A 57,671-nucleotide genomic window follows, 5' to 3' on the forward strand; every position below is an offset into this window, starting at 1 on the left:
TGATCAGATTGTTAAACGACGCCCCGCCTTTGAAATTTTGCAGCCGGTTGATGATCGCAAAGCCGCCATTATCGGGCACGATGACAATGATTTTATGGCCGGTCAGCACGGTGGAATAGATATCCGAATTCATCATCATATAAGTGCCGTCCCCAACAATGACGATCGGGGTGCGGCTGTCATCGGCCATGGCGGCGCCCCAGCCGGCGGGGATCTCATAGCCCATGCAGGAAAAGCCAAATTCTGTATCCACTGTGTTGGGGGCTTTGACGCGCCAGCCTTTGTTGACCTCACCCGGGGGGCCGCCTGCTGCGGTGATCACCAGATCATTGGTTTTGGCATTGTCTTGAATGACTTTGATAACCTGCGCATAAGACGGCACATGGGCATTGCTTGGCGCTTGCAGCTCATCAAGCTGCGCGTTCCATTTGGCCATCTCATCGCGCCCCTTGGCCATCCAGCTGCTTGGCGCTGTCCAATCGCCCAAGGCCGCCTCAAGCTCGCGCAGGCTTTCGCGTGCATCGCCCACCACCGAAATGGCGCGGTGCTTGGTGGCATCAAAGCGTGCTGCATTGATGGAAATAAACTGCGCATCGGGCTGAAAGCTGCTCCATGAGCCGGTGGTGAAATCCTGCAATCTGGTGCCGATGGATAAAATCACATCCGCCTCGGCGGCCATGGCATTGGCCGAGGATGATCCGGTCACGCCAATGCCGCCCACATAAGCGGGGTGCTCATGCACCACGGCGCCTTTGCCAGCGATAGTTTCACACAGCGGAATGCCGCGGGTTTTGGCAAAATCGCCCAGTATGGTTTCGGCAAAAGAATAGCGCACGCCGCCGCCGGAAATGATCAGCGGCCGTTTGGCAGCTTTCAGCGCGGCGATGGCTTTGGCCAGTTGCTGCAGATCGGGGCGCGGGCGCGGGATACGGTGCACCGTGGGTTCAAAAAACGCTTCGGGATAATCAAAGGCAATTTCCTGCGTGTCCTGACACAGCCCAATAAAGGCCGGTCCGCAATCGGCGGGATCAAGCATTGCGGCAATGGCTTGCGGCAGCGATGAAACAATCTGTTCGGGATGGGTAATCCGGTCCCAATACCGGGTCACGGCCTTAAAACTTTCATTTACCGTCAGGGTCGGGTTGTTGAAATGCTCGACCTGCTGCAGCACCGGATCGGGGCGGCGGTTGGAAAATGTATCACCCGAGATCAGCAGCACCGGAAGGCGGTTGGAATGGGCCACGCCTGCGGCGGTGACCATATTGGTGGCCCCGGGGCCAACCGATGAGGTGGCAATCATCAATTGCCGCCGCCGCTTGGCCTTGGCATAACCAATGGCGGCCAAAGCCATGGATTGCTCATTCTGGCCGCGCCAAGTTGGCAGGGTGTCTTGAACCGCTTCCAAAGCTTCGGCAAGGCATGTCACATTGCCATGCCCGAAAATACCAAAGACGCCGGCAAAAAGCGGAACCCGCTCGCCGTCAATTTCGGTAAACTGGTTGCAAAGATAGCGCACCAATGCTTGCGCCATTGTCAATCGAACAAAGCCTTTGGCCATATCACCCTCCTGCGGTATTACTTTTAATATTATCAGTCCTGCGCAGTGCCGATTTGATCCTGTGCAGACAGGCAGCGGCGCAATTTTTTGGGGGTTTTCCCAGATCAGTTGCAATATAAACAGGGTTTGATATGAAATGGAAGAACCCTTTGCAACCGGTTGCAATAAAACTTTGAGAGAGCGTATGATACCAAATAAATTAAAAACCAAATGGCAAAACGGCGCACCGACAGTGAACGGATGGCTTTCCATTGGCAACGCCTTTACCGCCGAGATTATGGCCGAGCAGGGCTTTGACAGCCTAACCATTGATTTGCAGCACGGGTTTTTAGACTACAGTGATGCCAAACCCATGCTACAAGCACTGCGGGCAAGCGGCGTCACGCCTTTGGCGCGCGTGCCCTGGCTGGACCCCGGCATTATCATGAAAATGCTCGATGGCGGCGCTTATGGGATCATATGCCCGATGGTCAACCGCTCTGAGCAAGCGGCACAACTGGTCGAGGCCATGCGCTATCCGCCATTGGGCAGCCGCAGTTTTGGCCCGACACGGGCCAATATCTCAAGCGGTGGAAACTATGCCAGTGAGGCCAATGAGACGGTTCTGGCTATTGCCATGATCGAAACCGCTGAAGCGGTAGAAAATGTCGATGCGATTTGCCAAACGCCGGGGCTTGATGGCATTTATATTGGTCCGGCGGATTTAACGCTTGGGGTGAGCAAGGGCGCCTTGCCACCGGGCTTTGACCGCACCGAACCCGAGATAGTCGCGGTGATCAAAAAAATCCTTGCCGCTGCGAAAGCCGCAGGTATTCGCGCAGGGCTGCATTGCGGCACGCCAGAATATGCCGCCAAGGCCGTTGGCTGGGGCTTTGATATGGTGACCATGTCTGGCGATGTGGCCTTTCTGTCCGGTGCGGCCGCCAGTAATGTAGGCGCAGTGCGATCCCTGCTTGGTCAGTCCACCGAACCCGAAGAGCCAAATAGCAGCGGGGGCTATTGATGCCCCATATCGTTGTGGCCGGCAAATTACATGAGGCCGGTCTTGCGCTACTGGATCAGGCCGCAGGGGTCAGCTATGACTATGTGCCCGATGCAGATCCAAGTGCTTATCTGGCATCATTGCCGCGTGCCGAAGGCTTGGTGCTGCGCACCCAGCCTTTGCGCGATGTTGATATTGCCGCCGCGCCCCAGCTGCGCATCGTATCGCGTCACGGCGTGGGCTATGACGCAGTGGATACCGCAGCTTTGGCCGCGCGCGAGATACCACTGGCCATTGTCGGGGATGTCAATTCACGCACTGTGGCCGAACACACAATGATGCTGCTTTTGGCTGCATCGAGGCGGCTGGTGAAATCTGCGGTTGCCCTGCGTTCTGGTGACTGGGCCCACCGAAATGCCTTTGAGCCGCAAGAGGTCGACGGCAAAACTCTGCTGATTATCGGCTATGGACGCATTGGCCGCCGGCTTGCAGAACTGGCCAGCGCTTTCGGTATGCGGGTTCTGGCCTATGATCCATTTGTGCCAGAGGGCGGGTTTGACGGCGCGCAGCGGGTTGCGGATTTGGCCGAAGGCCTGCCGAAAGCGGATTGCGTTTCGCTACATATGCCAAATTCAGACGCGCCGGTTCTGGGCGCCGATGCGCTTGATCTGCTGCCCAGCCATGCGGTGATTGTAAACACGGCCCGCGGCGGCCTGATCGATGAAGCCGCGCTGTTAGAGCGTTTGCAACAGGGCCGCATCGGCGCGGTCGGGCTTGATGTTCTAGCCGATGAACCGCCGGGGCTTGACCATCCGTTTTTAGGCTTGGATAAGGCCATTGTTACCCCACATTCAGCCGGTCTGACCGAAGAATGTGCAGCCCGCATGGCGCGGGTGTCGGTGCAAAATGTGCTTGATTACTTCGCGGGCCAACTGGATCCGGCGTTATGTGTGAACTTGGTAAAGTAAAAGGGGCAGGGGCGTGAAATTAGGTTTGATTGGATCGGGGTTTATGGGCAAGGCGCATGTCTATGGCTTTGCCACCGCCGAAAAAGTGTTTGACCTGCCAGTCCGCTTTGAAATGGATTTGATGGCGGATGCAAACTTGCCTCTGGCCGAAGCGGCGCGGCAGGCGTTTGGATTTGCCCGTGCCACTGCAAACTGGCGTGACCTGATTGATGATCCTGATATCGAGGTGGTGGATATCACCGCGCCCAATGCTTTACACAAAGAAATGGCACTGGCAGCGATTGCTGCCGGAAAGCATGTCTATTGCGAAAAACCGCTTGCGCCTTTGGCTAAGGATGCGCTGGAAATGACCGAAGCTGCCGAAGCCGCAGGGGTCAAAACACAGGTGGGTTTTAATTACCTGATGAACCCGATGCTGGCACTGGCGCAGCAGATGATTGCCGAGGGCGAGCTTGGTGAAATCTATTCCTACCGCGGGGTGCATGCAGAAGATTACATGGCTGATCCCGAGGCGCCTTATAGTTTTCGTCATGATCCGGCAGGCGGCGGCGCGCTGGCGGATATTGGCAGCCATGCGCTGGCCACGGCCGAGTTTTTGCTTGGCCCGATTGCATCGGTGTTTGGCCATAGCCAGACCCTGATCCCCACGCGGCGCGACAGCGCGGGAAACCTGCGCGGTATAACTGTGGATGATACCACCCAGAGCATCGTGAAATTTGCCAGTGGTGTCAGCGGCAGCATTGAGGCCAACTGGTGCGCAAGCGGCCGCACCATGCAGCATGACTTTGAGGTCTATGGCTCAAAAGGAGCGCTGCATTTCTCCCAAGAGCGCTTTAACGAGCTGCATTTTTTCAGCGCCTTGGATGCCAAAGGCCGGCGCGGGTTTCGCCGGATCGAAGCCGGGCCGGATCACTTCCCCTATGGTGAGTTCTGTGTCGCGCCGGGGCATCAGATCGGCTTTAACGATCTGAAGGCGATTGAAATTGCCGGCTTTGCCAAAGCCATCGCCGGTGAGGCGCCCGAGCCCTTTAATTTTCGCGCCGGGTGGCGCATTCAAAGCCTCGTTGAGGCAATACAAACCTCATCTGCTGAAAGGCAATGGATTAACACGGAGCCAGCGGTATGAGCGATCTTCATCTCTCCCCAAAGGGGGATTATGGCAAGCTTTATGATATTACGCCTGCCTCGGCCGGTTGGTCCTATGTGGGCTTTGGCCTTTACCGTCTGAAACCCGGCGATCAGGTGGCCGAGCATACTGCTGAAACCGAAGTGATTTTGGTGCTGGTGGAAGGCAAAGCAGAGATCACCGCAGGCAGGCAGAGCTTTGGCGAAATGGGCGCGCGCATGTCGGTGTTTGAAAAAACCCCGCCCCATGCGCTTTATGTACCCGGCCGCACCGACTGGTCGGCGCAGGCCACCACCGATTGCGTTCTTGCGGTCTGCGCTGCGCCCGATATCGGCGATTATCCGGTGACGCGGCTTGGCCCTGAGGGCATCGAAAGCATGCAGCGCGGCCAAGGCGCTAATACGCGTTATATTAATAACATTGCCATGGAAGGCCGTGATGTGGCCAGCAGCCTGTTGGTGACCGAGGTGTTTACCCCGCAGGGCAACTGGTCGTCTTATCCTTCGCATCGCCATGACGTGGATGACTATCCCAATATCACCTATCTTGAGGAAACCTATTACCACCGGCTCAACCCGTCGCAGGGGTTTGGGGTGCAAAGGGTCTATACCGAAGATGGCAGTTTGGATGAAACCATGGCCGTCAAAGACGGCGATGTGGTTTTGGTGCCCAAAGGCCATCACCCGTGCGGTACGCCCTATGGCTATGAGATGTATTACCTTAATGTAATGGCCGGACCGCTGCGCAAATGGCGGTTTGTCAATGATCCGGATCATGATTGGATTTACCAGCGCGATCTGCGCTGATCTTAGGAGAGTGTGATGCCCGTAGAACCGCTTCGATCTTATTTTGCCGGTCAGCGCCGATTGCGGCTTGGGCTTGTGGGCGGCGGCACTGGACTAATTGGCGAAGTGCACGCCAATGGCGCGCGGCTTTCTGATCGCTGGGATGTGGTGGCGGGGGCTTTGTCCTCAAATCCAGAGCGCGCCAAAACCAGCGCTGCGCGCTGGCAGCTGGCGCCCGAGCGCTGCTATAGCGATTATCGCGCCATGGCCGCAGCCGAAGCACAGCGCGATGACGGCATTGATGCGGTCGCGATTGTCACCCCCAATAATCTTCATGCGCCGGTTGCCTTGGCCTTTATGGAGCAGGGCATTGATATCATCTGTGAAAAACCGCTGACCGCCGCGCTATCCGAAGTGGCCGAGTTGCAAGCCGCGCAGCAGAGTTCCGGTGTATTTTTTGGGCTGGCCTATGCCTATGCCAGCCATCCGATGGTGCGGCAGGCCAAGGCGATGGTCGAGGCCGGCGATCTGGGCGAGTTGCGTCAGGTGCATGTGGAATATTTTCAGGATTGGGCCATAGACCTAAGCGGCGAGGATGAAAATATGGCTTGGCGCTTGGACAGTGCCCGTTCGGGCCCCAGCTTTACGGTGGCCGATATCGGCACCCACGCCGAACATCTAGCCTGTTTTGTCAGCGGCCGCAAAATCGAAGCCCTCAGGGCCGATTTTCATGTCACCGGCGCATCAAAGCCAATGGAAGACACTGCCTTTATGCAGCTGCGCATGGCCGGCGATGTGCCAGGCACGTTGATGGTCAGTCAGGCCATGGCTGGCAGCCAGTGCGGCTTTCGCCTTCGGGTCTGCGGCAGCAAGGCCACGGTGGAGTGGTGTCAGGAAACGCCTGAGGTTTTGCAATACCGCGCGGTCGGGCAGCCCGAACAGCGGATCACGCGCGGCTATGGCGCGGGGATATATCCGCAGGCTGAGCGCTTGGTGCGTATGCCGCGCGGCCACCCCGAGGCGCTGAGTGATGCTTGGGCCAATCTTTATCTTGAATGCGCCGCCGCTATTGCGGCCCGCCGCAGCGGCACGCCGCTGCCCGAAGGGCTGATCGCGCCGCCCATGCTTGACGAGGGCGTTCAGGGGATGAAGTTTACTCAGGCTGCCGTCGAATCCAATGCCTCAGGCGCTTGGGTCACGCTCTAGGCTGCTACTTATACGCCATCCAACAGGCCGCAAGGCCCCCCTAAACCAAAGATTGACCGCGCCGCAGGCCAAGCGCTAATGCTTTGTGTAGCGCAGCCCAAATAGCGCGGTTTTGATGAAGGGAACGTCATGACGGCATCAGACATATTCAAAGAAGATATTTATAACCGGCTTGAGGGATTGAAAGCCGAAGGCCTTTATAAATCCGAGCGTGTGATTACCTCGCCGCAGAGGGCGGAAATTACACTGCAGGATGGGCAGGAGGTGATTAACCTTTGTGCCAATAACTATCTGGGACTGGCCGATGATCCGGCGGTGATTGCTGCCGCCCATAAAGCGCTCGACCGTGCTGGCTTCGGCATGGCCAGCGTGCGGTTTATCTGCGGCACCCAAGCCGATCACAAAACACTTGAGCAGCGTATTGCGGCATTTTTCGGCAAAGAGGACTGCATTTTATACCCCAGCTGTTTTGACGCCAACGCAGGGCTTTTTGAAACCCTGCTTGGGCCCGAGGATGCGATTATTTCCGATGCGCTTAACCATGCCAGTATTATTGATGGTATCCGGCTTAGCAAAGGCCAGCGGCTGCGCTATGCCAATTGCGATATGGACGCGCTTGAGGATTGTTTGCGCAAGGCTGCGGGTGCGCGCCACCGGCTGATTGCCACCGATGGGGTGTTTTCCATGGATGGCTCGCTGGCAAAACTGGATCAGATTTGCGATCTGGCCAAGCAATATGATGCCATGGTCATGATCGACGAATGCCACGCCACAGGCTTCTTTGGTCCCACAGGGCGCGGCACGGCAGAGCATTTTGGCGTTCTGGAGCGGGTTGATATTATCACCAGCACTCTGGGCAAAGCGCTGGGCGGGGCGTCGGGCGGTTTTACGGTTGCGCGCGCGGAAGTGGTGGATTGGCTGCGGCAAAGATCACGGCCCTATCTGTTTTCCAACAGCCTTGCGCCAGTGATTGCGGCAGCTTCGCTTGAAGTTTTTGATCTGATTGAAAACGGCGCAGATCTGCGCGCGCAGCTGTGGCAAAACGCGGCCTATTTCCGCGCTGAGATGTCCGCGCTTGGCTACCGGCTTTTGCCCGGCGAGCATGCGATTATTCCGGTGATGCTTGGCGATCCCAAACTGGCGCAGCAGCTGGCCGCCGGTCTGCATGATGAAGGCGTCTATGTGACCGCCTTTTCCTTTCCTGTTGTGCCCAAAGGCACCGACCGCATCCGCACCCAGATGAACGCGCGCCTGAGCCGCGATCAACTGGACCGCGCCATTGGCGCCTTTGCTCGTGTTGGCCGCAAACTGGGGATCATCGCATGAGCAATGAAATGAAAGCGCTGGTCAAAGCTGCCCCGGAACAGGGCCTTTGGCTGCAAATGGTGCCAGTGCCCGAACCGGGGCCCAATGAAGTGCTGATCAAAGTGCGTAAATCAGCGATTTGCGGCACCGATGTGCATATCTGGAACTGGGATGAATGGTCGGCCAAAACCGTGCCGGTGCCGATGGTGGTCGGACATGAGTTTTGCGGCCAGATCGTGGATTGTGGCCCCGGCGCGCAGAAATACAAGATCGGCACCCGCGTTTCTGCCGAAGGTCATGTGGTCTGCGGCGTCTGCCGCAACTGCCGCGCGGGGCGCGGTCAGCTGTGCCGCAATACCGAAGGCATAGGCGTCAACCGGCCGGGATCATTTGCCGAATATGTCTGTCTGCCCGAACATAATGTGGTGCCGATCCCGGACGATATTCCCGATGAGATTGCGGCGCTATTCGATCCCTTGGGCAATGCGGTGCACACCGCGCTTAGCTTTGATCTGGTGGGCGAGGATGTGCTGGTCACCGGCGCCGGACCGATCGGCATCATGGGCGCTTTGGTGGCGCAGAAAGTGGGCGCGCGAAAAGTGGTGATCACCGATATCAACCCCTACCGGCTACAACTGGCCAAGCAGATGGGGGTGCAATATGTGGTCGATGTGAGCAAAACATCCCTCCGCGATGTGATGGGCGATATCGGCATGAGCGAAGGCTTTGATGTCGGGCTTGAAATGTCCGGCGCTGCGCCTGCGATGCGGCAAATGATCGAGCGGATGAACAATGGCGGCAAGCTGGCCTTGCTGGGGATTGCGCCGACCGAATTTGCCGTGGATTGGAATACGGTTATTTTCAACATGCTTGAGATCAAGGGCATCTATGGGCGCGAGATGTTTGAAACCTGGTATAAAATGATCGCCTTGGTACAAAGCGGGCTTGATATTTCAGGCTTGATTACGCACCGAATTTCGATTGAAGATTACCGCGATGGCTTTGCGGCGATGACTTCGGGGCATTCGGGCAAAGTGGTGATGGACTGGGGCGATTGAATAGGACTACCCCTTGCACAGCTTTGCGCTGGGCGGGGTAGGTAAATTTGTTGGTGAGTAAAACGCAGGGGGCTGTGCAATATGCCAGAGATACAAAAGCAAGAAAGCATCACGCAGAAACCACTGCCGAGCCATGCTCAAGTGGTGGTGATTGGCGGCGGCGTTGTTGGCTGTTCGATCCTGTTTCATCTGGCAAAGTTTGGCTGGAAAGACGTGGTTCTGCTGGAACGGGACGAGCTGACATCCGGCTCAAGTTGGCATGCTGCGGGTCAGATCCATACCATTTCAAGTGATCCCAACATCAGCCGCCTGCAGGGCTATACCATTGATCTTTATAAAGAGATCGAAGAAACCTCGGGTCATTCGGTGGGTCTTCATATGACTGGCGGATTTTACCTTGCCTCCAATAAGACATGGTATGATTACCTTAAACGCGAACGCTCTAAAGCGCGTTATATGGGGCTTAATCAAGAGTTTATCAGCCCCAAGGAAGTGGCTGAGCGGCATCCTCTGATTGATCCGAGCCACTATCATGCAGCGCTTTGGGATGATCAGGACGGTGATCTTGATCCTTCTGGGGCAACCTATGCCTTTGCCAAATCGGCGCGGGTGCACGGAGCGCAGTATTTCACCCACACACCGGTGACAGCCACGCAGCAGCGCCTGGATGCCAGCTGGGATGTGACCACGCCGTGCGGGGTGATCAATGCCGAACATATCGTCAATTGCGGCGGGCTTTGGGCGCGCGAAGTGGGCCATATGCAAGGCATCAACTTGCCGGTGCAACCGATGGAGCACCATTATCTGTTGACCGAAAAAATTGACATGGTGGCCGATCATCCAACCCGTTTGCCCTGCGGCATTGATTATGAAGCCAACATCTATTTCCGTCAGGAACGCCAAGGTATGCTGCTGGGCACCTATGAGCCCAAAGGCACGCCTTGGAAAGTGGACGGCACGCCGTGGGATTTCGGCCATGAGCTGCTGCAGCCTGATCTTGACCGTATAGCCGACCGGCTTGAGCTTGGCTTTGAACGCATACCGGCGCTGGGCACGGTGGGGATTAAAGATGCGATCAATGGCCCCTTTACCTTTGGACCGGACGGCAATCCTATGATCGGGCCGGTGCCCGGGATGCGCAACTACTGGGTGGCTGTGGGCGTGATGGCCGGCTTTTGTCAGGGCGGCGGAGTTGGCCTCACGCTGGCTGAATGGATGATAGACGGCGAGCCGTCGATTGATGTCTGGGCCATGGATGTGGCCCGTTTCGGTGAATTTGCCACCCCCGACTGGGGTAGTGTCAAATCCACTGAAAACTATGAGCGCCGCTTTGTGATGACCTTTCCCAATGAAACCCTGCCCAAAGGCCGGATGCAGAAAACCACGGCGCTTTATGACCGGCTGGTTGCCAAAGGCGCGCGGATGGATCAAAGCTTTGGGCTTGAGCATGCGCTGTGGTTTGCCGATGGCCCCAACGATGCGCATGAAGACCCCACATTTGAGCGCAACCGCAGCCATGAGTATGTGGCGCGTGAGGTCAAAGCCGTACGCGAAGCCGTTGGCGGCATTGAAATTGCCAATTTTGCCAAACATGAATTTCAGGGCGCCGGCGCGCGCGCCTATCTTGACCGGATTTTGGCGGGGCATATCCCAAAGCCGGGGCGCTTGACGCTGACCCCGATGCTCACCCCCAAAGGCAAGCTTTACGGGGATTTAACTGTAGCCTGTCTGGACGAAGACCGCTTTATGCTATTTGGCTCGGGCGCAATGCAGGACGCACATCGGCGCTGGTTTGAAAAAGACCTGCCTGCGGATGTGCGCTATGCCAATGTCTCGGACGACTGGCACGGCATAGCGCTCAGCGGGCCAAAATCGCGCGCCCTGCTTGCGCGCATCACCCGCGCCGATGTCTCGGCCGAAGGCTTTAAGTTTCGCGACCTGCGGGAAGGTTTCGTTGGCGGCGTGCCAGCGCTTATCAACCGCATCAGCTTTAGCGGCGAGCTGGGCTATGAAATTTACTGCAAGCCGCAATATCTGCTGCGCTTGGCCGAAGCCATCGAAGAGGCCGGCGCAGACCTGGGCTATCGCTGGTACGGGGCGCGGGCCCTGATGTCGCTCAGGCTTGAAAAAAGCTGGGGCGCATGGGCGCTGGATTATCGCCCCGATTTCAATGCGGTTGAAAGCGGGCTGGATGGGTTTATCAACTGGCGCAAGGAGTTTGTTGGCAAGGCGGCCACTGAACAGGTTCGCGCTGCTGGCGCTGCGCGTAAGCTGGTGACGCTGGTGGTGGATGTGGACGGCATTGATGTCAGCAATGACGAAGCCATTTTGCACGGCGGCAAGGCCGTTGGCTATGTCAGTTCGGGCGGCTATGCGCATCATGTGGGCCGGTCGATGGCCATGGGCTATGTTGACGCCGAACACGCCGCAGCGGGCACAAAGCTACAGGTGGAAATTCTGGGCCAGTTTTATGATGCTGAAGTGCTTGGCGCGCCGCTGTACGATGCGAATGGGGCGAATATGCGCGCGTGATGCGCGCATATATCCTCTGTCAGCGGGCGCTTTGTAGGAGTTGCAGCTTCAAATTTATTTCTGGATCGCTGCCAAGATCAGCAAAATCAAAAAGGCAGAAAAAACCCAATTTCCATTGCTGGGTTGCGCGGTTTCCTGTGCAATGACAGTAGGTTCCATTCTAGGTTCTGCAGTGCCGCCGGCAAACCCGGTGTTGGCGATAGCGGCAAAGGCAAGAGCAAGAGCGATTTTTTTCATGGGGTCCTCAAAAGTAGCACAAGATCCGTTGGGGCGCGGCGGTGATCTTGGCCGAATCGCCGCGCTGCTGGGGATAATAAATCAACAACCAAAGCGCTGAAAACCGCTTTGGGAATTAGTTGCCTATGTTGTCAAATAAGCAACACCTGAGTGCCAACTTTGGCCATCGCGAACAGCTCGGCGATATGTTCGTTATAAAGCCCGATACACCCGTTTGAGGAACGCCGCCCGATTTTGCGCGTATCATGAGTGCCATGGATGCGGAAATACTGCCAGCTTAGATAAAGCGCATGCGAGCCAAGCGGGTTATCCGGACCCGCTTCAATAAACTCTGGCCATTCCGGATTGCGTTCTAGCATCGCGGGGGTTGGCCGCCAGCTGGGGCCTTCTACAAGGCGCGTTACCCGGGTACGTCCGCGCCGGGTGAGGTCTTCACTCAGCGGAACGCTTGAGGGATAAAGCTTATAGACGCTTTCATCGCTGGACCAAAAATGCAGTGCCCGCGAGGATATATCGACCAAAATCGCACCTTTGTTTAAATTCTCAAAATAGGGTCGCCAATCAAGCGCTCGAAAACTTGAAATATTATGCCGCACCGTTCTTGAAACATCGCTTTCAATTTCGGTGGTAGACGCTTCGTTGACATCTTCTTGTGCGTGCAGCGGGCTCGATATTGCGGCTGCAGAACTGGCTAAAAAAGTTCGGCGCGTCAGGCGCATAGTGTCATTCTCCTAAATTCTCACAAAACCATGTGATTCACCGAGCATAATATGGCGAGAAAGTCGCAGTCTCAATTCAAACTCGCGTTACCACGGCAAAAAGTGCGATTCTGGGTTTGATTGGACACGTCTGTCATTGTAAGCACAACCCGAAATTATACTCGGGGTACGTAGCGTGCGATATATCTTTCTTATTTTAGGGAGTGTTTTGGCTTTGTCGGCCTGTACGCCAGAGCTTCAGCAATTGGGGCCTGATGGCAAACCTCTGCCCAAACTATACAATTTGGCCAATCAGGATAGTGCGACTGTTCAGTTCCGGGTGCTTGATGCGGTCAATGCGCTGCGCAAATCTGCAGGACATTCAAGCGTTAGCCTGAACGCCAAACTTACCGCGGCTGCGGCCACCCATTCGCGCGATATGTCGCTTCAAAATCGCCCGTGGCATTTTGGATCAGACGGGTCTTCACCGCTGGATCGGGTGGAACGGGTCGGCTATGCGCAACAGTTGATTGGCGAAGCCATCTCGGAAACTTTTGAAACCGAGTTGGAAACCATTGCTGCATGGATGAAAAAGCCCAACACGCGAAATGTGCTTTTGGACCCCATGGCCCGCGAAATTGGATTTTCTTGGTATCAGGAATCGACCGGTAAAATTTGGTGGACCTTGGTGACAGGCGGCCCTGGGCTAAACCAAGAAGCGGTTATGGTTGAATAAGCACCGGCGTGCCGATGCGGACCAGTGCATAGACTTCTTCGATCTGCTCATTTTTCAGCGAAATGCATCCTTGAGTCCAATTGCGTTTCCAAAAATGCGGTTTGGTATCTTCGCCGTGAATGAAAATATCTCCGCCCGGATCTACGCCTAAAGATTTTGAATGCGCCCGATCGGCGGCATTGGGATAAGAGATACCTAGGGACAGGTGAAATTTACTTTGTGGATTCTTACGATCTATCCGATAGGTGCCTTCGGGTGTTTTGCCGTCACCTTTGGCTGTTTTATGCCCATTGGGTGAAAACCCTAGCCCAATCCGATAGCTGCGCACCACGTTTTGGCCATTCATCAAATAGAGCTTGCGGTCTGATTTTCGCACGACAACACTGGTGATAGGCAGGCTTATTTCGCTTTCAGATTGACTAGAAGTCCGAATGTCCAAGGGCTGCATGCATCCGGCAAGGAGCACGAGCGGAAAGACAATTAAAATCAGTTTTTTCAAGGTTTATAGCCTGCTCGTTTTCCTCCGTATAAATTGAAAATTCTTATAAAAAAAGTATCAAAATGAATTTTTATTGGGCCTTTTGAGATAATGTGTGCTTTAGGGTAGCCCATCTATCCGAGGCGGTTGGTGGCAAGGCATGTTTTAACGCCCAAACATCTGCGTAAAGAAGAACCCGTTGGAATATCTCAATTGGGCCACTCTCACGCAACGTCAATGCAACTATTGCTGGATTTTCAGCTGCGTATGTTTTTTCAATGCGCGAAGCACAGGAGAAACGCATGTATACAGTGATCGGCAGTTTAACAACGCGGGCGTTCCGCGTGGTTTGGATGCTCGAAGAGCTCGGAGTTGAATATACCAACCTCAATGTTAAACCGCGCAGTGAAGCGGTGCTCAAGTATAACCCCTCTGGCAAAGTGCCAGTGCTTTTAGATGGGGATACGCCGATCTGCGACTCGACGGCGATCCTGACCTATCTGGGCGATAAGCATGGCGGTTTGTGTTTTCCCACGGGCACCATAGAGCGGGCGCAGCAAGACGCTTTTCTGCATCAGATTCTAGATGAAATTGATGCGGTTTTATGGACTGCAGCGCGGCATTCTTTCGTTCTGCCCGAAGAGCACCGCGTGCCTGAGATCAAGCCGAGCCTGAAATGGGAATTTGAACGTAATCTGACCCGCTTGATGGATCAGATGAAGGGACCGTTTCTAATGGGAGAGAAAATAACCCTACCCGATCTTATTCTGACCAATTGCGCCCAATGGGCTGAAGGCGCCCGCTTTCCGAGCGACAATGTCAAATTTCAAACCTATGTGGCGCAAATGCGTGCGCGTCCTGCTTATCAAAAGGTCTGGGCGCAGCGATAGCTTTGCGGCTGGGCAAAGGGGCGGGGTTTTAGCTGCGCTGCGCATATTGCGCCGCCTTTGTACCGGCCCAAGCGCCTGTGGCCATCGAGGCAGTGATTAAATACCCGCCTGTCGGGGCTTCCCAATCTAGCATTTCACCGGCGCAAAACACCCCCGGGCAAGCGTTTAGCATCATGTCGGGGCTAAGGTCTTGCCACCTGACGCCCCCCGCGGTTGAGATCGCGCCATCCATGGGGGCCAGCCCTTGGTGGCGCAGCGGCAGCGCCTTGATCACTTCGGCAAGCGCTTTGGGGCTCTGCGGCAGCTGGGCGCAGAGCTCATGCAGCAAAGCACGCTTGGGCGGGCCAAGCTTTAAGCGTTTGCGGAGAAAATTACTTAAACTGGCCTTGGCGCGTGGCTGGCTGAGGGCCTGCGCCACCTTTTGAATGCTCCAGTCTGGCAGCAGGTCAATCTTGATCTTAGCGCCGCCCCGCACAGCGCGGCTTAGGCTGTAAATCCCGCTGCCTTCTAGCCCTGCGCGGCTGATAATCGCTTCGCCGCGCACTGCGCCCTTAGGGGTTAAAAACGCTATGGATTTTAACGCCGCGCCAAAATGCGGCTGCATATGCGGTGACCAATCTATGTTTAGGGCGGCATTGGCGGGTAAAAACGGCGCCAAGGACACGCCTTTTTCCGCTAATATGCTGGCCCATGCCCCATCTGATCCCAGCCGCGCCCAACTCGCCCCGCCCAATGCTAAAATGCAAACATCAGCAGGCTGCACCACGCGGCCTTCGGGCGTGTCGAACCCATAGCCGTCCTCTTGCCAGCCGGTCCAGCGCCAGCGGGTTTTGAATTCTGCCCCGCCTTGCGCCAACCGGCCGAGCCAAGCGCGCAGCAGGGGCGAGGCTTTCATCGCCTTGGGAAAGACGCGCCCTGAGGAGCCGGTAAACACCTCGGCCCCCAGCGCATTGGCCCATGCCATCATCTGCTGCGGGCCAAATTGCTTTAGCATGGGCGTTAGCAGTGGCGCGGCCTCGTAGAACTGCGCGCCGAAATCACCGAACGGTTCATCTTTGGTCAGGTTCAAACCGGATTTTCCCGCCATCAGGAACTTGCGGCCAAAGGATGGCTTGGCCTCGGCGATGGTCACCCCAAGCCCTGCGGCGAGCAGTTGCTCGGCGGCCATCAACCCCGCTGGGCCGCCGCCGATCACAAGCGCCTGTTTGACCATCCGTTCTAATCCCTTTGGTTGCTGCACACACGCCCATCGGCGCGGCGCGAATGGGCCACACCTATAACTCTGCGCCGCCAAAGGAAAGCCGCGCGTTTATATTCCGCGCGGCCCTTTGTGGCGCGGCAATGGGGGTTCGCGCAAAAACTGTGGTATTGCTATGACTTTCAACCTAAGATTTGGCAAGACAAGCGTTATTTTGACCAAATGCATACCGCCCCGACAGACAGGGCAAAAGATTTAATCGCATAGGCTATTTTAGATGAGTCAGATCAAAACGAAACGAAGCGCCAGTAAAAACCCCTTTTATATTATGGCCACGATCTATGGGGAAAACACCGATGAAATTGACCTTTCTCTCCATCGACAAAACCGAGATGTATGGAATGCTTGGGCCTGTCAGGGGCTGTCCAAGGATGAAAAAGACGACCTTCAAAAGACCTATCAAGGGCTTATAATCCCAGACTGGACAAAGGATTTACAAAAAACGGTGAATGACGCTTTTGCCAAACGATTGCCCGGTGGACCCATCCCGAGTCATAACAACGACATTGATTTTAAAGACACAGATTTTGAACAAACTGTTGGTTTTGGGGGCTTTCTCTTTCTTAAGAATGCCGATTTCAGTGATGTCCACTTCACGAATGAGGCCTATTTTTGTAGTGCCAAATTCACGAATGAGGCCTATTTCTATAGTGCCAATTTCATGGCTAAGGCCTGTTTCACTTCTGTCAGGTTCAAGAGTAATGCTGATTTCAAGGACGCCGAATTTACCGAGGAGGTTAATTTCTATGGTACCCATTTTGGCACTCATTCTCAAGGGACTGTTAGCTTCTCAGAAGTTGTATTCAATGGTGATGCTATATTCTCGTTTGCGATATTTGAGGGCTACGCTAACTTCATCGAAGCCAAATTTAAGGGAAAGACTAATTTCCTCAAGGTTGAATTCCGGAGTGATGCCGAGTTCTGGAGTACTGAATTCATCGGAGAGACAGAATTCAGAGGTGTAGTATTTGACCGGTTGGTCAATTTACAAAATAGCCGTTTTGAAGCCAATAGTTATTTTCACGGTGCTCAATTTTACGGAATATCCTGTTTCACAGACGCCAGTTTTGCCCAGCCTGCAAATTTTGAGGAGGTGCACTTTACAAATCGCTACCCTGTTCTTAAAGGCACAAATTTACATAGCAAAACCACCTTGACCGCAAAAGCAAACCACTGGCCCAAAATTGCCGAATATCTGCGAGGGAGCGGCAAGTTGGAAAACGCTGCCGCTAGCTGTGCCCATCTGCGTCATAATATGACCGCGCAGGGGCTGCCGGATGACGCACATTTTTTCTTTCGCCGTGAAATGGGCTGTAAATTGGCCATGGCTGGCGGGGTTAAAAAGCTACCCCTTTGGCTTTATGGAAAGCTGTCGGATTATGGCTATAGCTATGGTCGACCTTTGGGTGGCCTGATTTGGCTTTGGTTGCTTTGGACGCTTGTTTACACGCCTTATTTTCTATCCCAAGAGCAGGTTGAAACCCTTGCAACAAAAACAACAGCCCTTGCCAAGGCCGCCGGCCTGTCCTTTGCCAATATTTTTGTCTTTTTTGGCTTTCATAAACGGTTTGATATGAAATGGTCAGGGGACTCCAACTGGCTGATTGCCTTTACCGGCCTTGAAACCATCCTTGGATTTATCCTTTTGTTTTTCCTCGGCCTCGGCCTGCGCAACCAGTTTCGCCTAAAATAGTCTAAGTGCGCAATTGATCCGTTCAATTCAAAGCAGGCCCGTTGAACATGGTTTTGATCGCGGCGCCATGGCCCGGCGGTGCGGCGCAGATGTCCCCGCACAGCGCTTGCGCGGTGCTGATCAGCGCATCTGGTGGGCAGATGCGGTCAATAAGGCCATAGTTTAGCGCTTCATCCGCCGTGATTTTCTGACCAGCCATCAGCAGCATTTTTGTCCGCGCCGGCCCGATAAGGGCGGCCATACGGGCCGGATCGCTCGGCTGCGGTAGATAGCCGAGCTTCATCACCGGATAAAAGAATTTTGCCCCCGGCACTGCAAGGCGGATATCACAGGCCAGCGCCATACCAAATGCGCCGCCGGCCAAAGTGCCATTGAGCGCCGCGATGGTCAGACCGGGCAAAGCCGCAATCGCGCCCGACGCCCGTTCCCAGACATCGGATGTGGCGAGCCCCGCTTTGACTGCGTTTAGATCGGCGCCTGCGCTAAAAACTGTGCCTGCGCCGGTGATGATCACAGCCCGTGCTTCTTTGGCTTCGCCGGCAATTTCAGCAATCCGCTCAAGCATCTCAAAGCTGAGCGCATTGGCTTTATCAGCGCGGTTCAAAGTAAGCGTCCAAACCCCGCCCGAGATGTCTAGATCAATCATATAAGGCCCACGGCTTTGCGAATGTCGTCGTCGCGCAGGGATATTTCGCGGCCCAGATAGCCGTCGGCCGCAGCGCTGCACATCCATAGCAGCGCTTTGGCGGGCCAGTCCGCAGGGATATGATCGGACCAATTGAGCTGGCTTACTGGATTGATCCCGCTGGCCTTTATATCGCGCTGCATCTGGGTGGCCACAGTACCCGGCGACATCCCCATGGCACGAATGCCGCTGGCGCCGTTTTCCAGATGCAGACATTCTGTCAACATCGCGGCGCCGGCTTTTGAGGCGCAATAATGGCTCCAGGCTTCAACCGGATTATGCGCTGCGCCCGAGCTTACCGTGATGATGGTGCCACTGCCGCGGCCCAGCATATGCGGAAGCGCCGCGCGCATGGCATAGAAAACACCTTTCAGATTGACGTCGATCACCTTGTCCCATCCGTCTGGATCAACGCTGCTTAAATGCGATATGGGTTCGATTGCGCCAGCATTGTTTATGACAATATCCAGCTGGCCAAAGGTTTTAATCGTGGCGTCCACTGCCGCGCTCACGGATGTATAGTCAGAAATATCACAGGTTTTTACCAGTGTTTGGGTGCCAAGTTCGGCGGCAACTGCCTTCAGCTCGTCCGCGCTGCGCGCAATCAGGCAAAGCGTGGCCCCTGCGGCGGCAAAGGCCCGCGCGGTTTCGGCCCCGATACCCCGGCTGGCACCCGTGATAAGAGCGGTTTGACCCGTCAGATCGGTCATTTCAAAAACTCCCAATTGTTCAGAAATTGGTTTAACGGCTATTTATCGCCGCGTCCATGCAGCGCTGTTGCTGAGCCCCTTGACCTTGGTGCATACACGCCGCAAGTTATCCATATTGGTTTTCAATTAACCTGATAAAATGGGGTGTAGGGTATGACGTTTAGGTCTTTTGCTGCAGTGGCATGTTTTATAAGCGCTGGCTCATCTGTGTTGGCAGATGTCAGCGCGGTTCAGGTGTGGGAAGATTTTCTTGAAGGGATCAAGTCAAGCGGTAGCGACGTTTCCGTGATACAAGATCGCTCGGCCGGTCAAGTCGCCCTAGATGACTTTCTAGTGCTCTATCAAGACCGCGATATTGGAATGCGCCTTGAAATGGATATCGGGCAAGTGGCCTTTGTTGAGAACGGTGATGGCAGTGTGTCGATCAATCTGCCCCAACAAATTCCAATAACCATGGAGTTCAGGGATAATTATAGCCAAGTGACATCGATCTCTGCTCTATTGGAAATGTCAAATATGCGGGGGCTTGCCTCGGGAGACAGCAGCCAGATCACCTATGATTACAGCGCGGACCAAATGGCGCTTAGATTGCAATCTTTGATCGGCGAAGGCAAGCGCATTGGGCCCGATCAGGTGCAATTTTCAATGATTGCAACTCAGGTCTCGAGCACCGCAACAACATTTATTTCTAGCCTGCGCGAAATGATTGGACGCAGCAATATAGAAGATCTTGAGGTGTCGGGCATGTTGGCGCCCCAAGGCGAGGATTTCAACGCCAGTTGGGTGAGCAAAATTCACCAGCTTCGCTTTGCCAATAGCGGCCAGACGCCTGAAAACGTCTCGGTTCAACAGTTGAGCAAGGCATTGAAGGCGGGTCTTAATAGTTCGAGCGTGATCAGCTATCAATCCGGAGAGACCAAAATTATGGTTCGCACGCCTGATGGTGATTTTTCGGGCTCAACAAGTTCAACCGGGGCCAGTAGTAATACCTCGATATCCAAAGACGGTCTGTTGGTGCTCATGGATGTCAGCGGGGTTAATTTCGAAGCCTTTGCAAGTGTTTTTCCAGTGCCTATTAACGGCGAGCTGGGATCTTTTGTGTATGGGCTTACCATGCCCGTTCTGCCGCACAGCGAAGATCAGGGCTTTGGCCTCCGCTTTGAAATAAATGACTTGGCGGTGGCAGACGGTCTTTGGGCAATGTTTGACCCAATTGGGCAACTGCCACGTGATCCAGTCAGCTTGCGCATTGATGTTGGCGGCATGGTCAAACTTTTGTTGGATTATCTGGATCCTGATCAGCTGGAAGCATCACTTGATAGCATGGAAGTGCCTGGCGAAGTTTCCCAGATCACTCTGAACGCGATTGATGTCAGCGCACTTGGCGCCGAGCTGTCGGTCCAAGGCGCCTTTGATATCAATAACGAAAACCTGAGTACCTTTGACGGATTTCCAGCGCCGCAGGGCAAGGCCACGGCGACCCTAAGCGGCGCGAACGCTCTGCTTGATACCCTGTCCCAGATGGGTCTTATTGCCGGTGAGCAGGTAATGGGCGCGCGGATGTTCATGGGGATGTTTGCGCTTCCCGTGGGCAGAGATAAGTTTGAAACCGAGGTGGAAATTGATGCCGAAGGCGGGGTATATGTCAATCAGCAAAGGTTCCGCTAGCTTTTTGGCGGCTTTAGCCTGACCAAAAGGGCTAGTTCCTTAGCGCTGGCAATCCCACCCCAGTGGCCTCAAATCCGCCATCCACGGCAATCACCTGACCGGTGACAAAAGATGCTTTTTGCGAGCAGAGAAAATAAATAACTTCGCCAATTTCATGCTCTTGTCCATATCGGTTTAGCGGGATGGCATCATGGTAGGCGTCGATGATTTCCTGCGTATGAACCGCCATTGCCAGTTTGGTGCGCACCGGGCCGGGCGCCACACAGTTGACCCGGATGCCATATTCGCCAAGCTCGACCGCCTGCTGTTTGCTCAGCTGCATCACCGCAGCTTTGGATGTGCCGTACGCCACCCGCAAGGTCGACGCCCGCAGTCCAGAAATCGAGGCAATATTGACCACGCTACCGGCGCCGGCCTTTAGCTGTGGTGTCAGCGCTTGCGTGAGGTAAAACATCCCGTCCAAATTGGTGTCCATCACTTTGCGCCACATTGCGGGATCACACTCTTCAATCGGTCCGAAATCAGCCACGCCTGCATTGTTGACCAAAGCCGCCAGCGCGCCGAATTTTTCCTTTATCTGCGCGGCCACCTGCGTGGCGGTTTCCGGCACGGCAAGATCAAACAGCATAGGCTCGGCCTGGGGCAATTGCGCGGCTGCAGCGCTTAACGCTTCTGCATCGCGGTCCAGGATCGCCACATGGTATCCGTTGGCCTGAAATATTTCTGCGGTAGCCAGTCCAATCCCTCGGGCGGCACCGGTAATGAGCGCTATTTTCTGCATCAGAAGCCTTTCAATTTCTTGTGGATGATTGATCCGCTGTCTTTTCCTTAAACAAAACCGCCCCTTAATGCCAATGCTGGCTTGCCTTGGCGGGTTTGGTTGACTACCTCTTGTGAACCACCCAAAGAGGATTTCATGACTGAAGAGACTTCATTGCTGATTGAGCTAACCGAACAAATGCTGGCAGCAGCGCGCCAAGCGGGGGCCGAGGCAGCAGACGCAATTGCCGTTTCCGGCAGTGCAATAGGTATTGATGTGCGCAAGGGCGGATTGGAACAGGCCGAGCGTTCAGAAGCCACGGAAATTGGTCTTAGGGTCTTGCTTGACCACCGCCAAGCGATCGTTTCCGGCTCTGATTTGCGCGCGGAAACGCTGTCGACAATGGCAGAGCGCGCAGTTGCTATGGCCAAAGCGGCGCCAGAAGACGCTTATTGCGGTCTGGCAGGCCCCGAACAGCTGGCCAAAGATACCGACCACACAGCACTTGAGCTACATGATCCAACGGTTGAGCCAGAGGCGGCGGCATTGCAGAACGATGCCCTGGCGGCAGAAGACGCCGCGCAATCGGTTGAGGGTATTACGCAGATCGAGGCGGCCTCGGCAGGCTATGGTCGCAGTCAGATTTGGATGCAGTCAAGCAATGGATTTTCTGGTGGATACTGCCGCTCATGGCGGTCGCTGTCTTGTGTTAGTATCGCAGGGACCGGCACTGATATGGAGCGTGATTACGACGGCGACTCGCGGATTTTCCAAAGCGATGTGCGCCATCCAGAGGATATCGGGAAAACTGCTGCAACCCGGACAATGGCCCGTCTTGGGCCACGCAAACCCGCCACGGGCCGTTTTCCAGTTTTGTTTGATGAGCGCGTTTCTTCATCGCTTGTTGGCCATCTTCTGGCGGCGGTCAATGGCGCTTCGATTGCGCGCGGATCGTCTTGGTTGCGCGATGGCTTGAATACGCAAGTGCTGCCTGTCGGTCTTTCCATTATCGAAGACCCGCATCGCGCCCGTGTCGGCGGCTCGCGGCTGTTTGACGGCGAAGGTCTGGCCACGCACCGCCGTGCGATTGTGGATCAGGGCGTTTTGACCGGATGGACGCTTGATTTGGCCTCGGCACGGCGTTTGGGGCTTCAATCAACTGCAAATGCCGCTCGCGGTATTTCCGCACCGCCCAGCCCGAGTTCATGGAATATCGAGCTCAGCTCCGGGCATCAAACCCGCGAAGCGTTGATTAAGGACATGGGAACAGGCCTTTTGGTGACATCCCTCATCGGGTCAACAATCAATCCGACAACTGGCGATTATTCGCGTGGTGCATCGGGTTTATGGGTTGAAAACGGCACCATTAGCCATCCGGTAAGTGAATGCACAATTGCCGGTAATCTGCGCGACATGCTGCGCAGCCTGACGCCGGCCAATGATGCGCGCGGTTATCTAAGCCGAGTTGTCCCCTCGCTGCTGGTCGAAGGGATGACCATTGCCGGTGCCTGATCTAGAGCTGCTGATCTCGGTTGCAGAAGAGGCCGCGCAAATTGCGGTGCCGCTGGCCAATGGCCGCGCGGATATGTGGGAAAAATCCGGGGGCGCGGGGCCAGTGACCGAAGCCGATCTTGCAGTCAACGCCATGCTGGAGGCGCGATTGAAAGCAGCGCGGCCCGATTATGGCTGGCTGTCGGAAGAAACCGAAGATGATCCCAAGAGGTTGCTAAAACCGGCCTGTTTCATACTCGATCCCATTGATGGAACCCGCAGCTTTATCGCTGGTGAGCCCAGCTGGGCCCATTCGTTTGCCACTGTTCAAAATGGACAGGTGACCGCAGCGGTGATTTACCTGCCAATCTTGAAGCGGATGTACACGGCCACTTTGGGCGGCGGAGCGACGCTAAATGGCGAAAAGATAGAAGTGCGCAAGGGTCGGGAACTGGCAACGGCTGATATTTTGGCAGCCAGACCTGCGCTTGAGCCGTCGCAGTGGTCCGGCGGCAAAGTGCCAAGGTTTCGGCGGCATCACCGGCCTTCGCTGGCGTATCGCATGGCCCTGGTGGCCGAAGGATCATTTGATGGCATGATTACGTTTCGCGACACGTGGGAATGGGATATTTGCGCCGGCGCGTTAATCGCAGCAGAAGCCGGCGCGGTGGTCAGTGACTGCAGGGACGCGCGGCTAAAGTTTAATGGTGCCTCAGCCATGACCAAAGGGATCGTTGCCGCAACGCAGACAGTGCATGACGAGATTTTCAGCCGGTTAAATATTTAAAAACGGCTGCACAGCTTTGTGGAAAAATTTGCTAAATTTTAACGGCGCTTCGGTCACTGCCAAACAGATGCACGGCTCACCATCAGCGGCCACGGGTGCATGTTCCACATCCCCATCGGCAACTTCGATATCACCGGCCGCAAAGTAGTCATCCTCATCTGCAAACGCACCTTGCAATACCAAAGTCAGCTCTGTTCCGCTATGACTATGATCCGGTACAGCTGTTCCGGGCGGAATGTAAAGCAAACGCGCCGTGGCATCATCAGAAGTCTCAAGGATGGACTGTTTGACGCCCATTCCAATAGATTTCCAGGTGATATCCTCAAACCGGTCGCCAATATAGTCGGCCAGTGGTGCAGGAATTTCACGGGTTTTGTCCAGTGGCTGCTGATCAGCTTGCTGCGGTTCAGTAGCTTGTGGGTCAGAACGGATCATCGACAATGTTCTGGACAAAGCATCCGCTTCTACTGATGCCTGTGAGCTGTCCTCTAAAAGGGCTCCGCCTACGGCGTCAAAACTTTCCAATGCCGCTCGGCATTTGTCGCACATGGAAATGTGTGTTGCCACAGCCAAACTTAAGGCTTCTGGTAGATTGCCTGAGGAATATGCCATCAAGAGGCTATCCGTTAGGTGGTGTTGTATAGTACGCACTGTCATCTCATCATCAATTCATTGCATGCCGAAGCCGCTCAAGCGCTAATCTAATGCGCGATTTGATCGTGCCAAGGGGTAAGCCCGTAGCTTCGGCGATTTCGTTATGGGACATTTCTTTGAAATAGGCGCGCTCAACGAGAACACGTTGTTTTTCGGGGAGCTCTGCAATCGCCTGTCCCAGTTTCTCAGATTCCTGTTGAAGGCCGACCATTTCTTCTTGGTCCGGCTCATGCTCGGGGCCCCAACCCAAATCATCTGGAGTCGGGCGGAGCTGTTTTCGTAGCGCGTCAATTTTCTTGTTCCGCGCGATGGTGAAAATCCAGGTCGCCGCGCTTGCGCGGGTTGGATCAAACAGGTGGGATTTGCGCCAAACGGTCACCATGACCTCTTGAGCGCACTCTTCGGCCAGCCCTACATCAGCTCCGGATTTTATTAAGAAAGCTTTGACCCGTGGAGCGAAATGATAAAACAAACGGGCAAAAGCGGCTTCGCTTTTGTTTGTTTTGATCAGCTCGAGATCTCTTGACCACTCTAATACCGAACGGTCACCTTTAGTTTTTTGCAATTGACGCGCCTTTTGCCTAACCGCACCCTTCGCGGCAGCTTTAACATGCTCCGTCGACAAAGGCGACTGCAATAAAGTCGCGTCATATACATTTAAAGTAGTCATACTGTTATTACGCCGCGATTTTCAAATCAGATCAAAAATTATTTTATTTGTTTTCATCCAATCCTTGGTGCATTGCGTAAACTACTAAAAGGACTGGAGAAATAGATGAACATATCCGCCCACCCGCCCAGCACCCGCAATATTGCTATCATAGGTGCAGGGATATCAGGAATGGGCGCAGCCTTTGCCCTAGCGCAACATCATAACGTGACACTTTATGAGAGCGGCGCCACCCTCGGTGGCCATGCACGGACAAAAATAGCAGGGCGTAATGGTGACCAACCTGTGGACACGGGGTTCATCGTTTTCAACTACGCAAACTATCCAAACCTCACCCGTCTGTTCGAAACATTGGATGTGCCGGTTTGTGAAAGCAATATGAGTTTTGGTGCATCCTTGCAGGGCGGAAAGATAGAGTATGCGCTGGCCAATTTCGGAGCCATGTTTGCACAGAAAAAAAATCTGCTAAATCCAAAATTTCTGCGCATGATTGCCGATATTTTGCGTTTCAACGCGCGCGGCCTAAAAGCGTCAAGGGATACATCAATGACTGTGCGTGATCTTTTGGTGAAATTGGGCACCGGCGATTGGTTTCGGGATTATTACCTGTTGCCGCTCTCTGGGGCCATTTGGTCAACGCCGGTGGAACAAATTCTCGACTTTCCAGCCTATGCAATGATGAACTTTTTCGAAAACCACGCTTTGCTTAGCCATACAGGTCAGCACCAATGGTACACCGTTAGCGGTGGATCGGTCGAATATGTCCGTCGGTTGCAAGCGGCACTTGAGCGGCGTGGGGTTGATATACGCCTAAAAACGGCAGTGAAGGGCGTTAGCCGTAATCCGGTCGGCGTATCGGTCCAAACCGCTGAAGCACCACCCGCCTTTTATGATGAGGTTGTTTTTGCAACCCATTCAGACGACAGCTTGCGGCTTCTTGAGGATGCAACAGACTTCGAGCACGAACAGTTGTCTGCCGTTCAATACCAACCAAACGAAATGATCCTTCACGCTGATCCCAGTGTGATGCCACATAACAAACAGTGCTGGTCAAGTTGGGTTTACAGCGAAGCGGCGGATAAAACATCAGATCGGATTGATCTAACCTATTGGATGAACTCCCTACAGCCTATCCCCAAAGATGATCCGCATTTTGTCACGCTCAATACCACTCGGACAATTAAACAAGAGCTGATTTACGATCAGGCAACGTTTCGCCATCCGGTCTATGATCTTGCGGCACTGCAGGCGCAACAGAATATTGCAGCACAGAACGGCAAAAACCACACGTGGTTCTGCGGCGCTTGGATGAAAAACGGTTTTCACGAAGATGGGCTTTCAAGTGCTTTGGACGTCGCAACCGCAATAGAAGAGCAAACCGCGCTGCGGGTGGCGGCCGAATGAGCGAGGTGTCGCACATTTGCGGCACCACCTGGCATGGCCGCAAGGGCGATTTGGACAATTCATTTCGCTACACGGTCGATTATCTAATGCTTGACTTGGATCAGGCGCAAAAAGCCCCAATGCTGTTTGGCCGCAACCGGGGCTGGCTGTTTAGTCTTTACGACCGCGATCATGGCGGCGCGCCGAAAAACGGCCGTGGCATGGCATGGGTGCGCGATGTACTGGATGATCGTAACATTTCATTAGATGGTAAAGTGTTGCTCTTGGCGCAGCCTCGGATTTTTGGCCATGTGTTCAATCCGGTCAGCTTTTGGCTTTGTTATGATCGGCAAGATGCGCTGTGTGCGGTCATTGCCGAAGTGTCAAATACATTTGGCGACCGCCATTCATATCTATGCAACCACCCTGATCTACGACCGATCGCACCGACCGACCGGCTTACAGCGACAAAAATTTTCCATGTCTCGCCGTTTCAACCCATCGCGGGAACCTATGAGTTCCGCTTTGATTTTCGCGATCAAAAGGTGGGTATCTGGATTGATCTGCAAATGCCCCATGGTGGGGTGATGGCCAATTTGATTGGCAATTATAAACCTTTGCGCAACCGCACCATACTTGCCGCGCTATTGCGCCGGCCGTTCGGATCGCGCCGGGTGCTTGGACTGATCCACTGGCAGGCGCTAAAGCTCTGGTGGAAAGGGGCCAAATACCGCGCCCGACCCGAGCCGCCCAAAGCTGAGGTTTCTTAAGTGCAGCCCCAGCAGCCTAATGCGCGGCTGCCCTACGCTATCTTTGCCATAATGCTCGGTGCAGCGGGGCTTCCGATCTATATCCATGCGCCGAAGTTTTTTGTCGACCAGTACGGTGTGAGCCTTGGGGCACTTGGGGCGGCGCTTTTTGTTCTACGGCTTTTGGATTTTGTCCAAGACCCGCTGCTTGGAACACTTGCTGAAAAAACCAGTGCGGCCCGCGCACGGCCGGTTTGGGCGGCCATTGCGGTTATGGCATTGGGCATGGTGGGGCTGTTTGCCATCACTCCGCCCATTGCACCGGTGCTGTGGTTTTCGCTCACGCTGCTGTGTGTCTTTAGCGGATTTAGCTTTCTAACCATCCGGCTATATGCACAGGGCGTCACCAGCTTTGGCGCTGAGCGTCAGCTTGCTTTGGCACGCTGGCGCGAAACCGGTAGTCTTTTGGGGGTGTGCTGTGCTGCGATGGCACCGAGTTTGCTGTTCGCCATGACGGACCGGCCGTTTGCGGCTTTTGCGGTGGGCTTTGCCGGACTGGCCATAATTGCCGGCTTTGTTATGTCAAAGCACTGGTCGCCCACCGCGCAAGAAATACGTAGCGGCGGCGGCTTTTCTACGGCCCTAGCAGACCCGGTGGTGCGTCAGCTTTTGATCCTTGCGGTGCTGAACACGGCGCCGGTGGCGGTCAGCTCAACGCTGTTTTTATTCTTTGTTGAAAGTCGGCTGCAAGCGCCGGATATGGCCGGACTGTTGTTGATCCTCTTTTTTATCTCGGCGGCTATATCGGCGCCGCTCTGGACCTTTCTGGCCGGTAGGTTTGGGCCAAGGCCAGTTTTGCTGGTGGCGATGATTGCCGCGATTGTCAGCTTTTTCTATGCATTTTTCCTGCAATCGGGTCAGGTCAATGCCTTTATGTTGATTTGCATCGCTAGTGGGGCAACACTGGGGGCGGACCTGTCGATTTTGCCTGCTGTTTTTGCCAAGCGGCTTGCGGTGACCAAAGCTCAGGCGGCGGTTGGGTTTGGGTTTTGGAATTTCGCCTCAAAACTCTCTTTGGCTTTGGCCGCAATCATTGTCTTGCCTGCGCTTGAGCGATTTGGGTATCAACCGGGGATGACAAACACCCAAAGCGGGCTACTTGCTTTGTCGATGGGCTATGCCGCTGTGCCCTGTATTTTGAAACTAGGTGCCATTTGGGTGCTGTTGCGGTTGCAGCTTGGGGATGAAACATGATGAAGAACTGGGCTGGAAAACGCTATTGGCTGGTGGGCGCAAGCGAAGGGCTGGGGGCATCTTTGGCCAAAGAAATGAGTGCTCAGGGAGCCGAACTTATTCTCTCTGCAAGAAATGGGGAAAAGCTCGCGGCAGTCGCACAAGGACTTGCCAATAAGGCAACTGTGTTGCCTTGTGATGTGGGATCACAGGAAAGTGTCGACAAAGCAGTGTCGGCACTGGGAAAAATTGACGGGATTGTTTTTTTGGCGGCCGCGTACTGGCCGGTGTCAGCCCAGAACTGGGATAATGACAAATGCGCGGAAATGGCGAATGTAAATTTCCTTGGGGCCTGCCGGGTATTAGGCCCTGTTGTCGCGCAATTCACAAAGGCCAATAGTGGCCATATTGTCATCACAGGTACGATTGCCGGCGTGCGCGGCCTGCCGTCGTCTATTGGCTATACGGCATCTAAGGCAGGGCTGATGACATTGGCGGAATGCATGAAAATCGATTTGCAGCATACAAATATCAAGCTGCAATTGATAAATCCTGGGTTTATTGAAACAAAGGCATCAGCCCGCAACAGCTTCAAGCTAACTGACGCAATGACGCCGGAATTTGCTGCACGTGAAATGTTAAAATTCATGTCCAAAAAAGGATTTTCTTACACCTATCCAAAAACAATTTTCACACTGTTCATTCGAGCGCTCCAGTTCATGCCAAGCGCGATACATTACAAAGTCTGGAGCTCTTTCGTTAAACCCCGTTGACGCCCAATATGGCGCATTGGTCTAATAGTTTTGTCCAATCAAGCTCTGGTATGATCGACAACCTCTAAATGCTGGGCAAGCTTTTGGATATCCCCCAGCCAGCCACTGACCAAATCGGCGGCATTGGGCGCGGCATGCACTCCGGCGTCAATTTGACCGCCCAAAACGGCGTGGATTGCATAGGACACCGGATAGGATACCAGCCGCGCCATGGTGGTTGATTGTGCATCGCCCCAAGCGTCCATCACATAGGTTTTATGCCATACTGTCTCTTCGCCGTGCTCGGCCTTTAGGCTGACGCATAAAACAACACGGTCCGGCTCGCCCTCATCATAGGCATTTTCCGACCAGAACTGATCTGACATCTCTTTCAGACGCGCTTCACCAGCCTCGCCAGAAAGGGTTTCAATTTCGGCAAAAACATCTGCCCACGCCTCGGTCCAGCCGTTAAGCCGCAGGGTGCCGCGCACAAACTCTTTGACCTTCCAGCTCGGATCAAAGTGATATTGCGCCATAAACGGTAGCGAATCGCGGTTGGGATAGACCTCAAAACTTTCGGGCACCGGCAGCGGGGCGGTATAGCTGCTAATCGCATCCCAAGGGCGGGCCACATCATATTCGGCGAAATCGCGAATGGATTTGGACGGCGAGCGCAGCGCCTTTAGCACCCCAAGCGGCGACCAGCTAAATTTATAGCGAAACGGATTGGCGATTTTGGGAATGCCGCCGCAGTAAGATTTAAAGGACAGCGCATTTTCACCATCACAGGCGGACGAGGCGCGATACTCTTCGATCAGGTGATGCGCCATAAGGTGGTCAATGCCCGGATCAAGTCCCACTTCGTTGACCAAGGCCACACCGGCGGCTTTTGCAGCGTCGTTCAAGGCGCGCATCTCGGGGGCGATATAAGAAGAGCTGACAAAATGCGCAGACTTGGAAATGGCCAGCTCTGCAAGCGGCACATGCCAGTCCCCAGGCAGCATGGAAACCAACACATCGCCGGCCTTTACGGTTTCGGCCAGCGCGCCCATGTCAAAACCGCGTATGTGATCGGTTAGATCACCAACTGCTGCCTGCGCTTTATCAACAGAGCGGTTCCAGACCACCACGTCTTGTCCGTCTTGAATTAGCGCCCGCAACCCCGGGATTGCCGACAGACCAGTACCACACCAGTGAATTGTCATTTTACACCTCAGCTACATGTTGTTCAAAAACCATCTGCGCCCGTTGCCAGACGCCTTGGTCTAGAGTGTCTAGATTGCGCAGCGTTGGCAAGAGCTGGGCCGCAAAATCTTCTGAGCTTTCGCGCGGCAAAAGCGAGGGTAGATTATCAATAGCCATGACATCAAGCACCGGATTATCTGCCACCCGAAGCGCGGGGGCCGCCCAATCGGTGGCCGTGGAATAGACCGGGATCGGGTTATAATCACTATCAGGATCACAGGCGATATCGCCAATCACCCGCAGGTTTCGCGGCATCCTTACAGCTTCGGCGGGCACAAAAACCGGCGTACCCGGGCGCGCCAAAATGCAATTGAAAAACAGGTTGTGCTGCAAAATTTCGCCAAATGGCCCGCCAGAGGCGGTTTCCGCCATATCCCATTTGGTCACTTTAAGCCCCAGTTCGGCGCAAAGATCCGCCGCCCCGGTGCCCACCCGCCCCAAAGCGCCGATGACAATGGCGCTTGGCGATGGATTGGCGCAGCTGTTGAGCGCCGTTCCTAGATCGGCCAGAGCCGCCGCGCGGTCGCTATAGGCGCCGATTGGGCCGCACAGCGCGCCCTTTTGCTGGGCAATCCAGCAATGCATCGCCACCATAGCGCCAGCATAGCCAGCCCAATAGCCAAAGGCGGCCACCCGCCGGCCGGTGTCATCCACCAGATATTCGATATCATACAACGTGCCGCCGCCAGCTTTAAACCGGCGCAGCAAATGCGCACCGGAATGCTGGCCTTTGAAGGCATGGCCGAACATAATATGGCGATGATGCAGGGGTGTGCCATCGTCAGATAATTCTTTAAGGCCAAAGATAATCGCATCGCGCGGCGCATTGGGCCAAGAATTGGTTTCTGCAATAGCGCAGCCCACTGCACGGTAGGCATCGGTTGAAATGGCACGGTTTGCGCTATCCTCGACCGTGAGCCGGTAGCCGGCATCCATTAGCTCTTTTGCGCCCTCGGGGGTGATGCCCACCCGATCCTCGTTTTCGCGTTGTTCCGCGCGTACCCAAAGATGTGTCATAGGCCCTCGCTTTTAGATGTATGTTTTCGCATGTATGCGCTCTGGCAGATCAAGATGCGGTGTCGCGCAATATTGAGTAAGCGATGGCGCATTATAGATCAGCTCAAAGCTGTTCAGGCTGGTATGCGGCACGCTGAGGAAAAGCCTAAAGCAGTGATCTTCTTCGACTTTTAAAACGGTTGCTGCGACGGCGGCGATCACCCCGGCTGAGGATACCAAAAGGACTTTTTCTTGGCCTGCGAGAGCCTCAAGAACAACATCCAATATTCGATTTTGAAAATGCTCATATGTCTCGATAGGAGAGGAAATTTTACCGTCTTTCCAGAAGCTTAGGATGGTTTTTATTTGCTCGGCGAACTCGGCCTGTGATGTGGGATAATCAATATTGTGGCGGCGCTCAAGATCAGCGGCAAGCCCGAAATAATCCATCTCATTGAGCCGCGCATCCTGTTCGTGTGGCAAGCCAAATTGATTGATCCCTTGCGCCGTTTCAATCTGCCGTTTGAGGGTACCGGAATAGATTTTTTCAAATTTTGGCTCAATTTGGCCAAAATACTCACCCAGCCATTTCGCCTGTTGATGACCTATTGGGCTGAGCTGGTCATAGCTGGCCTCATCGCGAGCCTCTGAATTGGCCTGACCATGGCGCACAATCATCACATTGGACATGTTTTTCCTATCCTGCAACCTGCCGGAATAATAACCGGGAGTTTCTTTGAGCATAAAAACGAGCCTAGGAAAAGCCTAGAGCGTGAGCGCGCGCCAAAAACCTTGGGTCAGGGCGATGGCCGTGCAGGGCTTTGCCGCTTTGTATGCAAATCGGGAAAAATGACGCCTATCGGAAACCGCAGTGGCGCAAAAAATAGGTACAATGTCGGGATTGGCAGGATGGGCCTATACGGTCTATGGTTATATCACCCGGTACAGTAAGGGTCGATTAGATGACTGACACCATTCGTTTTACGCTCGATGGACAACAGGTCGAAGCCGAGCGCGGTATGACCATTTGGGAAATTTCCAATGGCCGCGGTTTGGTGATCCCGCATCTGTGCCATAAGCCTGCGCCCGGATACCGGCCCGATGGCAACTGCCGCGCCTGTATGGTCGAGATCGAAGGCGAGCGCACTTTGGCCGCATCCTGCATTCGTGAACCGCAAGAGGGCATGGTGGTGAAAACTGATACTGCCCGCGCCGAAAATGCGCGTAAAATGGTGGTTGAAATGCTGCTGGCGGATCAGCCCGAGCGTGATGTGGCGCATGATAAATCCTCGCATCTGTGGGATATGGCCGAGTTGAACGGTATTAGCGAAAGCCGTATGCCGAAATTGGAAAAAGACCGCATTCCGCTGCTGGATGACAGCCATGTGGCGATGAGTGTGAACTTGGATGCCTGTATTCAATGCGGGCTATGCGTGCGCGCCTGCCGCGAAGTGCAGGTCAATGATGTGATCGGCATGTCGGGCCGCGGCCATGATGCCTATCCGACATTTGATTTTGCCGATCCCATGGGCGACAGCACTTGTGTGGCCTGCGGTGAATGTGTTCAGGCCTGCCCGACGGGTGCGCTGATGCCTGCGACCGTGGTGGATGATCAGCAGATCGGCGATAGCGGTGATTATGACCGCGAGGTTAAAAGCGTTTGCCCGTTCTGCGGCGTCGGCTGTCAGGTGTCGTTGAAGGTCAAGAATGATAAGGTCAAATTTGTCGAAGGCATCAACGGCCCCGCGAACGAAGGCCGGCTCTGTGTCAAAGGACGCTTTGGATTTGATTATATCCATCATGACCACCGTCTGACGAGACCTTTGATCCGCCGCGAAGATGCGCCCGCCAAGGGGCTTAATGTTGACCCGTCAAACTGGCAGGAATTTTTCCGCGAAGCCAGTTGGGATGAAGCGCTTGATTTTGCCGCCGATGGTTTAAGCGCTTTGCGCCGTGACAAAGGCGGCCCTTCTGTGGCCGGTTTTGGGAGCGCCAAATGTACCAATGAAGAAGCTTATCTATTCCAAAAGATGATCCGTCAGGGTTTTGGTCACAATAATGTCGATCACTGTACGCGGCTGTGCCATGCCTCGTCGGTGGCAGCGCTGATGGAAAATGTAGGCTCGGCGGCGGTGACCGCCACTTTTAACGAAATCGAAAATGCCGATGTCGCCATTGTCATCGGGGCCAATCCGGTTGAAAACCACCCGGTTGCTGCGACTTATTTCAAACAGTTCACCAAACGCGGTGGCAAATTGATTGTGATGGATCCGCGCGGACAAGCACTTAAGCGCTTTGCGTCACACATGCTTCAGTTCCGGCCCGGAGCCGATGTTTCGATGCTGAATGCGATCATGCATGTGATTGTCGAAGAAAGGCTATATGACCAACAGTATATTGAAGCCTATACCGAAAACTGGGAGGCGGAAAAAACCCATCTAACAGATTTTGCGCCTGAGAAAATGGCTGAGATCTGCGGTATTGAGGCCGATGTACTGCGCGATGTGGCGCGCACCTTTGCCGGTGCGCAGGCAGGCATGATTTTCTGGGGTATGGGCGTGTCCCAGCATATTCACGGCACGGATAATAGCCGCTGTCTGATTTCGCTGGCCCTGATGACCGGTCAGGTGGGACGGCCGGGCACTGGCTTGCATCCGCTGCGCGGGCAAAACAATGTTCAGGGCGCCTCGGATGCGGGGCTTATCCCGATGTTCCTACCCGATTATCAAACTGTCACCGATGACGGGGTGCGCAGCGCCTTTACCAGCGTGTGGAATTCGGGTGACTTTTCATCGCAAAAGGGCCTGACCGTGACTGAAATAATGGATGCGGTTCATACTGGCGATATTCACGGCATGTATATTTTGGGTGAAAACCCGGCGATGTCGGACCCCGATGTCGAGCACGCGCGTGATGCTTTGGCCAAATTAAGCCATCTGGTGGTGCAGGATATTTTCCTCACCGAAACGGCCAATTATGCCGATGTGATCCTGCCAGCCAGTGCCTTTGCGGAAAAATCCGGCACCGTGACCAATACCAACCGTCAGGTTCAGATGGGCCGGCCCGCAGTGCCGCCCCCCGGCGAAGCGCGCGAAGATTGGTGGATCGAGGTCGAACTGGCCAACCGGTTGGGGCTCAATTGGGACTATCAGAGCCCTGCGGATGTGTTCGCTGAAATGAAGATTAACATGGCGTCCTTGGACAATATCACATGGGACCGGCTGTCGGCCGAAAACGCGGTGACCTATCCGTCGCTTTCCCCAGAGGACCCCGGTCAGGCCATTGTCTTTGGCGATGGATTTCCACGCACCGACGGGCGGGCAAAGTTCACACCGGCCAGTGTGATTGCGCCGGATGATGTGCCCGACGCCGAATATCCGATGATTTTAACCACCGGGCGGCAGCTTGAGCATTGGCATACGGGGTCTATGACCCGTCGCTCGAATGTTCTGGATGCGGTTGAGCCCGAGGCAAACTGCTCATTGCATCCCAAAACCCTGCGCCGGCTTGGAGTAGAACCCGGTGGCCATGTGCGGCTGACCACGAAACGCGGCAGTGTGGTGGTGATGGCGCGCGCTGACCGCTCTGTGGCTGAGGATATGGTGTTTTTGCCCTTTGCCTTTGTGGAAGCGGCGGCCAATATTCTAACCAACTCAGCCGTTGATCCTTATGGGAAAATTCCCGAGTTCAAATTTAGCGCGGTCAAAGTTGAGAAAGCCAAAGTGGATCAAGTGGCGGCCGAGTAAAAGCTGCGCAGCTATGACGGGTTTGCTTGCCGCTCGACGGTGAATGAAAAATCCTTGGGATGATCAGCCCACACGATGTCATCTGGGATGCATTGCGGTCCGTTGAAAAACACGTTTGATCCGAAATACTTGTGCATCTTAGAGAGTTTTTCCATCCGAGGTGATGTTAGGGTTTCGTAAAATGCCATTTGTTCTTTGTTGTTTTTCAGCGCCGAGATTTTGTCTTTATGGGCCGCCACACAGCGATAATGCTGCCGCGCAATGTCGGGGTCTGCCATCAGCACCTTTAGCTTTTCTTCCATCATTGGAATGCGCTTTTGGATTGACAGGTCTTCGATTGTATTGTTGTTCATTCGAAACCAATAGGCGAGCCCCTGATCCCTATCGACATGGTTCACCCGCCCGCGATCGCGTTTGACTAAAAAGCTATCGGCGTTGCGCACCGCATAGTGATTGAGCGACACCAGATCATAGCCATAAGTGCTTTTTGTTGATCGCCACGCGTTGCGAAAGTCAGATTTGGGCAGCGGTTTTCCCGATCCATTGACCCAGCGGATATGCTTTAAAAGCTGAGGCTGCAGACCCTTTGGGCGATGCACCCCCATTTTTTTGAAACTTCCGGTGTTGCGAAATAGGGTTTTAAACCCCCAAGCGTGGTGCGGTTTGGGTGAGAATTCTGGCGCACAGCGGGTATACATCTTGATCGTAGGGTCTTCGCTAAATCCGTGCATATCCGAATTGCCAAATAGACGCCACGTACACGATATCAAATTTGCATCGCCAACCGCCTTATAAAGATCTTTTAGCTGCCCGTCGCCGACTTTGATATTTATAAACTCATCTACATCCATGCAGATCAACCAATCCGCTTTTTGCACCAGTGGCTCGTTTTCAGCGTCGCGCAGCGCGGCATGCTGCGGTTTGAGGTTCATCTTTTTATAAGGGTTTTGCCGGTGCTGCAAAACGCCCTTGGCTTGCAGCAAATCAAACATATCGTCTGTGCCATCGCTGCAATCATTGGTGTAGACCAAAAAATCTTGCACCCCAATAGCCTGATGATAGGCAATCCATTCAAGGATAAACGGGCCTTCATTTTTCATCGTTGTGACAATGGCAGTCCGGTTTCTGTCCGGCTTGGTTTGTTTTAAGTCGACCTTGGGGGAACGGACTGGTTTGTGCTCAAATATATTATCCGACATTGATAGCAGCGATGGGCTTTCAACCAAACTGGTTTTCGCCACCAACCTGCTAATGCGGTTCACCGGGTGGCGAACGGCCATATGGCGGTAAAAGCCGGCGGTGCTACACGCCTCTATTCCTGAGATGCGCAGCAGTCGAAGTAGGTTTTCCGGTGCCAAGCCTTGGGGGCTGACGCACCATCGGTTGCGAAACTTGGCTTTGTCAAATTGAATGCAAATGTGATCGGCAAATGTTGCCGCCTTGCCGCCGCGAACCCGCCAGGGATAGCAATGCCGCCCGATCAATTTGACCGCAGTGCCAGGGCTGGTTGCAGCGATATCAAAGGGTGTTTTGGGTACGCGGGATTTGCGCCGGCCCGGGGCTTCCAGAACCGGATCATAGAGCAGATCGCAAATATCGATGTTCATGATTGCCCGTGCATTTTGCAAAAACCGCTGGCGGGCGATTTCATAAATCGACATTTCTGCCAGCGGGGATGTCCACGGATCAGCGGCGGGCACTTTCATACGGTCCCGTCCAGGCGCTTCGCCAACACAAAATGGATGCGCCTCGGGCGGTAAATCGGCGGCGCCCAAAGGATGACCGCTTTCTACCACCAGCACGTGCAACGGTTTTTCACAGGCCTCGATTGCGGATTTTAGTTTTTTGATAAAGCCTTGGTCTTTTCCTTGGCGTGCACGGTTGAAAATCACCGCGCCATCCATGGCGAAAAAATCATAGTGGTATTCCAGCCATTCAAACACGTTTTCAACGGGCTCTCCATTCCGTGTACTGATAGCAATGTTTTTACCCGCAAATATATCAAACTCAGGCTGCGCAGCAGTCAAATGTTGCGGTAGTGCATCGCACCGAAGTATCGGCGCGCCGTTTAACATGACCGCCGAGATAAGGCTTTCGCCCACCTGCGCCTTGGCCGCATCAAGCGCGACCCCTTTGGCGAAGAACAGCGTGAAATGCGAGCCCTCATGGGCAGCTGGGCTTGCCACCACATCCAACAACTGCAAACCGCCAAGGGTTGCTGCGTTCAGCGCGCGAAGTGAAAATTGACCGCTGGCCATCAAACGCGATCCCTTAGGCATGGAAGGGTATTATTGCACATTTATAATTTTCAGTTCAATTGCTTGGGCTTTTGTTTAGGCCCATTTGAGTTTTAAAGCGCACTCCAACACTTTCAGTTTGTTTTTCATTGGCAGCCAGAAATCGGTTTAATTTTTTTCCATCCTTGTCATTTCTACCAATACGCATCGGTCGTTTGGGGAAAGGAATAGTTGGATGAGCTGCCTGCATCAAGTCTTTATAAAGTGCACTTTTTATACGACGTTCAGATGGATATCGCATCGTAAGGGAAATTAACTGGCGATCTGCAAATGGATTTACATACAGTCCTTTGGGCATAGACTGGAGTACAACTGAAAGGGCATTGCAATACAAGTTTTCAATGAAACATAAATCTTGTATCGCTTTGTCCTGTAAATTCGGAAGCCCATTGGCCCACTTCTTGTAGGATGACGACCACTCGCTGTTTTCAAAGTCAGAGATGGGATCCCTTCCACAAATTGATCGAATGCTCTCGGCCAGATCCGTTAAATCGACTTTGTGTAAACGCCCTCCAAGCATTTCCATAACGTTTCCGCGCAACACGATATCTGTGTCCTTGATAAGTAGTGTTGAAAGCATGGTGGGACGTCTTTCCATGGGCACTGCAAAACCCGCCCGAATCCAATTCCAAATTTGCGCTTGTTTGGCGGGTTCCACACAAAAATCACTTTGCTCGAAAAGCGATTTTGCATCGAGAAATTCATGATCAATACCCAGCTCGTCGCATAAACCGCGTGCAATGATCGCATCGTAACCTGAAATCCAGTTTGTTCGGTGCGTGAAAACCGAAGTAAATTTCAGGTTTCGGGATTGGGCCAGTAACAATAGAACACGTGAATCGTATCCTCCACTAATCGGAAGGCTTACCCGACCAAATTTTGAATAGCTTTCTAAGTTTCCCGCAAGTCGCTTGGAAATTTCCTGTACGACATCCAAACACTCTTCATCAGTCTCGCAAATTGGGTCCAGTTCAAACGGCCAAAAACGTGCGGTTTTATAGGTTTTTAGGTTTAGTTTGTGGTTGGGAGTAAGCCGCTTTACATCCCTATCGGGTGTTGCGCCAAAGCGAAAGACGGCCGTTCCGTTTTGCAAATCTTTTTCCGTGAAATTGTCGTAATGCGGTTTTAATTGACGCCGCAGGACAACGGGAATAGATGACCCTATAATGCCAGTTTTTGTATCAAATAAAATTCCCATATCCCCTACGGGATCCCCGTACAGAAATTCAGAATTTCTGCTTTTCAACAAAACCACATATTTTCCGCGTATATTGGTTAAGGTTTGTTCGAAGGTTTCTATGAAATCTGGGCTTTTTGAGTCTATTGGCAAAGTGAGCTCGGATCGAATTAATTCATCAGAAGGCCCAATGGCTATTCCCCAAAGCAGCCCGAATGATGTGCCACTTTTGTCTTCGAGGGTTGCCACCGGTAAGGCTGCCGAATGCCAAAGCGCCCATCCCGCATAACGGTGGTGGTTCCACCCTAAATGGCTATAATCTTTATCTGATTTTTCTAAAAAATATTGGCCATAGAACTCGTCATTGAATATGGTCCCATGCTTCGTGCAAATGGCCTCACCTAAAAGTTGGCCGGTTTGGGGTTGAAGCATCATTTCCATATTAAATTTCCGTCTCAGTAATTTCGCATAGTGTTAAAATTGGATCGGACTCTATTGTTTAAATCTCAATGGAAATTGGACCTTAGCCCATTAAGGGAGCTGACTTAGCGTCAATTCCATGCTTTTGAAGCAACTTTCCGATGAAACTGTCATTCGGAGGTGCTCCGTCATACTTAGTAATAAAAAACCTACGCATACGTCGCCCCCAAAAGTGGATAGAGTATGTGTCTTCTTCAAGTAATTCTTCGACCGGCCTGTTTGGACGTCCCATCATACGCCGGTCCTTAAATGGAACGGGATACAGAGTAGGCTGAGGCAGTGCATATTTCACCTGATTGTGATGTTTTAAAGCCCAGGTAAGTGCACGCGGTCCCCAAATGCCCCATTCCATTTCACCTGCGTGCCTAGGGTTGCCCGCATCTTTCGCAGCCTGAAGTTCTTTTCTTTGCCATTTCGGAAGCCACGGGGGAATACCATAAGGATCACTCGTAAGCTTGATCAAATCTGCTAGCACTTTGCCCCTCGCTGGCAATCGTAAAACGCCATTGTTTATTTCATGAGGGGCTGTCCATCCGTGGAAATGACCATTATCTGTTGTAAACGGGCGCACACAATAGGCATCCGTGTCTGCCCAAATAATATCTGAGTGTTTTGCAAGCATAAGATATCTAAATTTGTCGGCATGGGGTGCGACACTGCCCGTTCTAGTGTGAGTAATAAATTCTTCTGTCGAAAGGATGTCCCGCGCATCACAGACTTCAACGCCTTTTGGGACATTGGGAACGTCGTTATAAACATATAAACGCACGTTTTGTCCGGCATCTAGGAATGAAACAATGCAAAGTTGCTCTAAAAAACTCAGAGGGCCTTCAACCCATAGCATTCCAATTTTAAACTCTTTAGACACGTTAAACTCCTAACTGTCTTTTGCAGGTACGGAAATTATGAATTGTCCCCCGCGCCGGTCAAACTTGTAGCCATCCCCTAGTTGTTTGATTGCTTCAAAAACAGCTTCGCGTACATGGCTCCGATTGTTGCGTTTCCACCAGAAATCGTCGCCCGCTATCAAGCCCCCTGATTTGACTTTGCGCGCGCAAACAAGAATATCTTTCAGAACAAAGTCATAAAGATGGTTGCCATCTATGTAGGCCCAGTCGAAATAATTATCCGGGTAGGTCTCCATTACTTCCGCTGAAAAACCTTTCCTGATGGTGCAATTATCTAGCTTGCCTAGACCATTGACAATTTCTTCGTATTTCTGGCGCATCAACTCGTCACTAGCGTGTTGGGAATGTGTATGCTCCTCTTTTTTTGCAGCCAGCAAATCCCACGGGTCAATTAAAACAAGTTCACTTGGACCCGTAATATTCAGGATTTCAGCTGAGAAGTCGCCCTCCCAAACGCCAATTTCGGCACCTCGGCCACCTTTTGGCATCAGTTCATCCAGCATTTTTCGGCGCAATGCCAGCCGTTTGGGGGCTTTCATTTTTTGATCATTGGCCCGCACCATCTTTGAAACGATATTACCTTGTTCAAAAATTTTAGGATCGTGGTCTGCGGATAATTTGCCAGGCTCCATTTCCGGAGTGAGCATTTTCATTTCTTTTTCAATCCCTCGGTTTGAATTTTTCTTGAGAACATAATTTCCTAATTTAAAGGCGAGCTCTCTATGCCCTTTTTTTAGGGCACGTTGGAAAAGCTCTCTTTGATATCGTGGAAAACTACGCCTCGTTCGTAATAGCTTGTAATAATCAGTTGGAGTCAAAGTTCCTTTGAGCGCGCCCAAAACTATTGGACTTAAAATTCCCATTTGGCTCAACGAAGAACCAAGTCTATGGCCAAGCAATGGAGCTCTTAAAGTTACAATATTTTCGCCCGATAATCTTTTAACGTGTTTGGTATCCAGTGGTTCATAAGGATCATAAATTATGTATGCTTTTTTCGCCGCTGAAATTGTGTCAGAAGCATCACCGTATTTACCAGTATAGTCCCTGTGCCAAGCCGTTTTGTAACGTGTTTCCCACGGGACCACAGATTTATCTAAAGTGGTTTGTGGGCTGATAGCAACAACCTCACTATTGGGAATTGCTGCACAAAAAACGCAGGCTGCATAGCCACCCATGGATGCCCCATAAAGTACAACCCTATCGAATTTCTCAAAAAAACCATTTTCGCGGAGTTCATCAAACTGTTCAGATACCCAATTATTCCGATACCATGTCCACCCACCTGCCAAAACACCAAGCATTGACCAACCCTGTGCTTCTATAAAGGAAAATCCCCAAGGATGCCTATCTTTTCGTTTATCAATAGCTATATCAAGATTATCGAAAGTGATTACGAGGGTATTGCTGCGGCGCGGTGTATAGACGATAGAATGGCCCTCTGGGCCAGCCCTGTAGAATCCTTTGCTGCCAGCTAGTTTTTTTGCTATTTCCTCCCAGAGATCTTGATGCTTTTTATTATTATTTCTAGCTAAATTCTTCGCAGAACCATTCCTAATTTTTGTAATTTCAAAATCTGATCCAATTGGTTTTAGCTCAATGTCATTAGTCGTTTTCTGGGTAGTTAAATGACCATCAGGAGCGCTTTTTTCTTCATCTCCTGATGAAATGGTCGCATAAATTTTGCGAGCCGTTTTATCATTTTCCAAGAGCTCTTCAGCAAAGGAACGGTGTAATTCAAGAGCACTAAGATATAGTGATTTCGAGATTGGATCTTTCATTAACTCATCTAGTTCTAACTGAAGCTCTTGACTATTTTTCATCATAGATGTGTCTTTTTCCCCTCCAATATTCCATCGGTTCCAATAACCTAAGCCCACCATTGCACCATCGTGCGGGCGGCCTCTTGCGCGCTTTAACAAAAATGACTTTGCTGAACGAACCGCGTAATGATTGACTTGGGCTACATCTTGGCCCAGTTCTCCAAATAGATGTAATGGAGCATCATGCGAGGGTTTGTTCGGTGCCCAGATTTCATTCGCGCCATTTTTGAAAAATGGTCTATGGATTCCTAAACGCTCAACTGTTTCAGATGTTCGAAAAAGCGTTTTTATGAAACCTGATCTATTTTGGTCTTCTATGTCAGGATAATGAGCAGCATCATTGAATTTTTGAGTTATCAAAGGAGGTACAACTTCAGTTTCTCCTGAGGATGAAAAAAGTCGCCAGACAATTGGAATGACGTCGGCTTTAGGATACGCTTCAAAAAGGTCTGCGAGCTTTCCTGTACCTTTATGTATAGCTAGATACTCATCAACATCACAAACAAAAGCCCAATCAGAGTTTTTATAAATACTATGATCAAAAGCATACTTCAAAGCGGATTTATGCGGGCCGCGCTTGAGCACTTTGTTGCGCACATGGGTGACAATGCCGTTGTGCTGCAAGCGGTCCAGCAAAAGATCAGTGCCGTCACTGCAGTCGTTGGTATAAATCAGAAAGTCGGTAAAGCCGATCGCACGATGATAGGCAAGCCATTCTAAAATATAAGGCCCCTCATCTTTCATTGTTGAAATTATGAGATATTTTTTCTCACGGCTTTTGGATGTCTGCACAGTAAAATTTCACTTTTCCTAAATATTGAAATGACCTAAGCAAATTGTAATTTTATCTCGATACTGTTGCTTTATAAGAGCAACTCTTGGTTGTAAAATTAACTTTTGGTCATCACTCTGTCATTATTAATTATCTTTGTTTGTCTAAAGCACAGCGTTCAAACCCGCCAAGTCATGTTGGCTTAGACACTCAAACTATGTTCAAATTTCGACAAAATGCAGTTATCTTTGCGAAAACTCCCAGCATTCTATAGGATTTTTGGTTGAACATACGCCAAATCCCGCAAAACCACAGGCTTTTGCCAATTCTTTAATAACCGCTCTTGCGGTCCACAAGATACAAAAACGGTGCCCCGTTCTCGCCGCGGTGAATGTTTTCGGCAATTACCTGCGCCGAGGTTTTGGGCCGCGTGGCCGATGCTATATGCGGGGTAACCGTGACCTTGGGATGTGCCCAGAACAAATCATTGGTGGGCAGCGGTTCGGTGCGAAATACATCGAGCGTGGCATGACCCAAAGCGCCGCTATCCAGAGCGGCAAGCAGGGCCGCATCGTCGATGAGCGGCCCGCGGCCAGGATTGATCACCACGGCCCCTGGTGCCAGCAGGGATAGGGTTTGCGCATTGAGAATGTTTTCGGTCTGCGGCGTTTGCGGCAGTAGCAAAATCACGATCTCGGCGCCTTCAAGCACCGCCTGCAATCCGCCGCCGGCACTAAATGTGTCCATACCGGGTATATTTTTTGGCTGCCGGCTATAGCCGCGCATTTGAAATCCAAGCGCCAACAGCGCCTCGGCGCAGGCCATGCCCAAGGCCCCAAGCCCCAAAAGCGCGACGCGGCGGTCTTCAGCCAGCGGCTGTATGGCCTTGCGCCACATGCCGTCCTGTCCGTTTAGATGCACATCCATTCCCAGATGATGTCGCAAGGTATGCCCGACCACCCATTCCACCATGCCGCGGGTCAGCCCGTGATCTACCATACGCGCTAGCGGCATCTTCAAGGTGGAATTGCCGGTCACATCTTCAACCCCAGCCCAGAGATTGAGCACTGCTTTGCAGCGGGTAAAGGGGGTGAAATCCTGTACGTCGCTGCTTGGTGCATAGACAATATAATCCACGTTTTCGGCTGCGATATCCTGCGATAGATGAAAGCTGATGTCCCGCGCTTCAAGCGCATCGCTAAGCGTTGCCTGATAGCTGTGCCAGGTGTCACGGGTGGCAGAAAATAGAATATTTACGGTCATTTTTCTGACCTTGGTCGGTGCACATGGGCTGATTGTATAAGGCCGAAACCAACCATCAGCACCAGCATAGCCGATCCGCCCCAGCTGACCAGTGGCAACGGCACGCCAACCACCGGGGCAAGCCCCATGACCATCGACATATTCACCGCGAAAAACAAAAAGAAATTCATCGAAATGCCCAGGATGAGCAGGGATGAAAACCGATCACGGTTTTGCCATGCGGATGACAGACAAAACAGCAGAATTAAAAGATACATTCCAAGCAGTGAAATGCCGCCGATAAATCCCAGTTCCTCAGCCAAAGTGGTGAAAATAAAATCGGTGTGCTTTTCTGGCAGAAAATTCAACCGCGATTGCGTGCCCTGCATATACCCGCGCCCGGTCCATCCGCCAGAGCCAAGCGCAATCTTGGACTGGGTGATATGATATCCGGCCCCCAGCGGGTCAATGGCCGGATTTAAAAAGGTGTCGATGCGCCGGAATTGATAGTCTGCAAGCATTTGCCAAGTGGTGCCGCGGCTTTGAAAAACACTGACCACCAAAGCAATTACCCCACCAAGAACTGCGGCAAAATACGCCCAGTGCACACCGGCAAGAAACATTACTGCGCCGCCCGTGGCCAGCAGCAGCAAAGCCGTTCCCAGGTCGGGTTGCCGCAGAACCATGGCGGTGGGGACAAGAGTAATAACAATGGGGATCAACACCCAAAGCGGATGCGAAATCTTGTTCAACGGAAGGCGGTCGTAATAAAAGGCCAGCATCATTACCAAACCGATTTTGGCCAATTCTGAAGGTTGAAGGCGCATAAACCCAAGATCAATCCAGCGCTGTGCGCCCATGCCCGTGGTGCCAATAAATTCCACCAGAACCAAAAGCACAAGCGCTACCGCATAGCCTAAAAATGACAGGTTTCGCCAAAACCAAATTGGAATCATCGCGATAAAAACCATCAACATGAAAAAAGCTGCAAAACGCTTTATCTGGGTGGCTGCCCAGGGGGAAAAAGACCCACCTGCCACTGAATAGAGCATTAAAACCCCGACCGCTGCGGTGCTGACCACCAGCAAAAGCAATGGCCAGTTTAGATATATCAGTTTGCGCAGCCCGGTCGGAACGGTTTTGACCCGATATTCAAGATAGCTCATGCGCGGCCCTTTCGCGCAGAACTTAAATCCGGTTGCTTATCGCGCAATTCGCGCTGCTGGCGGGCTATTTTGGCGCGGTCTTCTTTAGGATAGGCATCTAGCGGTGGCTCGCCCTCGTAAAGCGCCTGCAACGTGATATCTCGTGCAATTGGCGCGGCAGCTTTTGATCCACCGCCGCCATGTTCCACCACCACGGCTACGGCGATTTTTGGGTCGTCATAGGGGGCAAAATTTAAAAATAATGCGTGATCGCGCCGATCCCAATCCAAATCTTCGTTCGCTGTGACCCCGCGCGCGCGCTCTTTTTCTGAGATATTGCGCACCTGACTGGTGCCGGTTTTGCCGGCCATGCGAAACTCTTCGGTTGTGATGCGCGATGCAAAGGCGGTGCCGCGGCGGTTATTGCTAACCTCAAACATGGCGCGGCGGATGAAGCGCAGATTGTTTTCACTTACCGGTAGAGGTTCTGCCTCGGGGACATAGATGGTTTCCCCGCCAACCCGTTTGATCAACTGCGGTTTAATATTTTTACCGGTGGCCAATCGGGCGCTCATCACTGCCAATTGCAGCGGCGAACATAGAACAAAGCCCTGACCAATGGATGCATTCACCGTATCGCCGATCACCCATTCACGGCCGCGGTTTAGAAGTTTCCATTTTTTGTCTGGTGCGAGGCCTTTAGACTCGGCCGATAAAGGCACATCATGCCGCACCCCAATGCCAAAGGTTTTGGCCATTTGCGATATTTTCTCAATGCCGACCTTTAGTGCCAGGTCATAGTAATACACATCGCAGCTTTCGCGCAGCGATTTTTCAAGGTTCATATTGCCGTGGCCGCCGGCCTTCCAGCAGTGGAACTTTCGATCAGACACTTCCAGATGGCCGCGGCACATAACGGTATCTTTGGGGCTAATCAACCCGGCTTCCAATGCGGCCAGCGCAGTAATCATCTTAAAAGTTGAGCCGGGCGGATAGGCATCCTGAACCGATTTTGAAGCTAGTGGCCGTCGCTCATTATCGCGCAGCTCTGCATAATCGTTCAACGATATGCCTCGGACGAATTTATTGGGATCATAGCCCGGCGAAGAGGCAATCGCCAATATATCGCCCGTGGTGCAATCGATCACCACGGCAGAGGCGCTGTTTTGACCCAAACGGGCCTGAACATAGCTTTGCAGCGCCGTGTCGGTCGAAATTTGCAGGCTACTACCCGTGAGGCCCTCTTGGCGGTCCAGCTCGCGCATGATCCGGCCTACGGCGTTGACTTCGACCCGGCGCGCGCCGGCGCGGCCGCGCAGTTCACTTTCATATTTAGACTCAATGCCAACCTTGCCGATTTGAAACCGGGGAATGCGCAGCAGCGGATCGGGGTCATCGCGGCGTTCAAGATCGCGGGTGCTGACTGGGCCTACATAACCGACCACATGGGCAAAATTTTCGCCAAAAGGATAACTGCGCGACATTCCTACATCTGGGGTCACCCCCGGCAAAGCAGGTGCGTTGACCGCCACCTTTGAGATATCAGACCAGCTGACCCGGTCAATGATGGTCACAGGCAAAAACGGCGCGCTGCGCGCCAGTTCATTGCGCGCCCGGGCCAAAGTTGCGTCGCTTATGGGCACCAATTGGACCAGCTTATCAAGCACGTCATCTACATCACCGGCCAGTTCTTTAACCAGCGTGATGCGGTAGCTCGGTTCATTTTGCGCCAAAATCAACCCATTGCGGTCGTAAATTTCACCCCGCTGGGGGGGCAGCAGCCGCACATTGATCCGGTTCTCTTCGGCCATCAGTTGATATTGATCGGCCTGTTCAATTTGCAGATATCGCAGCCGCCAGCCAAGAAGCCCGGCAAATCCAAGCTGGGCGCCGCCGACCAGCAAACTGCGCCGGTTGATCCGGCGCCGATCATGTTTGATCTGATCCTCAAGCCGTTTCATGTCCGTTCCCCTGCGGTGGCTTCAAGGTCCCCAAATCCAGCGCGGCGGACTTTTAACACCACCTGCGCAAACAGCACCACAACAGGGTAAAACAGGGCAGTGGATAGTAATTCGCTAAGCGTCAAAAAGGCTTTTGGCATTGGCAACATAACAATTCCAAGGCCCCACCGGGTACCCAAAAGCACCACCGCAATAGCCAGGGCAACGTATAGATATTCTTTTACAAAGGGAAACTCTTCGGCGCGGCGACTGCGCCTTTTAACCCATTCACTTGCCATCAGCATCAAGGCCGCAAACAAGCCCGGAGGTCGGTTGAGCATCAGATCCTGAAACAAAAACACCACAGCAATGATCAGCATTGGCACATACTGCGGCCGGCGGATGCAACAGACGAAAGTCACGCATAAAAGCACATCCGGCATTACCCAAGTGGAAGGCAGGGTATTGAGCGGCAAAAGCTCTGCAAAGGTCAGCAGCAGCGCCAGAAAAGCAAATCCGGCGCAATAGGCCCAGGTTTTTAACAGTGCGGTATCAATCATTTCCGCTCTCGCTTGGCTCTGCGTCGCTTTTGGGCATCACCAAAGCTCCGGTATCTTTGATTTTTACTGTCTTTTGATCGCGTAAGATCTGCAAAAACTCAAGCCGCTCGAAATCTGCAGATAGTCGAACGCGCAAACGTTTTTTGGGGTCCTGAGCCAGTTGTCCGATCAAAAGATCTGGCGGTAATAGCCCGGCATCACCAGAGGTGAAAACCCGATCCCCCGGGCGAGCCAAATTGCGGTTTTCAAGAAAATCAATCACGGGCGCGGCCGAATTATCGCCCGACACAAAAGCGCGTTGTCCCGATGGCTGGATCACCGCGGGTATGCGGCTTGTGGTATCGGTGAGTAAAATAACCCGGCTGGTTTTTTGTCCAACCCCTGAAATGCGTCCCACAAGTCCCAACCCATCCATTGCCGCCCAGCCGTCCTGAATACCATCGTTACTGCCAACATTTAAGAGGACAGATTGGCGAAAAGGTGATCCGCTGTCGGCCATCACAATACCGCTGACACGGGTGAGCTTGGGGTCGAGTTGTAGCTGGTTCAAATCCAGCAAACGGGCATTTTCTTGCTCAAGCTGACCGGCCGCCTCTTTCCACTTTTTCATCTTTTGCAACTCGCGTCGCAGTTCTTGGTTTTGCGTGTACATGCTTTGATAGCTTTGCAGGTCGCGGATCAGCTTGGCAGCTTGTGTGACCGGAGCCATCACCCAATCGACCTGCGGCAACACCGTGTCGATAATCTGAGCACGAAACCGTTCAACGCGCGGGTTATCTATCCGCCAGATGAGAAAAATCACCAGCAGCGCAAGCACAAGAAGCCCAAGCAAAACCCGCTTTAGCGTGCCGATATAATCTTCTTGTCCTGTGCGATCCTGTACCAAATAAACCTCTTGGTCACATTGGTGCCCGATTAGCTGTCATAGTCGATGGCATGGCGCAGTTGGTGCTCATATTCTAAGGCTTTGCCAGTGCCCATGGCCACACAATTGAGGCTTTCGTCAGCGATCGAGATCGCCAGCCCAGTTTTTTCACGCAATGCGCGATCCAGATCGCCCAGCAAAGCGCCGCCGCCAGTGAGCATTACGCCGCGATCTACAATATCAGCAGCCAGATCAGGCGGCGTTGCTTCCAATGCTGTCATCACCGCTTCGCAAATCTGCTGTACCGGTTCGCTTAGCGCTTCGGCCACTTGCGCTTGGGTTATTTCCGTCTCTTTGGGCACCCCGTTTAGCAGGTCACGGCCGCGTATCATCATTGAAGCGCCACGACCATCATCCGGCATGCGCGCAGTTCCAATAGAAGTTTTGATCCGCTCAGCGGTGCTTTCCCCGACCAACAGGTTTTGTTGGCGGCGCAGATAGCTGACAATGGCTTCGTCCATCCGGTCGCCGCCAACCCGGACCGAGCGCGCATAAACAATATCGCCCAGCGATAGAACCGCCACTTCGGTGGTGCCGCCGCCAATATCAACCACCATATTTCCTGTGGGGTCAGTGATCGGCATACCGGCCCCAATGGCCGCTGCAATCGGCTCGGCCACCAAACCCGCGCGGCGTGCGCCCGCTGAAAGCACTGACTGGCGGATGGCACGTTTTTCCACCGGGGTTGCCCCATGCGGAACACAAACAATTATTTTGGGCTTTGAAAAGGTTGAGCGGCGGTGCACTTTGCGGATGAAATGTTTGATCATTTCTTCGGCCACATCAAAATCTGCAATCACACCTTCGCGCATGGGCCGAATAGCTTCGATGCTACCCGGGGTGCGCCCGAGCATCAATTTGGCGTCTTCCCCAACCGCAAGTACCTTTTTGACGCCGTCTTTGACATGATAAGCCACCACTGAAGGTTCGGATAAAATCACACCGCGGCCTTTCACATACACCAAAGTGTTTGCAGTGCCGAGGTCAATCGCCATATCTTGAGCGAAGATGCCGGTTAAATTTCCGATCCCAAACATGATGTTCTGTCCCTAAAATTATTTTTTTGCTGCGACTCTCTTGTGGTCGCATGACCCCTTATAGAACCGGAATTAAATTGGCGAAAGTGGGCATCGTTTTAATTCGGCGGAAAATGACCTGCGATCAGCCCTTTGGAAACGGAAAATCGCGTATTTTTGGACTGGAGAATAGGGCTATTGAAATTTAAGACTGTTTGGCGTTTTTATGGATCAAGGTCGGTTTTGTGCCTTTTCCGGTCGGAGCGATCACGCGTTTAGATCGCCAGTTGGCGCATATCAGGACCAACGATAGTGTGAGGAGATAGCAAAATGAAAACCCATGTCAAAGCCCTTGTTGTTGGCGGCGGCGCCGTTGGAACTTCGATTGCCTATCACCTTGCGCGGGCCGGATGGGAAGATGTTGTTCTTTTAGAGCGCGATGAGCTGACCTCGGGATCTACCTGGCATGCAGCCGGTCTGCTGCCGCTCTTTAACATGTCCTTTGCCACAACCCATATCCATCAATATTCGGTCGAGTTCTATAAACAGCTCGAAGCCGAAACCGGGCTTAATGCCGGATTTTCCATCGTTGGCAATCTGCGCATGGCGCAAACCAAAGAGCGGATGGATGAATATATGGTCTATGCCACCACGGCCGAGACCTGCGGCGTGCCCTATGAATGGCTCAGCCCAGCGCAGATCAAAGAACGCTATCCGCTGGTTAGATCCGAGGATCTGGTGGGCGCGATTTATCATCCGACCGATGGCTATATCAATCCGGCCGATGTCACCATGGCGATGGCCAAAGGCGCGCGCCAACGCGGCGTGACGATCGAGCGTAAATGGCAGGCCGACGCCTATGAATGGACCGGCAGCGAATGGAAAGTCACGCTGACAAAAATGGTTGAACAGGGCGGCAATCTGGTGGCTTCGGATGAGCAGATCGTGGTCCATGCCGAACATGTGGTCACCGCCACGGGCAATCATGCGCAGCGCACCGCCAAACTGTTGGGCATTAAAACCCCGGCCATTCCGGTCGAGCATCAGTTTATCGTCACCGAACCGGATGCGGCGCTGGTGGAATGGCGCAAAACCAATGGCGAGCACCCGGTGCTGCGCGATGCAGATGCCAAATGGTATGTGCGCGAAGAGCGCGGCGGCTGGATCCTTGGCCCCTACGAGCGCAACGCGCCAGCGCGGTTCGAGCACGGCGTGCCGGACAGTTTCCGCGCCGATCTCTTTCCGCTCGATCTTGAGCGCATCGAAGAAGAATATATGTCGATGATCCACCGCATTCCCTCTTCGGAAACCGTGGGGCTGAAAGACGACTACAACGGGCCGATCTGCTATACGCCGGATGGCAATCCGCTGGTGGGTCCGGCCCCGGGGCTGCGCAATATGTGGCTCGCCGAAGGCTTTAGCTTTGGCATCACCGCTGCTGGCGGCACCGGCTATTATCTGGCGCAGATGATGGTCGAGGGCGAGGCCGAGATCGATATGGCTTCGCTTGATCCCAAACGCTACGGCAGTTGGATGACCACCGAATATGCGGCGCGTAAAAATGAAGAATGCTATGAGCACGTCTATATTCTGCACCACCCTGATGAAGAGCGCGAAGCCTGCCGCCCGCTGCGCACCGCGCCGGCCTATGACCGGCAAAAAGCGCGCGGCGCGCAGTTTGGCTGTGTCAACGGGTTTGAGCGGCCGAATTATTTCGGCCCGCTGGATGCGCCAGACAGTTTTGACCACGATGCGCGCAGCTTCCGGCGCGGCGGCTGGTGGCAATATGCGGTGGATGAAGCCCGCGCCATCCGCGAAGGTGTCGGGCTGATCGACGCCACCGCCTTTACCAAACATCGCGTCAAAGGCCCCGGCGCCACCGCATTTCTGGACTGGTTCACCTGCAACAAACTGCCCCGCGTGGGCCGCATCAACCTAACCTATGCGCTTACTGCGGCGGGCACCACGCGCACCGAATATACCATCGTGCGGCTTGCCGAGGATGACTATTACCTTGTCTCGGCAGGTGCATGGACCGACTATGATGGCGACTATCTGCGCAAGGCCGTAGCCGATAAAACCGATGAGCTGGGATATATCGAAGTGCAGGATGTGACCATGCAATGGGGCGTCTTTGCCATTGCTGGCCCGAAATCGCGCGATGTTCTTAGCGCAGTGATCAAGGACGCCGATCCCGCCAGCGCGCTGTCGAACAAACGCTTTCCGTGGCTGTCGGCGCGCCAGATCGAGCTGGGCATGTGTCCGGTCAATGCCATCCGCGTGGCCTATACGGGCGAGCTGGGCTGGGAATTGCACCACCCAATTGAAATGCAAAACTACCTTTTTGACCTGCTCGAAGCGGCCGGCGCGCCGCATGGGATGAAGCTGGTGGGCGGCCGTGCGCAAAACTGGCTGCGGCAGGAAAAATCATACCGCGCCTTTGGCACCGAACTGGGCCGCGATGCCACCCCGCTTGAAGCGGATCTGCCGCGCTTTGTCGATCTAAACAAAGAGTTTCAGGGCCGCGATGCAATGCAGGCCATTGGCATTCGCTCGAAATGCGTCACGCTGCTAATCGACGGGCCGGAAGATGCCGATCCTTGGGGGCGCGAAGCGCTTTACGCCGCAGACGGCACACGGGTCGGCCGCCTGACCTCGGGCGGCTATTCGGTGGTGTTTAAAAAATCCATCGGCATGGGTTATGTGCGCCCCGAGCATGCGGCGGTGGGCAACAAGCTAAAGGTCAAAATCCTGGATCAGCTGTGGGATGCAGAAATTGTCGAAGACAGCCCCTACGACCCCAAAAACGCGGTTATTCGGGTGGATGGGTGAGGGAGTTCTACCTCTTCGTTGTAATATCTAAGCTAATGTAAAGGCTTATTTTTTCTTGTTGGGTCTTTGCGTTAATGCAGAAGCCGCAGCCGTTTTGGCAGCTTTAGATGATTTAGGGTTTCTAAGCACCTTTGATGCTGCAGAAGCAGCTTTTTTACTTGTCACTTCAGAGTTTTCTTTCGCCATAAGTGATTTCCTATAAAAAATAACTGTTTTTATTCACTGCAATGGTATATCAATCTATCTTTAGTAGAAACGAAGTTATTTCAATACCCCATAAGATTCATTCAACATGGATAACCAAAGTAATATCAAGGTAGCCTTACAAGAAAATCCATTACGAATTGGAGTTTCTACCCGCGCTCTTTTTGATCTAGAGAAAGAACATAAAATTTTTGAAGACGAGGGCGTAGTTGCCTATGCGGAACATCAACTGACAATGGAGAACAAACCATTAGAACTGGGTTCGGGCTTCCAAGTAGTCAAAAGAATTCTTGCTCTAAATGAAGAAGGATCAAAACCATTCGTTGAAGTTATTTTATTGTCGAGAAATTCCCCTGACTTATCTCTGCGAGCATTTAAATCTATAAAGGATAACTCCCTCAGTATAAAGAATGGTAGTTTTACAAGTGGGCGTCCCCTTGCCCCATACATAAAAGCTTGGAACATTGATCTGTTTCTGTCTAATGAAACTACGGATGTTCAATTAGCGGTGGACTCTGGAATAGCTGCCGCGAAGTTAAGTCCATCACCAATTGATAGAGAAATCATGCAAAATGACAGAGAACTGCGTTTTGCCTTTGATGGTGATGCGGTTATTTTTGGTCCAGAATCGGATCAAATTTTTGAGAACGAAGGCCTTGATGCCTTTTTCGCTCATGAAGAAGAAATGGCCAAAGACCCAATGCAAGAAGGCCCATTTGGGAAATTTCTCAAAAAGCTATCTAAGCTTCGTGAACTACATATGAACGAAAAGGGAATAAGCAAAGTCCGGCTTTGCCTTGTGACCGCGCGAAATGCGCCAGCACATGAAAGGGTTATACGCACCTTTCGAGCATGGGGAACTCCTGCAGATGAAGCACACTTTGTTGGTAAGAACCAAAAAGCACCATTTTTGAAAGCAATGAGAGCACACATATTTTTTGATGATCAAAAACAACACATATCAGCCGCAGAACGTGTTGTTCCATCAGGTCATGTTCCCGGGCCGCACTCTGCAGATAAACCTGTTATCCCGGCGGGTTGAATATTACTGGCTGCTTAGTGGTGCAGTGAATTTGCTTTCAAAGCTACACATCGTTCTGTTCTCGAATGTCTCTATCTAAAGCCACAACACAGACGGTTCAAAAGCCAAAGGCTGGCGTAGCAAAATAGCCTCAAGAATGGTAATGTGCTGCGTTTAGCACTCTGGTGAGGACGTGGGTAATACCGGATTATTACAGCGCGACTTTTTGTCAAAAATGCACCCGCCCGAAGCCAAAGGCAGTGGCGCAAGCCCAGTCGAACGCGGCGCAAACCCCCGCTTTTGGCAGCAAAATTCCCACCTGCGCGATACTGCCGCGATACCGACGTGAAACCGATGCGGTTTTTGGGCCTTAATCCGGCCTAGAAAACCGATAGAATTTCATCCAGCGGCTTTTTCTTTTTGGCCGCTTGGGGGATTGTCGCGCTGTCGCTGGGATAGCCCACCGGAATAATCATCACTGGCTTTTCATTGTCTGGCCGCTGGCAAAGATCATTGAGAAACTTCATCGGATTGGGCGTATGTGTTAGGCACACCAGCCCCGCATGATGCAGCGCCGTGATCAACATGCCCGTGGAAATCCCAACGCTTTCAGGCACATAGTAATGTTTGTGCCGCGCGCCTTCACTATCGATACCATAGCGCTGGGCAAACACCACGATGAGCCAGGGCGCAATGGTCAGATGCGGCTTTTCCGCCCCCGTTCCAATCGGCTCAAGCGCGCTAATCCAGGCATCGCCGCCGCCGCCCGCATAAAAGGCGCGCTCTTCTTCCTCGGCCGCCGTACGGATTTTGGCTTTCATATCAGGGTCTTGAATGGCGGCAAAATGCCAAGGCTGCTGATTGGCCCCCGACGGCGCAGTGCCCGCCGCCGCAATGGCATTTTCGATCACCTCTTTGGGCACAGGCGTGTCCGCATAGTCGCGCACCGAATGGCGCATTTGCATATAGGTTAAAAACTGCTGCGACGCGGCGATGGCTTCGTCTTTATCTAGCTGCACCTTATGCGGCAGGGGGATCGGTTCATACGACATTGCTTTCTTTCATAAACTTCAAATGGCTTTGTGCTGCCACTGCTTTTCGACAGCTATCATTCGGCAGTATGGCAATGGTTTTACTATGTTTTTTGCAGGTCATGCCACCTTGCGGATGTAGGTAAAATCGCATAGGCAGAGCACGAAAACAAGAGCGGGGAGCGCAAAATGGCAGGGTTAATCTGGGGTGGTGCATTGGTGTCGCTTATAGGGCTTTCAGGGCTCTTTTACTGCATTTTCAAAGTCGCACGCGCCAAGCGGTCCGGGATCGATGATGAGGCGCTGAAGGCTGTGCTACAATCCGTTGTACCGGTCAATTTGGGCTCGTTGCTCTTGTCTGTTTTAGGGCTAATTTTAGTGGTCATTGGGGTATTTTTTGGATAGAAAATCCGCCGGCCGATAGTGCGTTAATCCAATGATTTAACTACACAAAATGGTATCAAAAGCTAACCGCCAAAAGATTGCGCTGCTTTAACCCAGCTCATAGCACTTTCAATATTAGGCGGCAAAGAAACAGCCACTTCTGATGTGAAGTCTTTGAAGGCCTGTTCGTTAAGCTGATTAAGTCCGACAATAACCGGGATGTCCTGAGACAGCGCCTCGGCGATTACTTCGCGAAATCCGCGCCCTTGGGCTTCGTGTTTGCCAAATTTGTTAATGATCAACACATCTGCACCGTTGGCCAAGCTTTCTTTGGTATGACCTACGGCCAATTCCAAGGCAGACGGGTCTAAACGGCATCCCTTCGATTCTTTCCCTAAAGACTGAGAAATGCGGATCGTTGGACCATGGGGAAGCACACGCACGTCCATATCGCATCCGGTACAATCGTCGCGGTCTGAATTGATTTGCACAGTGCCGCAGACGCTAAAGCCCGACGCAGCCAATTCTGTTGCAACAGCAGCAAGTAAAAGGTCGGTGCCGCCACGGCTTGGTTCCATCGTATAGGCTATTTTCATTTAGAAATACCTTGTGTCTTTGACATTTTAGACCGATCCGGCCCAAGACAGCTTTACACAAAAATCGCGTTCAGTACGAGGAAAATCACGGCAGATAAGAGCGCAGCTGCAGGCACTGTGATAACCCAAGCGGCGATAATGGTCATAAAATGCGACCGGCGTACGAGTTTGCGGCGTTTTCGCTCTTCAGGGGCAAGCGTGCCTGATTGGGTCAATTTAGCCAATTTTTGGGATCGGCGTTTGACTTCATATTCGCGGTAAAACCCAACCCCGAACACAGCCCCAACAGCAATATGTGTGGAGCTGACGGGCAATCCGAGCCAAGAGGCAACAATCACAGTGATCGCTGCGGAAAGGGCGACGCAATAGGCACGCATTGCATTTAGTTTGGTGATCTGGCTACCAACCATACGGATCAGCTTTGGCCCGAACAAAAACAAACCAAAAGAAATGCCAAAGGCGCCGATGATCATTACCCAAAGCGGGATGGCAACTTTGGTTGCGGCCCCGTCAAATTCCAAAGCATGCACAATGGCGGCCAAAGGCCCCACCGCATTGGCCACATCATTGGCCCCATGGGCAAAAGATAAAAGTGCCGCCGAAAAAATAAGGGGCACATTAAACAGGATCTTTAGGGATTTATTGCGATTTTCCAGACCCTGAGATTGCCGGTTTATCAGGGGGCGAGAGACAAAATACAAAAGGAGCCCAATACCCGCCCCAATGGACAGAGCAAGACCCAGATCAATTTTGTAAATCCGCTTAAGGCCCTTGAGCGCCAGATAAGATGCAAAGGCCGCTGCCATAATCCCGATGAGCACTGGAACCCAGCGCCGTGCAGCGGCAATTTTATCTTCCTGATAGATGATTTTTACTTTAATAAACGCCAAAAACAGTGCGGCGACAACGCCGCCAAGTACCGGTGAAATCACCCAACTGGCGGCAATTTTGCTCATGGTAGCCCAGTTTACTGCGCCAAAACCCGCAGCGGCGATCCCTGCGCCCATGACGCCACCGACCACAGAATGGGTGGTGGATACTGGCGCTCCGACATAGGTTGCCAAATTGACCCACATCGCCGAGGAAATTAGCGCAGCCATCATTGCCCAAATGAATATCTCGGTTTCGGCAACACCGGCTGGATCAATGATACCTTTTGAGATTGTGCTCACAACATCACCGCCCGCCAGCAGCGCGCCGGCGCTTTCCGCCACAGCCGCAATCACAATTGCGCCGCCCATGGTCAATGCATTGGCACCCACGGCTGGCCCCATATTGTTGGCCACGTCATTGGCACCAATGTTCAGAGCCATATAGGCCCCAAAAATTGCGGCAGCAACAATGATCAAAAATGGCGGTTGCTGCCAAAAAACAAGCGCTGCGAATAGACCCGCCATAATTAAAAAGACTAAGGCAATGCCTATACCGACTATGGGTTTGGCAACGAACTGTGTGGCCAATTCAATTTGACCGAAACGACCAAGGTCTCGGTCCAATGTTTTCCATTGGTTTTGAGTTGGATCAGACATAAAAATCCCAATACTTATGTCAGCAAAGGCAGTGTTTTCGGACTATAGGTCTATGGGTTTTTACGCAAGTGGAAACAACTTGCTTATTACATTAAGCGGATTATTTCTTTCAATTCTGGCTCGCTTACCAGATCAACTGCTTCACCTTGTGTTACCCAGCGCCTTTTACGTTTATCGCTTTCTGGAAACTCATCTTTTAGCTCATCAACCTTGACGGAATATACATCCACAACACACGGAAGCTTGGTTCCATTTTTCTGAACCTTTTTATAGGTGTAAGTGCCAAGCATATCGCCCTTGATGCGACCCTTACGGACTCCGGCCTCTTCCCAAGCTTCTTCAAGGGCGGTTTCAGGGAAGCTTTTGCCTTCCATTGGCCAGCCTTTGGGAACAATCCAGCGGCCTCTCCTTCGGCTTGTCACCAAAAGAACTTCATTTCCCTTTTTGCCTTTGCGCGTGCAAAGAGCCGCGACTTGACGGCCATGAGGACGCTTCACCATGGACAGCAAGGCACCGCCAACACTGCGGACAATATATGAAAGTTTTGCTACCAATTCGCTGCTCAGTTACATTTTTCTACAAAAATACAGTGTCTTGTGAGAAATTGCAAATTTCCTTGCAACCTCGCAGTGCTATGGCCTCAATATCAAATAGTAAAAAATGTTCTAAAGTTTCGAAATGATAATTTGAAAAAGTAGAAGATAATTGATCTTTAACAGGTGTTAGTGTCTTTGCTGATCCCCCAAACGCAGG

At 52.8% G+C, this 57,671-nt stretch carries 49 protein-coding genes (1 of these 49 only partly in view); 22 read left to right on the forward strand and 27 right to left on the reverse strand.

Annotated elements, in window-relative coordinates:
- Nucleotides 1–1,558: the 5' portion of a 3D-(3,5/4)-trihydroxycyclohexane-1,2-dione acylhydrolase (decyclizing) gene (gene iolD / locus GN278_02330; protein ID XAT59760.1), read on the reverse strand. The gene continues 290 nt to the left of window position 1, outside the view; the window shows 1,558 of its 1,848 coding nt (coding positions 1–1,558); the start codon lies at nt 1,556–1,558; the stop codon falls past the left edge of the window.
- A gap of 184 nt (nt 1,559–1,742) precedes the next feature.
- Between iolD and GN278_02335 the strand changes: the two genes are divergently transcribed.
- The 8 genes from GN278_02335 (at nt 1,743) to GN278_02370 (ending at nt 11,520) form a co-directional block, all read left to right on the forward strand.
- Nucleotides 1,743–2,561: a 2,4-dihydroxyhept-2-ene-1,7-dioic acid aldolase gene (locus GN278_02335; GenBank protein XAT59761.1), complete on the forward strand. Its 819-nt coding sequence runs from the start codon at nt 1,743–1,745 to the stop codon at nt 2,559–2,561.
- The gene (locus GN278_02340) at nt 2,561–3,508 is read left to right on the forward strand and encodes a 3-phosphoglycerate dehydrogenase (protein XAT59762.1); all 948 of its coding nucleotides are present in this window, start codon (nt 2,561–2,563) and stop codon (nt 3,506–3,508) included. Before GN278_02335 ends, GN278_02340 begins: the two co-directional genes overlap by 1 nt.
- Nucleotides 3,509–3,551: 43 nt before the next feature.
- Nucleotides 3,552–4,634, forward strand: coding sequence for a gfo/Idh/MocA family oxidoreductase (locus GN278_02345; protein ID XAT62505.1), 1,083 nt, complete (start codon nt 3,552–3,554; stop codon nt 4,632–4,634).
- The gene (gene iolB / locus GN278_02350) at nt 4,631–5,440 is read left to right on the forward strand and encodes a 5-deoxy-glucuronate isomerase (GenBank protein ID XAT59763.1); all 810 of its coding nucleotides are present in this window, start codon (nt 4,631–4,633) and stop codon (nt 5,438–5,440) included. The genes GN278_02345 and iolB overlap by 4 nt, the downstream gene beginning before the upstream one ends.
- A gap of 15 nt (nt 5,441–5,455) precedes the next feature.
- Nucleotides 5,456–6,625 (forward strand): oxidoreductase, encoded by a 1,170-nt coding sequence (locus GN278_02355; GenBank protein ID XAT59764.1) that lies wholly within the window; start codon nt 5,456–5,458, stop codon nt 6,623–6,625.
- Between the two features lie 129 nt (nt 6,626–6,754).
- A complete protein-coding gene (locus GN278_02360; protein ID XAT59765.1) occupies nt 6,755–7,951 on the forward strand; it encodes a glycine C-acetyltransferase in 1,197 nt (398 codons plus the stop codon).
- Nucleotides 7,948–8,988 carry an L-threonine 3-dehydrogenase gene (locus GN278_02365; protein ID XAT59766.1) on the forward strand — a complete coding sequence of 347 codons (1,041 nt, stop codon included), beginning with the start codon at nt 7,948–7,950 and terminating at the stop codon, nt 8,986–8,988. Before GN278_02360 ends, GN278_02365 begins: the two co-directional genes overlap by 4 nt.
- 123 nt (nt 8,989–9,111) lie before the next feature.
- Nucleotides 9,112–11,520: an FAD-dependent oxidoreductase gene (locus GN278_02370; GenBank protein XAT62506.1), complete on the forward strand. Its 2,409-nt coding sequence runs from the start codon at nt 9,112–9,114 to the stop codon at nt 11,518–11,520.
- Nucleotides 11,521–11,574: 54 nt separating this feature from the next.
- On the opposite strand, the gene GN278_02375 is transcribed toward GN278_02370, so the two are convergent.
- Both GN278_02375 and GN278_02380 read right to left on the reverse strand, forming a co-directional pair.
- The gene (locus GN278_02375; GenBank protein XAT59767.1) at nt 11,575–11,757 is read right to left on the reverse strand and encodes a hypothetical protein; all 183 of its coding nucleotides are present in this window, start codon (nt 11,755–11,757) and stop codon (nt 11,575–11,577) included.
- 131 nt (nt 11,758–11,888) lie between these two features.
- Nucleotides 11,889–12,476 carry a L,D-transpeptidase family protein gene (locus tag GN278_02380; GenBank protein XAT59768.1) on the reverse strand — a complete coding sequence of 196 codons (588 nt, stop codon included), beginning with the start codon at nt 12,474–12,476 and terminating at the stop codon, nt 11,889–11,891.
- 208 nt (nt 12,477–12,684) lie between these two features.
- Between GN278_02380 and GN278_02385 the strand changes: the two genes are divergently transcribed.
- The gene (locus GN278_02385) at nt 12,685–13,191 is read left to right on the forward strand and encodes a CAP domain-containing protein (protein ID XAT62507.1); all 507 of its coding nucleotides are present in this window, start codon (nt 12,685–12,687) and stop codon (nt 13,189–13,191) included.
- On the opposite strand, the gene GN278_02390 is transcribed toward GN278_02385, so the two are convergent.
- The gene (locus GN278_02390) at nt 13,178–13,639 is read right to left on the reverse strand and encodes a L,D-transpeptidase family protein (GenBank protein ID XAT62508.1); all 462 of its coding nucleotides are present in this window, start codon (nt 13,637–13,639) and stop codon (nt 13,178–13,180) included. The genes GN278_02385 and GN278_02390 overlap by 14 nt on opposite strands.
- Before the next feature lie 332 nt (nt 13,640–13,971).
- On the opposite strand from GN278_02390, the gene GN278_02395 reads away from it, so the two are divergent.
- Nucleotides 13,972–14,559: a glutathione S-transferase gene (locus GN278_02395; protein XAT59769.1), complete on the forward strand. Its 588-nt coding sequence runs from the start codon at nt 13,972–13,974 to the stop codon at nt 14,557–14,559.
- Between the two features lie 28 nt (nt 14,560–14,587).
- Here GN278_02395 and GN278_02400 read toward each other — a convergent pair whose 3' ends face one another.
- The gene (locus tag GN278_02400) at nt 14,588–15,772 is read right to left on the reverse strand and encodes a TIGR03862 family flavoprotein (protein XAT62509.1); all 1,185 of its coding nucleotides are present in this window, start codon (nt 15,770–15,772) and stop codon (nt 14,588–14,590) included.
- Nucleotides 15,773–16,034: 262 nt separating this feature from the next.
- Here GN278_02400 and GN278_02405 point away from each other — a divergent pair, with 262 nt between their 5' ends.
- On the forward strand, nt 16,035–17,510 hold the full coding sequence (locus tag GN278_02405) for a hypothetical protein (protein XAT59770.1): 1,476 nt from the start codon (nt 16,035–16,037) through the stop codon (nt 17,508–17,510).
- 22 nt (nt 17,511–17,532) lie between these two features.
- Here the strand turns inward: GN278_02405 and GN278_02410 are convergent, their stop codons facing one another.
- Together GN278_02410 and GN278_02415 are read right to left on the reverse strand one after the other, a co-directional pair.
- Nucleotides 17,533–18,156 (reverse strand): enoyl-CoA hydratase/isomerase family protein, encoded by a 624-nt coding sequence (locus GN278_02410; protein XAT59771.1) that lies wholly within the window; start codon nt 18,154–18,156, stop codon nt 17,533–17,535.
- Nucleotides 18,153–18,905, reverse strand: a complete 753-nt coding sequence (locus GN278_02415) for an SDR family NAD(P)-dependent oxidoreductase (protein ID XAT59772.1) — start codon at nt 18,903–18,905, stop codon at nt 18,153–18,155. Before GN278_02415 ends, GN278_02410 begins: the two co-directional genes overlap by 4 nt.
- Before the next feature lie 153 nt (nt 18,906–19,058).
- Between GN278_02415 and GN278_02420 the strand changes: the two genes are divergently transcribed.
- The gene (locus GN278_02420) at nt 19,059–20,573 is read left to right on the forward strand and encodes a hypothetical protein (GenBank protein ID XAT59773.1); all 1,515 of its coding nucleotides are present in this window, start codon (nt 19,059–19,061) and stop codon (nt 20,571–20,573) included.
- A 31-nt stretch (nt 20,574–20,604) separates the two neighbouring features.
- Here the strand turns inward: GN278_02420 and GN278_02425 are convergent, their stop codons facing one another.
- A complete protein-coding gene (locus GN278_02425; GenBank protein ID XAT59774.1) occupies nt 20,605–21,357 on the reverse strand; it encodes an SDR family oxidoreductase in 753 nt (250 codons plus the stop codon).
- 132 nt (nt 21,358–21,489) lie between these two features.
- Here GN278_02425 and GN278_02430 point away from each other — a divergent pair, with 132 nt between their 5' ends.
- Nucleotides 21,490–22,845 (forward strand): TldD/PmbA family protein, encoded by a 1,356-nt coding sequence (locus tag GN278_02430; protein ID XAT59775.1) that lies wholly within the window; start codon nt 21,490–21,492, stop codon nt 22,843–22,845.
- Nucleotides 22,832–23,611 (forward strand): 3'(2'),5'-bisphosphate nucleotidase CysQ, encoded by a 780-nt coding sequence (locus GN278_02435; protein XAT59776.1) that lies wholly within the window; start codon nt 22,832–22,834, stop codon nt 23,609–23,611. The genes GN278_02430 and GN278_02435 overlap by 14 nt, the downstream gene beginning before the upstream one ends.
- Here GN278_02435 and GN278_02440 read toward each other — a convergent pair.
- Both GN278_02440 and GN278_02445 read right to left on the reverse strand, forming a co-directional pair.
- Nucleotides 23,600–24,268 carry a transcriptional regulator gene (locus tag GN278_02440; GenBank protein XAT59777.1) on the reverse strand — a complete coding sequence of 223 codons (669 nt, stop codon included), beginning with the start codon at nt 24,266–24,268 and terminating at the stop codon, nt 23,600–23,602. The two genes, GN278_02435 and GN278_02440, sit on opposite strands and share 12 nt — an antisense overlap.
- A gap of 7 nt (nt 24,269–24,275) precedes the next feature.
- A complete protein-coding gene (locus GN278_02445; protein XAT59778.1) occupies nt 24,276–24,935 on the reverse strand; it encodes a sigma-70 family RNA polymerase sigma factor in 660 nt (219 codons plus the stop codon).
- Nucleotides 24,936–25,040: 105 nt separating this feature from the next.
- On the opposite strand from GN278_02445, the gene GN278_02450 reads away from it, so the two are divergent.
- The 4 genes from GN278_02450 to GN278_02465 are packed head-to-tail and all read left to right on the forward strand — an operon-like array spanning nt 25,041 to nt 29,073.
- Nucleotides 25,041–26,339, forward strand: coding sequence for an FAD-dependent oxidoreductase (locus GN278_02450; GenBank protein XAT59779.1), 1,299 nt, complete (start codon nt 25,041–25,043; stop codon nt 26,337–26,339).
- Nucleotides 26,336–27,088, forward strand: coding sequence for a DUF1365 family protein (locus GN278_02455; protein ID XAT59780.1), 753 nt, complete (start codon nt 26,336–26,338; stop codon nt 27,086–27,088). The genes GN278_02450 and GN278_02455 overlap by 4 nt, the downstream gene beginning before the upstream one ends.
- A gap of 51 nt (nt 27,089–27,139) precedes the next feature.
- Nucleotides 27,140–28,321: a sugar:cation symporter gene (locus tag GN278_02460; GenBank protein XAT62510.1), complete on the forward strand. Its 1,182-nt coding sequence runs from the start codon at nt 27,140–27,142 to the stop codon at nt 28,319–28,321.
- Nucleotides 28,321–29,073 carry an SDR family NAD(P)-dependent oxidoreductase gene (locus GN278_02465; protein ID XAT62511.1) on the forward strand — a complete coding sequence of 251 codons (753 nt, stop codon included), beginning with the start codon at nt 28,321–28,323 and terminating at the stop codon, nt 29,071–29,073. Before GN278_02460 ends, GN278_02465 begins: the two co-directional genes overlap by 1 nt.
- A 38-nt stretch (nt 29,074–29,111) precedes the next feature.
- Here the strand turns inward: GN278_02465 and GN278_02470 are convergent, their stop codons facing one another.
- The 3 genes from GN278_02470 to GN278_02480 are packed head-to-tail and all read right to left on the reverse strand — an operon-like array spanning nt 29,112 to nt 32,037.
- Nucleotides 29,112–30,257 carry a saccharopine dehydrogenase gene (locus GN278_02470; GenBank protein ID XAT59781.1) on the reverse strand — a complete coding sequence of 382 codons (1,146 nt, stop codon included), beginning with the start codon at nt 30,255–30,257 and terminating at the stop codon, nt 29,112–29,114.
- Between the two features lies 1 nt (nt 30,258).
- Nucleotides 30,259–31,314, reverse strand: coding sequence for a saccharopine dehydrogenase (locus GN278_02475; GenBank protein ID XAT59782.1), 1,056 nt, complete (start codon nt 31,312–31,314; stop codon nt 30,259–30,261).
- A gap of 12 nt (nt 31,315–31,326) precedes the next feature.
- Nucleotides 31,327–32,037 carry a histidine phosphatase family protein gene (locus GN278_02480; GenBank protein ID XAT59783.1) on the reverse strand — a complete coding sequence of 237 codons (711 nt, stop codon included), beginning with the start codon at nt 32,035–32,037 and terminating at the stop codon, nt 31,327–31,329.
- 218 nt (nt 32,038–32,255) lie between these two features.
- Here GN278_02480 and GN278_02485 point away from each other — a divergent pair, with 218 nt between their 5' ends.
- Nucleotides 32,256–35,039, forward strand: a complete 2,784-nt coding sequence (locus tag GN278_02485; protein ID XAT59784.1) for a formate dehydrogenase subunit alpha — start codon at nt 32,256–32,258, stop codon at nt 35,037–35,039.
- A gap of 11 nt (nt 35,040–35,050) precedes the next feature.
- On the opposite strand, the gene GN278_02490 is transcribed toward GN278_02485, so the two are convergent.
- The 10 genes from GN278_02490 to GN278_02535 form a co-directional block, all read right to left on the reverse strand.
- Nucleotides 35,051–37,297 carry a glycosyltransferase family 2 protein gene (locus GN278_02490; GenBank protein ID XAT59785.1) on the reverse strand — a complete coding sequence of 749 codons (2,247 nt, stop codon included), beginning with the start codon at nt 37,295–37,297 and terminating at the stop codon, nt 35,051–35,053.
- A gap of 55 nt (nt 37,298–37,352) precedes the next feature.
- On the reverse strand, nt 37,353–38,954 hold the full coding sequence (locus tag GN278_02495) for a hypothetical protein (protein XAT59786.1): 1,602 nt from the start codon (nt 38,952–38,954) through the stop codon (nt 37,353–37,355).
- Between the two features lie 82 nt (nt 38,955–39,036).
- Nucleotides 39,037–39,837, reverse strand: a complete 801-nt coding sequence (locus GN278_02500; GenBank protein XAT62512.1) for a hypothetical protein — start codon at nt 39,835–39,837, stop codon at nt 39,037–39,039.
- Between the two features lie 33 nt (nt 39,838–39,870).
- Complete coding sequence (locus GN278_02505) at nt 39,871–42,513, reverse strand: hypothetical protein (protein ID XAT59787.1); 2,643 nt, start codon at nt 42,511–42,513, stop codon at nt 39,871–39,873.
- A gap of 310 nt (nt 42,514–42,823) precedes the next feature.
- Nucleotides 42,824–43,756: a glyoxylate/hydroxypyruvate reductase A gene (locus tag GN278_02510; protein XAT59788.1), complete on the reverse strand. Its 933-nt coding sequence runs from the start codon at nt 43,754–43,756 to the stop codon at nt 42,824–42,826.
- Nucleotides 43,753–44,901, reverse strand: a complete 1,149-nt coding sequence (gene rodA, locus GN278_02515; protein ID XAT59789.1) for a rod shape-determining protein RodA — start codon at nt 44,899–44,901, stop codon at nt 43,753–43,755. Before rodA ends, GN278_02510 begins: the two co-directional genes overlap by 4 nt.
- Complete coding sequence (mrdA, locus tag GN278_02520) at nt 44,898–46,841, reverse strand: penicillin-binding protein 2 (protein XAT59790.1); 1,944 nt, start codon at nt 46,839–46,841, stop codon at nt 44,898–44,900. The genes rodA and mrdA overlap by 4 nt, the downstream gene beginning before the upstream one ends.
- Nucleotides 46,838–47,380: a rod shape-determining protein MreD gene (locus tag GN278_02525; GenBank protein ID XAT59791.1), complete on the reverse strand. Its 543-nt coding sequence runs from the start codon at nt 47,378–47,380 to the stop codon at nt 46,838–46,840. Before GN278_02525 ends, mrdA begins: the two co-directional genes overlap by 4 nt.
- Entirely contained in the window at nt 47,373–48,266 is an 894-nt protein-coding gene (gene mreC, locus GN278_02530; protein XAT59792.1) for a rod shape-determining protein MreC, read from the reverse strand. Before mreC ends, GN278_02525 begins: the two co-directional genes overlap by 8 nt.
- Nucleotides 48,267–48,295: 29 nt before the next feature.
- Entirely contained in the window at nt 48,296–49,342 is a 1,047-nt protein-coding gene (locus tag GN278_02535; protein ID XAT59793.1) for an MreB/Mrl family cell shape determining protein, read from the reverse strand.
- 309 nt (nt 49,343–49,651) lie between these two features.
- On the opposite strand from GN278_02535, the gene GN278_02540 reads away from it, so the two are divergent.
- Together GN278_02540 and GN278_02545 are read left to right on the forward strand one after the other, a co-directional pair.
- The gene (locus GN278_02540) at nt 49,652–52,153 is read left to right on the forward strand and encodes an FAD-dependent oxidoreductase (protein ID XAT59794.1); all 2,502 of its coding nucleotides are present in this window, start codon (nt 49,652–49,654) and stop codon (nt 52,151–52,153) included.
- Between the two features lie 292 nt (nt 52,154–52,445).
- Nucleotides 52,446–53,399 carry a 5'-nucleotidase gene (locus GN278_02545; protein ID XAT59795.1) on the forward strand — a complete coding sequence of 318 codons (954 nt, stop codon included), beginning with the start codon at nt 52,446–52,448 and terminating at the stop codon, nt 53,397–53,399.
- A 359-nt stretch (nt 53,400–53,758) separates the two neighbouring features.
- Here the strand turns inward: GN278_02545 and GN278_02550 are convergent, their stop codons facing one another.
- Nucleotides 53,759–54,430 carry a nitroreductase family protein gene (locus GN278_02550; GenBank protein XAT59796.1) on the reverse strand — a complete coding sequence of 224 codons (672 nt, stop codon included), beginning with the start codon at nt 54,428–54,430 and terminating at the stop codon, nt 53,759–53,761.
- Between the two features lie 168 nt (nt 54,431–54,598).
- Here GN278_02550 and GN278_02555 point away from each other — a divergent pair, with 168 nt between their 5' ends.
- A complete protein-coding gene (locus GN278_02555; protein ID XAT59797.1) occupies nt 54,599–54,814 on the forward strand; it encodes a hypothetical protein in 216 nt (71 codons plus the stop codon).
- A 62-nt stretch (nt 54,815–54,876) separates the two neighbouring features.
- Here GN278_02555 and GN278_02560 read toward each other — a convergent pair whose 3' ends face one another.
- The 3 genes from GN278_02560 to GN278_02570 form a co-directional block, all read right to left on the reverse strand.
- Nucleotides 54,877–55,389: a DUF2478 domain-containing protein gene (locus GN278_02560; GenBank protein XAT59798.1), complete on the reverse strand. Its 513-nt coding sequence runs from the start codon at nt 55,387–55,389 to the stop codon at nt 54,877–54,879.
- Between the two features lie 53 nt (nt 55,390–55,442).
- Nucleotides 55,443–56,918, reverse strand: coding sequence for an inorganic phosphate transporter (locus tag GN278_02565; protein ID XAT59799.1), 1,476 nt, complete (start codon nt 56,916–56,918; stop codon nt 55,443–55,445).
- An 86-nt stretch (nt 56,919–57,004) separates the two neighbouring features.
- Nucleotides 57,005–57,418, reverse strand: a complete 414-nt coding sequence (locus tag GN278_02570; protein ID XAT62513.1) for an NUDIX domain-containing protein — start codon at nt 57,416–57,418, stop codon at nt 57,005–57,007.
- Nucleotides 57,419–57,671 lie beyond the last annotated feature (253 nt).

The organism is Rhodobacteraceae bacterium Araon29 (assembly GCA_039640505.1).
Lineage (GTDB): Bacteria > Pseudomonadota > Alphaproteobacteria > Rhodobacterales > Rhodobacteraceae > CABZJG01.

Bases quoted from the DNA above. Each gene is read 5' to 3' on its own strand.
- GN278_02335 (XAT59761.1), top strand. From the start codon at position 1,743: ATGATACCAAATAAATTAAAAACCAAATGGCAAAACGGCGCACCGACA.
- GN278_02340 (XAT59762.1), top strand. From the start codon at position 2,561: ATGCCCCATATCGTTGTGGCCGGCAAATTACATGAGGCCGGTCTTGCG.
- GN278_02345 (XAT62505.1), top strand. From the start codon at position 3,552: ATGGGCAAGGCGCATGTCTATGGCTTTGCCACCGCCGAAAAAGTGTTT.
- iolB (XAT59763.1), top strand. From the start codon at position 4,631: ATGAGCGATCTTCATCTCTCCCCAAAGGGGGATTATGGCAAGCTTTAT.
- GN278_02355 (XAT59764.1), top strand. From the start codon at position 5,456: ATGCCCGTAGAACCGCTTCGATCTTATTTTGCCGGTCAGCGCCGATTG.
- GN278_02360 (XAT59765.1), top strand. From the start codon at position 6,755: ATGACGGCATCAGACATATTCAAAGAAGATATTTATAACCGGCTTGAG.
- GN278_02365 (XAT59766.1), top strand. From the start codon at position 7,948: ATGAGCAATGAAATGAAAGCGCTGGTCAAAGCTGCCCCGGAACAGGGC.
- GN278_02375 (XAT59767.1), bottom strand. From the start codon at position 11,757: ATGAAAAAAATCGCTCTTGCTCTTGCCTTTGCCGCTATCGCCAACACC.
- GN278_02380 (XAT59768.1), bottom strand. From the start codon at position 12,476: ATGCGCCTGACGCGCCGAACTTTTTTAGCCAGTTCTGCAGCCGCAATA.
- GN278_02390 (XAT62508.1), bottom strand. From the start codon at position 13,639: ATGCAGCCCTTGGACATTCGGACTTCTAGTCAATCTGAAAGCGAAATA.
- GN278_02395 (XAT59769.1), top strand. From the start codon at position 13,972: ATGTATACAGTGATCGGCAGTTTAACAACGCGGGCGTTCCGCGTGGTT.
- GN278_02400 (XAT62509.1), bottom strand. From the start codon at position 15,772: ATGGTCAAACAGGCGCTTGTGATCGGCGGCGGCCCAGCGGGGTTGATG.
- GN278_02405 (XAT59770.1), top strand. From the start codon at position 16,035: ATGAGTCAGATCAAAACGAAACGAAGCGCCAGTAAAAACCCCTTTTAT.
- GN278_02410 (XAT59771.1), bottom strand. From the start codon at position 18,156: ATGATTGATCTAGACATCTCGGGCGGGGTTTGGACGCTTACTTTGAAC.
- GN278_02415 (XAT59772.1), bottom strand. From the start codon at position 18,905: ATGACCGATCTGACGGGTCAAACCGCTCTTATCACGGGTGCCAGCCGG.
- GN278_02420 (XAT59773.1), top strand. From the start codon at position 19,059: ATGACGTTTAGGTCTTTTGCTGCAGTGGCATGTTTTATAAGCGCTGGC.
- GN278_02430 (XAT59775.1), top strand. From the start codon at position 21,490: ATGACTGAAGAGACTTCATTGCTGATTGAGCTAACCGAACAAATGCTG.
- GN278_02440 (XAT59777.1), bottom strand. From the start codon at position 24,268: ATGACAGTGCGTACTATACAACACCACCTAACGGATAGCCTCTTGATG.
- GN278_02445 (XAT59778.1), bottom strand. From the start codon at position 24,935: ATGACTACTTTAAATGTATATGACGCGACTTTATTGCAGTCGCCTTTG.
- GN278_02450 (XAT59779.1), top strand. From the start codon at position 25,041: ATGAACATATCCGCCCACCCGCCCAGCACCCGCAATATTGCTATCATA.
- GN278_02455 (XAT59780.1), top strand. From the start codon at position 26,336: ATGAGCGAGGTGTCGCACATTTGCGGCACCACCTGGCATGGCCGCAAG.
- GN278_02460 (XAT62510.1), top strand. From the start codon at position 27,140: ATGCTCGGTGCAGCGGGGCTTCCGATCTATATCCATGCGCCGAAGTTT.
- GN278_02465 (XAT62511.1), top strand. From the start codon at position 28,321: ATGAAGAACTGGGCTGGAAAACGCTATTGGCTGGTGGGCGCAAGCGAA.
- GN278_02470 (XAT59781.1), bottom strand. From the start codon at position 30,257: ATGACAATTCACTGGTGTGGTACTGGTCTGTCGGCAATCCCGGGGTTG.
- GN278_02475 (XAT59782.1), bottom strand. From the start codon at position 31,314: ATGACACATCTTTGGGTACGCGCGGAACAACGCGAAAACGAGGATCGG.
- GN278_02480 (XAT59783.1), bottom strand. From the start codon at position 32,037: ATGCTCAAAGAAACTCCCGGTTATTATTCCGGCAGGTTGCAGGATAGG.
- GN278_02485 (XAT59784.1), top strand. From the start codon at position 32,256: ATGACTGACACCATTCGTTTTACGCTCGATGGACAACAGGTCGAAGCC.
- GN278_02490 (XAT59785.1), bottom strand. From the start codon at position 37,297: ATGGCCAGCGGTCAATTTTCACTTCGCGCGCTGAACGCAGCAACCCTT.
- GN278_02495 (XAT59786.1), bottom strand. From the start codon at position 38,954: ATGGAAATGATGCTTCAACCCCAAACCGGCCAACTTTTAGGTGAGGCC.
- GN278_02500 (XAT62512.1), bottom strand. From the start codon at position 39,837: ATGCTATGGGTTGAAGGCCCTCTGAGTTTTTTAGAGCAACTTTGCATT.
- GN278_02510 (XAT59788.1), bottom strand. From the start codon at position 43,756: ATGACCGTAAATATTCTATTTTCTGCCACCCGTGACACCTGGCACAGC.
- rodA (XAT59789.1), bottom strand. From the start codon at position 44,901: ATGAGCTATCTTGAATATCGGGTCAAAACCGTTCCGACCGGGCTGCGC.
- mrdA (XAT59790.1), bottom strand. From the start codon at position 46,841: ATGAAACGGCTTGAGGATCAGATCAAACATGATCGGCGCCGGATCAAC.
- GN278_02525 (XAT59791.1), bottom strand. From the start codon at position 47,380: ATGATTGATACCGCACTGTTAAAAACCTGGGCCTATTGCGCCGGATTT.
- GN278_02535 (XAT59793.1), bottom strand. From the start codon at position 49,342: ATGTTTGGGATCGGAAATTTAACCGGCATCTTCGCTCAAGATATGGCG.
- GN278_02540 (XAT59794.1), top strand. From the start codon at position 49,652: ATGAAAACCCATGTCAAAGCCCTTGTTGTTGGCGGCGGCGCCGTTGGA.
- GN278_02545 (XAT59795.1), top strand. From the start codon at position 52,446: ATGGATAACCAAAGTAATATCAAGGTAGCCTTACAAGAAAATCCATTA.
- GN278_02550 (XAT59796.1), bottom strand. From the start codon at position 54,430: ATGTCGTATGAACCGATCCCCCTGCCGCATAAGGTGCAGCTAGATAAA.
- GN278_02555 (XAT59797.1), top strand. From the start codon at position 54,599: ATGGCAGGGTTAATCTGGGGTGGTGCATTGGTGTCGCTTATAGGGCTT.
- GN278_02560 (XAT59798.1), bottom strand. From the start codon at position 55,389: ATGAAAATAGCCTATACGATGGAACCAAGCCGTGGCGGCACCGACCTT.
- GN278_02565 (XAT59799.1), bottom strand. From the start codon at position 56,918: ATGTCTGATCCAACTCAAAACCAATGGAAAACATTGGACCGAGACCTT.
- GN278_02570 (XAT62513.1), bottom strand. From the start codon at position 57,418: ATGGTGAAGCGTCCTCATGGCCGTCAAGTCGCGGCTCTTTGCACGCGC.